General features: G+C 60.5%; 38 protein-coding genes and 1 pseudogene. 22 read left to right on the top strand and 17 right to left on the bottom strand.

Annotation, left to right across the window (positions count from 1 at the left end; genetic code table 11):
- The 8 genes from E0F99_RS17155 to bioB all read right to left on the bottom strand — a co-directional run.
- Positions 1-454 (bottom strand): hypothetical protein (locus E0F99_RS17155; RefSeq protein WP_130908830.1); only part of this gene is annotated, 454 nt, incomplete at its 3' end.
- Between the two features lie 273 nt (positions 455-727).
- Positions 728-2,533: a phenylacyl-CoA dehydrogenase gene (locus tag E0F99_RS17150; protein WP_083356443.1), complete on the bottom strand. Its 1,806-nt coding sequence runs from the start codon at positions 2,531-2,533 to the stop codon at positions 728-730.
- Positions 2,534-2,881: 348 nt separating this feature from the next.
- Positions 2,882-3,163 carry a pyrroloquinoline quinone biosynthesis protein PqqE gene (locus E0F99_RS17145; protein ID WP_083356442.1) on the bottom strand — a complete coding sequence of 94 codons (282 nt, stop codon included), beginning with the start codon at positions 3,161-3,163 and terminating at the stop codon, positions 2,882-2,884.
- Between the two features lie 106 nt (positions 3,164-3,269).
- Positions 3,270-3,950: a dethiobiotin synthase gene (gene bioD, locus E0F99_RS17140; RefSeq protein ID WP_083356441.1), complete on the bottom strand. Its 681-nt coding sequence runs from the start codon at positions 3,948-3,950 to the stop codon at positions 3,270-3,272.
- Positions 3,947-4,759, bottom strand: a complete 813-nt coding sequence (gene bioC, locus E0F99_RS17135) for a malonyl-ACP O-methyltransferase BioC (RefSeq protein ID WP_083356440.1) — start codon at positions 4,757-4,759, stop codon at positions 3,947-3,949. Before bioC ends, bioD begins: the two co-directional genes overlap by 4 nt.
- On the bottom strand, positions 4,752-5,483 hold the full coding sequence (locus tag E0F99_RS17130; protein ID WP_083356439.1) for an alpha/beta fold hydrolase: 732 nt from the start codon (positions 5,481-5,483) through the stop codon (positions 4,752-4,754). The genes bioC and E0F99_RS17130 overlap by 8 nt, the downstream gene beginning before the upstream one ends.
- Positions 5,476-6,657 (bottom strand): 8-amino-7-oxononanoate synthase, encoded by a 1,182-nt coding sequence (gene bioF, locus E0F99_RS17125; protein WP_083356438.1) that lies wholly within the window; start codon positions 6,655-6,657, stop codon positions 5,476-5,478. The genes E0F99_RS17130 and bioF overlap by 8 nt, the downstream gene beginning before the upstream one ends.
- Before the next feature lie 156 nt (positions 6,658-6,813).
- A complete protein-coding gene (gene bioB, locus E0F99_RS17120) occupies positions 6,814-7,869 on the bottom strand; it encodes a biotin synthase BioB (protein WP_083356437.1) in 1,056 nt (351 codons plus the stop codon).
- A 92-nt stretch (positions 7,870-7,961) separates the two neighbouring features.
- Here bioB and E0F99_RS17115 point away from each other — a divergent pair, with 92 nt between their 5' ends.
- The 5 genes from E0F99_RS17115 (at position 7,962) to rarD (ending at position 13,710) form a co-directional block, all read left to right on the top strand.
- Positions 7,962-8,696, top strand: coding sequence for a ComF family protein (locus E0F99_RS17115; RefSeq protein WP_083356436.1), 735 nt, complete (start codon positions 7,962-7,964; stop codon positions 8,694-8,696).
- Between the two features lie 57 nt (positions 8,697-8,753).
- Complete coding sequence (locus tag E0F99_RS17110) at positions 8,754-9,518, top strand: TOBE domain-containing protein (protein WP_083356435.1); 765 nt, start codon at positions 8,754-8,756, stop codon at positions 9,516-9,518.
- 79 nt (positions 9,519-9,597) lie between these two features.
- On the top strand, positions 9,598-11,496 hold the full coding sequence (locus E0F99_RS17105) for a PhoX family protein (RefSeq protein ID WP_083356434.1): 1,899 nt from the start codon (positions 9,598-9,600) through the stop codon (positions 11,494-11,496).
- Positions 11,497-11,657: 161 nt separating this feature from the next.
- Complete coding sequence (locus E0F99_RS17100; protein ID WP_083356433.1) at positions 11,658-12,632, top strand: serine/threonine protein kinase; 975 nt, start codon at positions 11,658-11,660, stop codon at positions 12,630-12,632.
- 193 nt (positions 12,633-12,825) lie between these two features.
- A complete protein-coding gene (gene rarD, locus E0F99_RS17095) occupies positions 12,826-13,710 on the top strand; it encodes an EamA family transporter RarD (protein ID WP_083356432.1) in 885 nt (294 codons plus the stop codon).
- Between the two features lie 222 nt (positions 13,711-13,932).
- Here rarD and E0F99_RS17090 read toward each other — a convergent pair whose 3' ends face one another.
- Positions 13,933-14,445, bottom strand: a complete 513-nt coding sequence (locus E0F99_RS17090) for a glycine cleavage system transcriptional repressor (protein ID WP_083356431.1) — start codon at positions 14,443-14,445, stop codon at positions 13,933-13,935.
- Positions 14,446-14,833: 388 nt separating this feature from the next.
- On the opposite strand from E0F99_RS17090, the gene E0F99_RS17085 reads away from it, so the two are divergent.
- The gene (locus E0F99_RS17085; protein WP_083356430.1) at positions 14,834-17,011 is read left to right on the top strand and encodes a malate synthase G; all 2,178 of its coding nucleotides are present in this window, start codon (positions 14,834-14,836) and stop codon (positions 17,009-17,011) included.
- A 124-nt stretch (positions 17,012-17,135) separates the two neighbouring features.
- Here E0F99_RS17085 and E0F99_RS17080 read toward each other — a convergent pair whose 3' ends face one another.
- Positions 17,136-17,498 (bottom strand): hypothetical protein, encoded by a 363-nt coding sequence (locus E0F99_RS17080; protein ID WP_083356429.1) that lies wholly within the window; start codon positions 17,496-17,498, stop codon positions 17,136-17,138.
- Between the two features lie 128 nt (positions 17,499-17,626).
- A complete protein-coding gene (locus tag E0F99_RS17075; protein WP_083356428.1) occupies positions 17,627-18,073 on the bottom strand; it encodes a response regulator in 447 nt (148 codons plus the stop codon).
- A 245-nt stretch (positions 18,074-18,318) separates the two neighbouring features.
- Here E0F99_RS17075 and E0F99_RS17070 point away from each other — a divergent pair, with 245 nt between their 5' ends.
- The 9 genes from E0F99_RS17070 to E0F99_RS17025 all read left to right on the top strand — a co-directional run bounded on the left by E0F99_RS17070 (position 18,319) and on the right by E0F99_RS17025 (position 30,288).
- Entirely contained in the window at positions 18,319-20,253 is a 1,935-nt protein-coding gene (locus tag E0F99_RS17070) for a putative nucleotidyltransferase substrate binding domain-containing protein (RefSeq protein ID WP_083356427.1), read from the top strand.
- Positions 20,250-20,957, top strand: a complete 708-nt coding sequence (locus tag E0F99_RS17065) for a 3'-5' exonuclease (protein ID WP_083356426.1) — start codon at positions 20,250-20,252, stop codon at positions 20,955-20,957. Before E0F99_RS17070 ends, E0F99_RS17065 begins: the two co-directional genes overlap by 4 nt.
- 145 nt (positions 20,958-21,102) lie before the next feature.
- Positions 21,103-21,621 carry an RNA polymerase sigma factor gene (locus E0F99_RS17060; protein WP_083356425.1) on the top strand — a complete coding sequence of 173 codons (519 nt, stop codon included), beginning with the start codon at positions 21,103-21,105 and terminating at the stop codon, positions 21,619-21,621.
- On the top strand, positions 21,618-22,613 hold the full coding sequence (locus tag E0F99_RS17055) for a FecR domain-containing protein (RefSeq protein WP_083356424.1): 996 nt from the start codon (positions 21,618-21,620) through the stop codon (positions 22,611-22,613). Before E0F99_RS17060 ends, E0F99_RS17055 begins: the two co-directional genes overlap by 4 nt.
- 142 nt (positions 22,614-22,755) lie before the next feature.
- Positions 22,756-25,581, top strand: a complete 2,826-nt coding sequence (locus tag E0F99_RS17050) for an acyltransferase domain-containing protein (RefSeq protein WP_083356423.1) — start codon at positions 22,756-22,758, stop codon at positions 25,579-25,581.
- Between the two features lie 146 nt (positions 25,582-25,727).
- Positions 25,728-28,157: a TonB-dependent siderophore receptor gene (locus E0F99_RS17045; protein WP_083356422.1), complete on the top strand. Its 2,430-nt coding sequence runs from the start codon at positions 25,728-25,730 to the stop codon at positions 28,155-28,157.
- A gap of 62 nt (positions 28,158-28,219) precedes the next feature.
- Positions 28,220-29,323, top strand: a complete 1,104-nt coding sequence (locus E0F99_RS17040; protein WP_083356421.1) for a PepSY-associated TM helix domain-containing protein — start codon at positions 28,220-28,222, stop codon at positions 29,321-29,323.
- Positions 29,320-29,502, top strand: a complete 183-nt coding sequence (locus tag E0F99_RS17035) for a hypothetical protein (RefSeq protein WP_083356420.1) — start codon at positions 29,320-29,322, stop codon at positions 29,500-29,502. Before E0F99_RS17040 ends, E0F99_RS17035 begins: the two co-directional genes overlap by 4 nt.
- A 156-nt stretch (positions 29,503-29,658) precedes the next feature.
- Positions 29,659-30,288, top strand: coding sequence for a glutathione S-transferase (locus E0F99_RS17025; RefSeq protein WP_083356419.1), 630 nt, complete (start codon positions 29,659-29,661; stop codon positions 30,286-30,288).
- A 112-nt stretch (positions 30,289-30,400) separates the two neighbouring features.
- Here E0F99_RS17025 and creD read toward each other — a convergent pair whose 3' ends face one another.
- Genes creD through rloA2 form a run of 4 tightly spaced genes read right to left on the bottom strand, consistent with a single transcriptional unit; the run spans position 30,401 to position 34,431 of the window.
- Positions 30,401-31,762 carry a cell envelope integrity protein CreD gene (gene creD, locus E0F99_RS17020; protein ID WP_083356418.1) on the bottom strand — a complete coding sequence of 454 codons (1,362 nt, stop codon included), beginning with the start codon at positions 31,760-31,762 and terminating at the stop codon, positions 30,401-30,403.
- Between the two features lie 51 nt (positions 31,763-31,813).
- Complete coding sequence (gene creC / locus E0F99_RS17015; protein ID WP_083356417.1) at positions 31,814-33,253, bottom strand: two-component system sensor histidine kinase CreC; 1,440 nt, start codon at positions 33,251-33,253, stop codon at positions 31,814-31,816.
- A complete protein-coding gene (gene creB / locus E0F99_RS17010; protein ID WP_083356416.1) occupies positions 33,253-33,921 on the bottom strand; it encodes a two-component system response regulator CreB in 669 nt (222 codons plus the stop codon). The genes creC and creB overlap by 1 nt, the downstream gene beginning before the upstream one ends.
- A 9-nt stretch (positions 33,922-33,930) precedes the next feature.
- A complete protein-coding gene (gene rloA2, locus E0F99_RS17005) occupies positions 33,931-34,431 on the bottom strand; it encodes a retropepsin-like aspartic peptidase RloA2 (protein ID WP_130908828.1) in 501 nt (166 codons plus the stop codon).
- Between the two features lie 291 nt (positions 34,432-34,722).
- Between rloA2 and E0F99_RS17000 the strand changes: the two genes are divergently transcribed.
- Positions 34,723-35,610, top strand: coding sequence for an acyltransferase (locus tag E0F99_RS17000; RefSeq protein ID WP_083356414.1), 888 nt, complete (start codon positions 34,723-34,725; stop codon positions 35,608-35,610).
- Here the strand turns inward: E0F99_RS17000 and E0F99_RS16995 are convergent.
- The gene (locus E0F99_RS16995) at positions 35,607-36,176 is read right to left on the bottom strand and encodes a DUF2780 domain-containing protein (RefSeq protein ID WP_083356413.1); all 570 of its coding nucleotides are present in this window, start codon (positions 36,174-36,176) and stop codon (positions 35,607-35,609) included. The genes E0F99_RS17000 and E0F99_RS16995 overlap by 4 nt on opposite strands.
- A 151-nt stretch (positions 36,177-36,327) precedes the next feature.
- On the opposite strand from E0F99_RS16995, the gene E0F99_RS16990 reads away from it, so the two are divergent.
- The 6 genes from E0F99_RS16990 to E0F99_RS16960 all read left to right on the top strand — a co-directional run bounded on the left by E0F99_RS16990 (position 36,328) and on the right by E0F99_RS16960 (position 40,044).
- Complete coding sequence (locus E0F99_RS16990; protein ID WP_083356412.1) at positions 36,328-36,954, top strand: sigma-70 family RNA polymerase sigma factor; 627 nt, start codon at positions 36,328-36,330, stop codon at positions 36,952-36,954.
- Positions 36,951-37,628, top strand: coding sequence for an anti-sigma factor (locus tag E0F99_RS16985; protein ID WP_083356411.1), 678 nt, complete (start codon positions 36,951-36,953; stop codon positions 37,626-37,628). Before E0F99_RS16990 ends, E0F99_RS16985 begins: the two co-directional genes overlap by 4 nt.
- A 152-nt stretch (positions 37,629-37,780) precedes the next feature.
- Entirely contained in the window at positions 37,781-38,122 is a 342-nt protein-coding gene (locus E0F99_RS30020; RefSeq protein ID WP_156795332.1) for a hypothetical protein, read from the top strand.
- Positions 38,123-38,157: 35 nt separating this feature from the next.
- Complete coding sequence (locus E0F99_RS16970; protein ID WP_232000124.1) at positions 38,158-38,418, top strand: hypothetical protein; 261 nt, start codon at positions 38,158-38,160, stop codon at positions 38,416-38,418.
- Positions 38,419-38,555: 137 nt separating this feature from the next.
- Complete coding sequence (locus E0F99_RS16965) at positions 38,556-38,936, top strand: hypothetical protein (protein WP_083356410.1); 381 nt, start codon at positions 38,556-38,558, stop codon at positions 38,934-38,936.
- 133 nt (positions 38,937-39,069) lie between these two features.
- On the top strand, positions 39,070-40,044 hold the full coding sequence (locus tag E0F99_RS16960) for a hypothetical protein (protein ID WP_083356409.1): 975 nt from the start codon (positions 39,070-39,072) through the stop codon (positions 40,042-40,044).
- A gap of 438 nt (positions 40,045-40,482) precedes the next feature.
- On the opposite strand, the pseudogene E0F99_RS16950 reads toward E0F99_RS16960, so the two are convergent.
- Positions 40,483-40,645, bottom strand: a pseudogene (locus E0F99_RS16950) (IS256 family transposase); the annotation flags it as partial.

Genomic DNA, 40,645 nt, shown 5'->3' with positions numbered 1-40,645 from the left:
GCCGGCTGTCGAAGCCAGCAGGGCTGGATTTTTTGAGCAGAAATGTCACGGAACGCGATCGGCTTATCTGTTTGCTACCGACACGCGCCAGCTCCAAGTACATCGTGACCAAGCCCTCCTGCTGGCCCACCAGCACACGGTCCTGCAAGTCCTTGCGCGGCACCATCAAGCTGTAACGACTGGCAATCTCGCTGACTGTGACCGAGGCCACCAGCAAGTCACCCTTGCCATCCTTGTCCTGGATCTTGAGGCGGATAATGTCACCGATGTTTCTATTCCTCCAGGCTTCGACGAAGACCTCGGCATAAGGATCCGTGGCGCGCACCCCCAAGGCCTTTGTAGCGGATTCACCGACCAATTTGTCCAGCGATGCGGCGAAGGCAAAGTCGGGTGGATTCAGGGATATGTCATAGTTAGGATCGGAAGGGTCGGTAGGGTCGGTAGGCGTCGTCATTATTTTCACCTTGCAGGGGTTAGGGGGCGCGCAAATGGCGCGACGGGCAAGGTGAATGAGGCGCTTAGGGCAATAACCGAATCTACTGTCAGAATTGACAGTGGCGACGAGTGGTAGGGAGACTCAGGCCAGCTAGATCCGCTGGGTGCCCATACGATTACGTCGCCGTGCTTGAGGCGCGGGTGTGAAACGCGCCGTTGAAGGCTTTGAGGATGATAAAAAAGCCGCCACCCCGTGAGGGAGTGGCGGCTCTGGAAGGGAACCCGGTGAGGCTTAGTAAGCCAGGCCGAAATCTTCTTCTTTCATGTCCATCAGGTTGTTGGCGCCCGACAACATGGTTGCAACGTGAGTGCGCGTACGCGGCAAGATGCGCTGGAAGTAGAAGCGCGCAGTCTGCAGCTTGGCGGTGTAGAACGCCTCTTCGGTGGTGCCTGCCGCCAGTTTCTCGGCAGCCAGACGCGCCATGTCGGCCCAGAAGTAAGCCAGGCACGCGTAGCCGGAGTACATCAGGTAATCCACCGAAGCGGCGCCGACTTCTTCACGGTCTTTCATCGCGGCCATGCCGACCTTCATGGTCAACTCGCCCCACTCCTTGTTCAGTGCAGCCAGCGGTGTAACGAACTCTTTGACGGCCTCAACACCTTCGTTGGCCTGGCAGAACTTGTGGACGATTTTAGTGAAGCCTTTGAGCGCTTCGCCTTGAGTCATCAGCACTTTACGGCCGAGCAGGTCCAGCGCCTGAATGCCGGTGGTGCCTTCGTACAGCATCGAAATGCGGCTGTCGCGAACGTTCTGCTCCATGCCCCACTCAGCGATAAAGCCGTGGCCGCCGTAAATTTGCACACCGTGGTTGGCGGATTCAAAACCGACTTCGGTCATGAATGCCTTGGCGATGGGTGTCATGAAAGCCAGCAGGCCATCGGCCTGTTTCTTCGCCTCGTCGTCGGTGCCGTATTTGACGATGTCCACTTGCTTGGCGGTGAAGTACACCATCGCACGGTTGCCTTCAGCAAAGGCTTTCATGGTCAACAGCATGCGGCGCACGTCGGGGTGCACGATGATCGGGTCAGCGGCTTTTTCTGGCGCTTTCGGGCCAGTCAGCGAGCGCATTTGCAGGCGATCACGGGCGTATTTCAGGCCGCCCTGGAAACCGATTTCAGCGTGGGCCAAGCCTTGCAGTGCGGTGCCCAGGCGAGCGGTGTTCATAAAGGTGAACATGCAGTTCAGGCCTTTGTTCGCCGGGCCGATCAGGAAACCGGTGGCCGCGTCGAAGTTCATCACGCAGGTGGCGTTACCGTGGATGCCCATCTTGTGCTCCAGGGAGCCACAGGTCACCGCGTTGCGCTCACCGATCGAGCCGTCTGCGTTCGGCAGGAATTTTGGCACGATAAACAACGAGATGCCTTTGGTGCCAGCCGGTGCATCCGGCAGGCGGGCCAGCACGATGTGGACGATGTTGTCGGCCATGTCGTGTTCACCGGCCGAGATGAAGATCTTGGTGCCGGAGACTTTGTAGGAACCGTCCGCCTGAGGCTCGGCCTTGGTGCGCAGCATGCCCAGGTCGGTGCCACAGTGGGGCTCGGTCAAGCACATGGTGCCGGTCCATTCACCCGAGACCAGTTTGGTCAGGTAAGCGTGTTGCTGTTCCGGGGTGCCGTGCTCGGAGATAGTGTTCATCGCACCGTGGGACAGGCCCGGGTACATGCCCCATGACCAGTTGGCTTCACCGACCATTTCGCTGACGGCCAGGCCCAGGGATTCCGGCAGGCCTTGGCCACCGTGCTCCACGTCGTGGGCCAGGCTTGGCCAGCCGCCTTCAACGAATTGTTTGTAGGCTTCTTTGAAACCAGCAGGGGTCTTAACGCCTGACTCGCTCCAGGTGCAACCTTCGATGTCACCCACGCGGTTCAACGGTGCCAGCACTTGCTCACAGAACTTGGCGCCTTCTTCGAGAATGGCGTCAACCATGTCCGGAGTAGCGTCCTGGCAAGCCGGCAGGCTCTGATAGTGCGCTTCATAGCCGAGCAGTTCGTCACGAACGAAGCGAATATCACGCAAGGGGGCCTTGTAGTCAGGCATAGCGATAAACCTCTGCTGATGTATCTGGGATGAACAACCGCGTGGATGTGTTGTGGCGGTCAAACAGGTGTTTGAAACATACGTTTACGTCCTGGGGTTGTCAAGCGCCGTCCAGATGCCATTTGTCATGACGCGGATCAACATCAGGCACGGCAACGCCTGCGGCGAGATGCCACGTCAAATGGAGTTTAGAAATTCGAGAGCGCTAAGCAGGACAAATGTGGGAGCGGGCTTGCCTGCGATGCAGACGTCCCGGCGTATCAGGCGGACCGAGTGGATGCCATCGCAGCGATGCGCGACCCGACAAGCCAGCTCCCACAGAAGAGCCGGCATACCTGGAGAGAGGGATTAAGCGTAAGTGTCGATCAAGGTGCCAAGCATTTCATCCGAAGCCTTGGCGACTTTGGCGCCCAGCTCCACCTGAAACTTGCCTTGGGCCATTTCGACCATGTTGCTCGCCGAGTTAGACGGCTGTGCGCGGTCGTTGGCTTGCAGACGGTCGCTTTGTGCGCCCGATGGCTGGGTCGTCGCGGCACTGGCAATGTTGCCAGCGGCCTGGTCGACACGGTTTTGCCCGGCCTGAATAGTACTCAGCCCCGAATAAAACGCGCTGCTTCCAGAGATTTCCATGGCGTAAACCTGCCTTTAGAGAATCGTGAATTTGAATTGAAGCAGAGATCCCGGCAAAACACCCGTCAAAAACACTAATGGCATAATGCCTTGGCGATAGCCAAAATCAGTCAAGCAGGTCCAACGCCAAGAACTCGGCTACCGCCTCGGCGCTTGCGTGCTTGAGTTTCGGCACACGGCCCAAGCAAGGCGCGGGCAGCCGTTCAGCCAGGGTAGCGAGGTTCTCTTCCAGACGGGAGGTCTTGGGGTCGATGATATTTGCCACCCAGCCCGCCAAGGGCAAACCGTCCCTTGCAATGGCTTCGGCAGTCAGCAAGGCATGGCTGATACAGCCCAGACGTACGCCCACCACCAGGATCACCGGAAGCTTGAGGGCCATGGCCAAGTCCGACAGGTTGTCCTGATCGGCCAACGGCACCCGCCAGCCGCCCGCGCCTTCGATCAAGGTGAAATCGGCCTGCCGCGCCAGAATCTGCTGCATGGGTGTGAGCAGCGATTGCACCGTCAACGCCACGCCCGCTTCCCGCGCCGCCAAGTGCGGCGCAATGGCCGGCTCGAATGCCACCGGGTTGATCTCGGCATAACTCAGCGGCAGCGAACACTCAGCCAGCAGTGCCAGGGCATCGCTATTGCGCAAACCTTTAGGCGTGACCTGGCAACCCGAGGCCACCGGCTTTCCCGCAGCGGTGCTTTTGCCCGCCAGTCTTGCGGCATACAGCAGGCCCGCCGCGATGGTGGTTTTGCCGACATCGGTGTCGGTGCCGGTGATGAAGTAAGCGGCGCTCATAGAGGTTTCTCCAGTACGGCGTACACCACTTGATACGTGGCGGGCAAGCCCTGGGCCTGACGGAACTGCTCGTAAGCGTTCACCAGCGCAACAATCCGCGCGCGGCCCGTCAGCCCTCCTGGGCGACCGGGGTTGAGGTTATGCGCGCCCAATGCTTTGAGCTCATGAGTCAGGCTGCGCACATCCGGGTAGTGCAACACGTGGGGCTGGCGCTCCAGGCTCAGCACCCGCAACCCGCTGGCGGCGCACAGCTGTTGATACGCCTCAAACGTGCGGAAGCGGTTGACGTGCACCAAGCCATCTGCGGCGCGCCAGCTTTCGCGCAGCTCATCCAGGGTGCCCACGCACAGGCTCGCGAACGCCAACACGCCGCCAGGTTGCAGCACGCGGCAGGCCTCGCTGAGCACCGCATCGAAATTGGCGCACCATTGCACCGCCAGGCTGGAAAAGATCAGCCCGCAACTATTGCCCTGCAACGGCAAGCGCTCGGCATCACCGGCGATGAAATGCTCGGCGCCACCCAATGGCCGTGCGTGGTTGAGCATGCCCTCGGCAATATCCAGTGCCACGCCCTGACTCGCCGGCAAGCGCTCGCCCAACACACGGCTGAAAAAACCCGTGCCACAGCCCAGATCCAACCAGCGTTGTGGCGTGGTGGCAGCGGGCAGACGCGCCAACAGTTGATTGCCCACTGCGCGCTGCAACTCGGCCACGCTGTCGTAACTGGCGGCGGCGCGAGAAAACGAAGCGGCCACCTGGCGCTTGTCCGGCAAGGCGCCCGGCAGGGGTGGATGGGATAAATCAGTCATCAACGCACTCATGCAAAAAAGCCTGGATGGCCCCTGCTACACCGTGGGGGTCTTCCAGAAGAAAAGCGTGACCGGCCTGTTCAATCAGGCCGACTTCTACATCGGGGAGCAGGGCCAGCAAGTCACTGGCGGCCTCGGCCGGCACCAGCCCATCCAGGCCAGCGAACAGATGAAGCTGCGGGCCGCGATACGCCAGCAAGGCTTCGCGGGTATCCAGTTGGGCAAGCAGTTCCAGGCCTGGCATCAATACGCTGGACGGTGTATTCGGTGCGCCGCTGACCAATAAGCGCGACAACCCTCTCGGGTCCTCGGCACCTTTGGCACACAGCAGGCCGAAGCGCTTGAGGGTGACTTGGGAATCGGCATGGCAACCGGCGAGAAACGCATCAAACGTCTCGGCCGGCATCGCGCTGGGCCAACCGGCATGGGCCACAAAACACGGGTTGCTGGCCAACGTCAGCAGGCCGCAGCAACGCTCGCCGCGCCGCGCCGCCAACTCTGAGGCAAGCATGCCGCCCAGGGACCAGCCGCCCAGCCAAGCATTGTCCGCCAGCGTGGCGTCGAGTTCGTCGAGCCATTCACCCAAGTCACTCGACCCCAGCGCCGGCAGCGGCTCGATCTGCACCTGCAGGTGTTCATCAAGACCGCGCAACGCTGCGGCCAAAGGCTCCAGCGGCGAGACGCCGAGGCCCCAGCCGGGCAGCAATATCAGTCGATCACGCATGGTCGGGCTCCGTGGCACCTAACAAGCACAAACACGCTTGCAACGCATTTAACAATAGCTGCACCTGCGCCTCGCTGTGGGCCGCCGTCAAGGTCACACGCAAACGCGCGCTGCCGGCAGGCACGGTGGGCGGGCGAATCGCAGTGACCATCAGGCCGTGCTCGCGCAGCATCTGCGACAGGCGCACGGCCTTGGCGCTGCTGCCGATCATGATCGGCTGGATCGGCGTAAAGCTGTCCATCAAGTCCAGGCCAAGCTGCTCGGCGCCTTGGCGAAACTGGCGAATCAGCCGATTGAGGTGCTCACGCCGCCAATGCTCGGTGCGCAGCAGTTCCAGGCTTTTCAAGGTGGCACAGGCCAGCGCCGGCGGTTGGCTGGTGGTGTAGATGTACGGCCGGGCGAACTGGATCAGGCTTTCGATCAGCTCTTCACTGCCCGCTACAAAGGCACCGGCAGTGCCGAACGCTTTGCCCAGGGTGCCGACCAGCACCGGCACATCTTCCTGGCTCAAGCCGAAATGCTCGACAATCCCAGCGCCAGTGGCACCCAACGGGCCGAAGCCATGGGCGTCATCCACCATCAACCATGCACCTTTGGCGCGGGTTTCACGGGCCAGCGCGGGCAGGTCGGCCAGATCGCCGTCCATGCTGAATACACCGTCGGTGACCACCAACGTATTGCCGGTGGCCTTCTCCAAGCGCTTGGCCAGGCTGTCAGCGTCGTTATGCAGGTAGCGGTTGAAGCGCGCACCGCTGAGCAAACCGGCATCCAGCAGCGAAGCATGGTTGAGGCGGTCTTCCAGCACCGTATCGCCCTGCCCCACCAACGCCGTCACCGCACCGAGGTTGGCCATATAGCCGGTGGTAAACAGCAGTGCGCGCGGGCGGCCGGTCAGGTCGGCCAGGGCCTCTTCCAGTTCATGGTGCGGCGTGGAATGCCCGACCACCAAATGCGACGCGCCACCGCCCACGCCCCAACGCGACGCACCGGCACGCCAGGCTTCGATCACCTGCGGGTGATTGGCCAGGCCCAAGTAGTCGTTATTGCAGAACGCGAGCAACAGTTGGCCGTCCACCACCACTTGCGGGCCTTGGGGGCTCTGCAGCAAAGGACGTTGGCGGTAAAGGTGTTCGACACGGCGGGCAGCGAGACGCGCGGCGAGATCGAAAGACATGCTGGCCTCGGATTAGCGGGTTCAACTCAGTCCAATGTGGGAGCCGGCTTGCCTGCGATGACGGCGGCACATTCAGCATCAATGTGTCTGAATGACCGCTATCGCAGGCAAGCCAGCTCCCACAGTTGGAATGCATTTCAAATAAGGGGATCGGCGTTACACCACAGCGTTATAAAACTGCTCGCTGCTCTTTTGCTCCACCAACGCCTGCTCGATCGCCGCCTGATGCACTTCATCGGCGTGCTCTTCACGGGCTTCGGGCAAGATCCCCAGGCGCGCGAACAGTTGCATGTCCTTGTCAGCCTGCGGGTTGGCGGTGGTCAGCAGTTTGTCGCCGTAGAAGATCGAGTTGGCGCCGGCAAAGAACGCCAGGGCCTGCATCTGCTCGTTCATCGCCTCACGGCCGGCGGAGAGGCGCACATGGGATTTGGGCATCAAGATGCGCGCCACGGCCAGCATGCGGATGAAATCAAACGGATCGATATCATCGGCGTTTTCCAACGGCGTGCCAGCCACCTTCACCAGCATGTTGATCGGCACCGACTCCGGATGCTCCGGCAGGTTGGCCAGCTGGATCAGCAGGTTGGCGCGGTCGTCGAGGGATTCGCCCATGCCGAGGATGCCGCCCGAACAGATCTTCATCCCGGAATCGCGCACGTAGGCCAGGGTTTGCAGGCGCTCGCCGTAAGTGCGGGTGGTGATGATCGAGCCGTAGAACTCAGGCGAGGTGTCGAGGTTGTGGTTGTAGTAATCAAGGCCGGCCTGGGCCAGGGCTTCGGTCTGGTCCTGATCGAGGCGGCCGAGGGTCATGCAGGTTTCCAGGCCCATGGCTTTCACGCCTTTGACCATTTCAAGCACGTACGGCATGTCTTTGGCCGATGGGTGTTTCCACGCCGCGCCCATGCAGAAACGGGTCGAACCGATGGCCTTGGCGCGGGCGGCCTCTTCGAGGACCTTCTGCACTTCCATCAGCTTTTCTTTTTCCAGGCCGGTGTTGTAGTGGCCCGACTGCGGACAATATTTGCAATCTTCCGGGCAAGCGCCGGTTTTGATCGACAGCAACGTCGACACCTGCACGCGGTTGGCGTCGAAATGCGCGCGGTGCACGGTCTGCGCCTGGAACAACAGGTCATTGAAGGGCTGCACGAACAGCGCTTTGACTTCGGCTAAGGACCAATCGTGACGCAGGGTGGCAGTGGTGCTGGCGCTCATGGGCGATTCCTTGATTATGCTTGGGCTTTCGCTGCGGGAAGGGCAATACCCACAGTCACGACACGGATGCTCGGCATATTTAAGGAAGATTCATGCACTGTCAACCTGGATACAAACATGAGGTTTACATCTGGTTAAAAAACAACCACACCTGTTTAGTTTGCGATGAAAGCTCCGATTCGGCCGATTGTGTGTGCAACGTCTGCGAAACTGAGCTGCCATGGCTAATGGAGCAGTGCGAGGTATGCGCCTTGCCGCTGCCGATGGACGGGTTGATCTGCGGCCAGTGTCAAAAACAACCGCCTGCGTTTAAACAGGTGATCGCGCCGTGGTCCTACAGCTTTCCGGTCGACACCCTGATCAGCCGCTTCAAGCACCAGTCACGCTGGCCATTCGGCCACATGCTCGCGCGCCTGCTGGGGCAGCACTTGCAACACCGCTTCGACAACGAACTCGCGCGCCCCGACTGCCTGCTGCCGGTGCCCATGGCACGTAAACGCCTGCACGAGCGCGGCTTCAACCAGGCATTGATGCTAGCCCGCTGGCTCAGTGAACGCCTCGATATCCCGTACGATGAACACCTGTTGTTACGCCCGCATGAAACCGTCGCGCAACAAGCCCTCAACGCCAAGACCCGCAAACGCAACCTGCTCGCCGCGTTTGCCCTGGCACCCGACGCCCAGGTGCAGGGCCGTCACCTGGCGTTGGTGGACGACGTCCTCACCACCGGCGCCACCGCCCACCGCCTGGCGCGGCTGTTGATGGATGCCGGCGCACGCCAAGTCGACGTGTACTGCCTGGCCCGCACGCCAAAACCCGGCACATGACTTGACTCCCGTGCGCCACGCCTGCAACGTCCGCTGACCTTATCGAAGCGTACCCACATGTCTCTGCCGACGTCTCTGAGCCAACACATCATCCGCCGCCCCCAGCGTATTGCCTTGCTGGCACACATCGACGAGCAGGGTTCGATCACCCGCGCGGCCAAAAGCGCCGGCTTGAGTTACAAGGCCGCCTGGGACGCCATCGATGAGCTGAACAACTTGGCGCAAAAACCGCTGGTCGAGCGCAGTGTCGGCGGCAAGGGCGGCGGCGGCGCCAAGCTGACCGCCGAAGGCGAACGCGTGCTGCGCCTGTATCAGCGCCTGCAAGTGTTACAGGCTGAGGTGCTCGGCTCGGACGAAGCAGCCCACGACTTCAACTTGCTGGGCCGCTTGATGTTGCGCACCAGCGCGCGCAACCAATTGCATGGCCAAGTCATCGGCATCGACAGCCATGGACGCAATGACCTGATCCGCCTGCAGTTATCGGGCGGCTTGAGCCTGAGTGCGCAGATCACCCACGACAGCACGCAGCGCCTGGAACTTGAGACCGGCGTGGAAGTGGTCGCGTTGATCAAGGCCGGTTGGCTGGAGCTGCTTGGCAGCGAGCAGGAAGCAACATCTGGACACAATTGCATGAGCGGAGTGATCGAGGCGATTCTCAACGCCGATGACGGCCCCAGCGAGGTGCGTATCACGCTACCCAACAGCCAGGTTTTATGCGCCCTGGCGCAGCCTGCGGCGCTCAAGGCGCTGAATGCCACCGAGGGCCAGCCAATCCAGGTGCAATTCGCTCCGAGCAATGTACTGCTCGGCACGCCGGTGTAGCGGACGCGCATCTTCGAACTGCAACAATTTGGTCACGAGTGCTCCTTAAGGTGTCTGCAAAAACCGCAGGGAGCCTGACATGAGCCTATTAGAAGAAAACCAAACCACCGACCTCGAACAGATGGTCGGCCTCACCCGCCGTCGCTTTATCGGTGCCGGTGCCCTGTGCGGTGCCGCGATGTTCCTCGGCGGCAACCTGCTGACCCGCAGCGCTCTGGCCGTGAACGCCGCCAGCGCCAGCCCGCTGCTGGGGTTCACCAGCATCGCCGCCACCACCCGCGACGCCATCACCTTGCCGCCGGGCTACAGCGCCTCGGTGCTGATCAGTTGGGGCCAGCCGCTGCACAAGAATGCCCCGGCGTTCGACCCGTCCGGCAACGGCACGGCCAAGGCCCAAGAGCAGCAGTTCGGTGACAACAATGACGGCATGAGCCTGTTCGCCTTCCCCGGCGACGACAACCGCGCGCTGATGGCGATCAACAACGAATACACCAATTACCGTTACCTCTACGCCCACGGCGGCGCGCCGCAATCGGCCGAAGACGTGCACAAGGCCCAGGCCAGCGAAGGCGTGTCGGTGATCGAAGTACGGCGCCAGGGCGACACCTGGCAGTTCGTGCAGGACTCGCGCTACAACCGACGCATCCACGGCAACTCGCCGATCCGCCTGAGCGGCCCGGCAGCTGGCCACGCCTGGTTGAAAACCAGTGCCGACAAAACCGGTAAAAAAGTCCTCGGCACGTTCCAGAACTGTGCCAACGGCAAGACTCCTTGGGGCACTTACCTGACGTGTGAAGAGAACTTCACCGACTGCTTCGGCAGTAGCAACCCGCAACAGACCTTCGACGCAGGGCAAAAGCGCTACGGCGTGGCGGCGGCGAGCAAAGAGATCAACTGGCACCTGCACGACCCGCGTTTCGACATGGCCAAAAACCCCAATGAACTCAATCGCCATGGCTGGGTGGTGGAGATCGACCCGTTCGACCCGCAATCCACCCCGGCCAAACGCACCGCGCTGGGCCGCTTCAAGCATGAGAACGCAGCCCTGGCCGAAACCCGCGACGGCCGCGCCGTGGTGTACATGGGCGACGACGAGCGCGGTGAGTTCATCTACAAGTTCGTCAGCCGCGACACGATCAACCACAAAAACCCCAAGGCCAACAAAGACCTGCTCGACCACGGCACGTTGTACGTGGCGATCTTCGACGCGGGCGACGGCAACGCCGATCATCCCAAAGGCTCTGGCCAATGGGTTGAGCTCACCCATGGCAAAAACGGCATCGACGCCAGCACCGGCTTCGCCAGCCAGGCCGAAGTGCTGATCCACGCGCGCCTGGCCGCCAGTGTGGTGAAAGCCACGCGCATGGACCGCCCGGAATGGATCGTGGTCAGCCCCACCGACGGCCAGGTTTATTGCACCCTGACCAACAACGCCAAGCGCGGCGAAGACGGCCAGCCGGTGGGCGGGCCTAACCCACGCGAGAAAAACGTCTACGGCCAGATCCTACGCTGGAAGGCCAACGCCTCCGACCACGGCGCGTCGGACTTCACTTGGGACCTGTTTGTGGTGGCCGGCAACCCCGGTGTGCATGCCGGCACGCCCAAGGGCGGCTCCTCCAACATCAACCCGCAGAACATGTTCAACAGCCCCGACGGCCTGGGCTTCGACAAAGCTGGGCGCCTGTGGATTCTCACCGACGGCGACTACAGCAACGCGGGCGACTTCGCCGGCATGGGCAATAACCAGATGCTGTGTGCTGACCCGAGCACCGGGGAAATCCGCCGGTTCATGGTCGGGCCAGTGGCGTGTGAGGTGACAGGCATCAGCTTTTCGCCGGATCAGAAGACGCTGTTTGTGGGGATTCAACACCCGGGCGAAACCGGCGGCTCGACCTGGCCGGAGCATGTGCCCAATGGCAAGCCACGCTCCTCGGTGATAGCGATTCGGCGCGATGACGGCGCGATTGTAGGCGCCTGATAGACCGCCATCGCGGGCAAGCCCGCTCCCACAGGGGATTGCATTCCCACTGTGGGAACGGGCTTGCCCGCGATGGCGGACTAACAGTCACCACCTATCTCAGCCTTGGTGCGTTACCATACCGAGCCGGACGCGGCGACCTGCTGCGCGCAGGAGTTCGCATGGCCCATCCGTTTGAAACACTCACCCCCGACCTGGTGCTAGACGCCGTCGAAAGCATCGGTTTCCTCAGCGATGCTCGCATTCTGGCGCTTAACAGCTACGAAAACCGCGTCTACCAGGTGGGCATCGAAGACGCCGAACCGCTGATCGCCAAGTTTTACCGGCCGCAGCGCTGGACCAACGAAGCGATCCTTGAAGAACACCGCTTCACCTTCGAACTGGCCGAGTGCGAAGTGCCGGTGGTCGCGCCGATGATCCACAACGGCGAAAGCCTGTTCGAACACGCCGGTTTCCGCTTTACCCTGTTCCCCCGCCGTGGCGGCCGTGCGCCGGAGCCGGGTAATCTCGATCAGCTCTATCGCCTGGGGCAATTGCTCGGCCGTTTGCACGCGGTGGGTTCCACCCGCCCGTTCGAACACCGCGAAGCCTTGGGGGTGAAGAACTTCGGTCATGACTCCCTCACCACCTTGCTCGAAGGCAACTTCATTCCCAAGAGCCTGCTGCCGGCCTACGAGTCCGTGGCCCGCGATCTGCTCAAGCGCGTGGAAGAGGTGTACAAGGCCACGCCGCACAAGAACATCCGCATGCACGGCGATTGCCACCCCGGCAACATGATGTGCCGCGACGAGATGTTCCATATCGTCGACTTGGATGACTGCCGCATGGGCCCGGCCGTGCAGGACGTGTGGATGATGCTCGCCGGCGACCGGCAGGAATGCCTGGGCCAACTGTCGGAATTGATGGACGGCTACCAGGAATTCCACGACTTCGACCCACGCGAACTGGCGTTGATCGAGCCGCTGCGCGCCCTGCGTCTGATGCACTACAGCGCCTGGCTGGCGCGGCGCTGGGATGACCCGGCGTTCCCTCACAGCTTTCCGTGGTTTGGCAGCGAGCGGTATTGGGGCGACCAAGTGCTGGCGTTGCGCGAGCAGCTGTCGGCGCTTAACGAAGAACCGCTGAAACTGTTCTGACACTGCCGCTACTCCTTGTGGGAGCTGGCTTGTCGGATCGCCGCACCGCTGCGATGCAGCCACATCGGTGTATCAGTCACACTGAGGTGATGCCATCGCAGGCAAGCCCGCTCCCACAGAAAAGCATCACCCATTGGTAGACAAAAATCCTTACAATTGCGCCTTTGTTAGCTGCCTAAGCAAGGATTCTGTAATGCAAGCCGCCAACCCTCGCAAAGGGTACATTCTGGGCCTGAGCGCCTATGTCATCTGGGGCCTGTTCCCGATTTACTTCAAAGCCATCGCCAGCGTTCCTGCCGCCGAAATCATCGTGCACCGCGTGTTGTGGTCGGCGCTGTTCGGCGGTTTGTTGCTGATGTTGTGGAAACACCCGGGCTGGTTCCGCGAACTGCGCGATAACCCAAAGCGCCTGGCAATTCTGGCGCTCAGTGGTTCATTGATTGCGGCTAACTGGCTGACCTATGTGTGGTCGGTGAACAGCGGGCGCATGCTCGAAGCCAGCCTGGGTTACTACATCAACCCGCTGGTAAATGTGCTGCTGGGCATGCTGATCCTCGGCGAACGCCTGCGTCGCTTGCAGTGGATGGCCGTCGGGCTGGCTGCAATAGGCGTGATGCAGCAGGTGTGGCAGGTCGGCAGTTTGCCGTGGGTGTCGCTGGTGCTGGCGCTGACGTTCGGCTTCTACGGCTTGATCCGCAAGCAGGCGCCGGTCAAGGCGCTGCCGGGGCTGGTGGTGGAAACCTGGATGCTGGTGCCGATTGCCGTGGCCTGGTTGCTGTTCAACCCGACAGCGCACAGTGCGCAGCTTGAATTCTGGAGCACGTCCGAAGCCTGGTGGTTGGTGGCCGCAGGCCCGGTGACATTGATCCCGCTGGTATGCTTCAACGCTGCCGCACGGCATTTGCCCTACACCGCTCTGGGCTTTTTGCAGTACGTGGCACCGACGCTGGTGCTGCTGGAAGCGGTATTTCTGTTCGGTGAGCACCTGGCAACAAGCACGCTGATCGCCTTCGCGTTTATCTGGGCCGGCCTTGTGGTCTACAGCCTGGATGCCTGGCTGACCCTGCGCAAACGCTGATCAAATAACGTACAAAGCTCTGCAAGCCTCAGCCAGCCTGACTTGCAGAGATCCACCCCACGGTTATCCACAACCTGATCCCCGCCATTTGTGCACAAGCCGTTGAAACTGCTCGTTTTTTGCTCAGGTCGCGAAGAAGCACGCCCGGCGTGGCCTGGCGCCGGGTCTCTACAGGTTATCCACAGGCCCATGCAAGATTTCCATGCATAACCCTGTGGGCAGTTATTCCTCGTGGTGCAACTCCACCATCAAGTCATCCGCCAGGGTTTCGAGGGACAGTTGCAACGTATCCAGAGATAGCGCTGCCGGCACCTGCAACACTGCCTCGGCGGTAAACAACGGATCACCGCTCATGGGCGCCGGGCGCACATCAGTGCTCAGACTTTCCAGGTTCACGCCCTGTTTGCTCAACAGAGCCGTGATCTCACGCACGATGCCCGCGCGGTCGTTACCCACCAGCGTCATCAAAATCGCCTTGGACGCCCCGGCCTGGCCGGCGCTGCCCTCGCCCACCAATACGCGAATACCGTGTGTGGATAAGCCCTCCAGTGCATTCACCAGATCCTGACGGTTTTCTGTAGGCACACTGACCCGCAGGATCCCGGCGAACTGCCCGGCCATGTGCGCCATACGGCTCTCCAGCCAATTGCCGCCGTGGGCAGCGATGTTCTGTGCGATGCGTTCAACCAGCCCAGGTTTGTCGGCGGCGATAATAGTGAGTACAAGATGGTCCATGGCGAAGCCCTCTGAATTCAATCTACAAGGTGGACTCGAGAGCCCGCGAAAACAAATTGTGTACCATTTTTATATTTATATGGAACAACCCAATAGTTTTTTGAGAACATCCCATACCCCACTGTGACTGCATGGCCAACGTGGGTCGCTAAACGACGTAATTAGTCTAATTTTCACAACTGCAAGTCATCATGTAGTATGCCCAATCGCGCACTACATAACGTTAGGTCGATGTCTGCCAAGGCTCCCACGTACCGCGACAAACCCTCCAACCCAGCCGCCCGCACGGCATGTACTGGGAGATCGGGCTCGTGGTTTAAATGGCCAGAGGCTTCATTGGTAAATTGAAAAGCTGAAAAGCGCATAGCTCCGCAGAGTGAGGCAAGCAATGACTGAACACGTTCAAGTCGGTGGCCTGCAGGTCGCCAAAGTCCTGTTCGACTTCGTGAACAACGAAGCCATTCCCGGCACCGGCATCACTGCCGACCAGTTCTGGGCCGGCGCCGACAAGGTCATCCACGACCTGGCACCGAAGAACAAAGCCCTACTCGCCAAACGCGACGATTTCCAAGCGCGGATCGATACCTGGCACCAGACCCACGCCGGCCAGGCCCATGACCCGGTGGCCTACAAAGCCTTTCTGCAAGACATCGGATACCTGCTGCCAGAAGCTGCAGACTTCCAGGCCTCGACCCAAAACGTCGATGACGAAATTGCCCGCATGGCCGGCCCGCAACTGGTGGTGCCGGTGATGAATGCCCGTTTCGCCCTCAACGCCTCCAATGCGCGTTGGGGCTCGCTGTATGACGCGCTGTATGGCACCGACGCCATCAGCGAAGCCGACGGCGCCGAGAAGGGCAAGGGTTACAACAAAGTCCGTGGCGACAAGGTCATTGCCTTCGCCCGCGCCTTCCTCGACGAAGCCGCGCCGCTCACGGCGGGCAGCCACGTCGATTCCACCGGCTACAAGATCGTTGATGGCAAGCTGATCGTCAGCCTCAAGGGCGGCAGCAACAGCGGCCTGCGCGACGATGCGCAGTTGATCGGGTTCCAGGGCCCTGCCGTCGAGCCGATTGCGATCCTGCTGAAGCACAATGGTCTGCACTTCGAAATCCAGATCGACGCCAGCACTCCAGTCGGCCAGACCGACGCCGCCGGCGTCAAAGACGTGCTGATGGAAGCCGCGCTGACCACCATCATGGACTGCGAAGACTCCGTCGCCGCCGTCGATGCCGATGACAAAGTGGTGATCTACCGCAACTGGCTCGGCCTGATGAAGGGCGACCTGGCCGAAGAAGTCGCCAAGGGCGGCAAGACCTTCACGCGCACCATGAATGCCGACCGTGTGTACACCGGCGTAGACGGCCAGGACGTGACCTTGCACGGCCGTTCGCTGCTGTTCGTGCGCAACGTTGGCCACTTGATGACCATCGACGCGATCCTCGACAAAGACGGCAACGAAGTACCGGAAGGTATTCTCGACGGCCTGCTCACCAGCCTGGCGGCGATCCACAGCCTCAACGGCAACAGCCGCCGCAAGAACAGCCGCACCGGCTCCGTGTATATCGTTAAACCGAAAATGCACGGCCCGGAAGAAGCCGCGTTCACCAACGAGCTGTTCGGGCGCATCGAAGAGGTGCTGAACCTGCCGCGCAATACGCTCAAAGTCGGGATCATGGACGAGGAGCGCCGCACCACGGTCAACCTCAAGGCTTGCATCAAGGCGGCCAGCGAGCGCGTGGTGTTTATCAACACCGGCTTCCTCGACCGTACCGGCGACGAGATCCACACGTCCATGGAAGCCGGCGCGATGGTGCGCAAGGCGGCCATGAAAGCTGAGAAATGGATCGGCGCGTATGAGAACTGGAACGTCGATATCGGCCTGAGCACCGGCCTGCAAGGGCGTGCGCAGATCGGTAAAGGCATGTGGGCGATGCCTGATCTGATGGCGGCGATGCTTGAGCAGAAAATCGCTCACCCACTGGCCGGCGCCAACACCGCGTGGGTCCCTTCGCCAACGGCCGCTGCGCTGCACGCGCTGCACTACCACAAGGTCGACGTGTTCGCGCGTCAGGCCGAACTGGCCAAGCGTGAGCGCGCGTCGGTGGACGACATCCTGACGATTCCTCTGGCCAGCAACACCGATTGGTCTGACGAAGAAATCCGCAACGAGCTGGACAACAACGCCCAGGGCATCCTCGGCTATGTCGTGCGCTGGATCGACCAAGGCGTCGGCTGCTCGAAAGTACCGGACATCAACGACGTCGGCCTGATGGAAGACCGCGCCACCCTGCGCATCTCCAGCCAGCACATCGCCAACTGGTTGCGCCATGGCATCGTTCACGAAGCCCAAGTGATGGAAAGCCTCAAGCGCATGGCGCCGGTGGTAGACCGTCAAAACGCCGGTGATGCACTGTATCGCCCGTTAGCGCCGGATTTCGACAGCAACATCGCGTTCCAGGCAGCGGTGGAGTTGGTGATTGAAGGGACTAAACAGCCGAATGGTTATACCGAGCCGGTGTTGCACCGTCGGCGTCGTGAGTTCAAAGCCAGAAACGGCTTGTAGTGAGCCGTTAAAACGCAAAAAAACTCCTGAGTGCGAACTCAGGAGTTTTTTGTTGACTTAAGCCAGGCACTTGCGCTCTTACGGCGCTACACGGGTAAACTTTTATCACCTGCTGCACCGGCGATTAAGGAAATGCGTAAAGCAATTTACCCGTCCCTTTAATTGTTATTTCGCGCCCGTCGGCGAGAAACGTTCCGTTGAGTTTATATTGCAGGTTGTCCGTTGACGCAGTGGACACTACCTCAACCGAACCTTTAATTGGGTAACCCTGGCTACTGCGTCGGTAAACAAAGTTTAAATCTTTTGGGTCAAAGGTATACGTTCTGGTCCCATCAACGATTGCAGGCTCGAAATTTATTGAAATACCTTCCGATCCCTTATCACTCTCAAAGAAACGGCTATCACCTGAAACGCTGGTAGAAGAGTACTTGTGAGTAGAAATATTATTGCGAAGAAACTCAACTTCGATCTCGCCACTGATGCTCATGATTGGCTCCTGTTGTCTGAATGAATGAGGGCGCCCAAACCGCAGCTCTCCCGTTCAGTAAACAAAAGCCCCCATCGTTTTCATACTGTCAGTTTTGACAGTTCTCGCGTTAGATCGACGAGCGGTCACTATTGCGCCATACCCAACTCGCGCTTGACCAACTTCGCCAGTTTCACGCTGTCGATCGGCTTGAGTAAAAAGTCCACCACGCTCAAGTGCATCGCATCAATCACGTCCGGCGCTTCGGCGTCCCCCGACATGATGATGATTGGCAACGCCGCCCGCTCGGATTCGCGCACCTTCTCGATCAGTTTCAGGCCGTTGCTGGGCTCCATGCGCAGGTCAGTGATCAATAGACCAATAGCGCTACTGGTTTTCAACAAATCCCACGCGGCCTCACCACTGCCAGCCGTCATGCAGCGAATGCCGTCCAGGCCCAAGATCTCCGCCAGTAGTTCGCGCGCGTCTTTGTCATCATCAACAATTAACACGCGTTGTGGCGGTAGATCGGGCTCCAGCATCACAGCGCTCAGCGCCTCGCGCTCGGCGTCACTCAAAATATCGTGGTCGGACATACGTTTCTCAGCAGTTCTCATCAATCTCCCAGCACACTCGTCAGACATCTGCAGAAGGGCGATCAATGTGCACTTCGTCGGAAAGTTTGCCTAGTGGGCGTTCTACGGGGTTTGGACGATAGTCGTGTAAGGTTTTTCCCTAGTGGCGAATGGTTTACCGCTACCTAGACTTACGTCCAATGGGCACCCAGGACGCGGGAGATGACCATAAAGGACGATAACGACAATAAATTGCGGTCACTGTTATGAGTAAAGCTGATGCTTTCACGCAGGCGGGAAAAACCGCCGTATTGCAGAACATCCACGGCACCCTGCAATTCCTGCAACGCTTCCCCCCGTTCAACCTGATGGAAAACGCGCACCTGGCGTTTCTGGTCGAACAGTGCCAATTGCGCTTCTACGGCCAAGGCGACAGCATCCTCAAGCCGTCGGGCGGGCCGGTGGAGCACTTTTACATCGTCAAGCAGGGCCGAGTCGTCGGCGAACGCCCGCTGCTCAATCAAGATGCGGCCGAAACCACCTTCGAAATCACCACCGGCGAGTGTTTCCCCCTCGCCGCGCTGCTGGGCGAACGCGCCACCCGCACCGAGCACAAAGCCGCCGAAGACACCTTCTGCCTGCAACTGAACAAGCCTGCGTTTATAAAGCTGTTCGCGCTGTCCAGCCCGTTTCGCGACTTCGCCCTGCGCGGCGTCAGCAGCCTGTTGGACCAAGTGAACCAGCAGGTGCAGCAAAAAGCGGTGGAAACCCTCGGCACCCAATACTCGTTGAACACGCGCCTGGGCGAATTGGCCATGCGCCATCCGGTCACGTGCAGCCCGAGCACACCGCTGCGCGAAGCGGTGAGGCTGATGCATGAGCAACAGGTGGGCAGCATCGTGATCGTCGACGAGCACAAGGCGCCCCTGGGGATTTTCACCCTGCGCGACCTGCGCCAAGTGGTAGCCGACGGCACCAGTGACTTCAATCAGGCCATCGAAGGCCATATGACCCAGGCGCCGTTCTATTTGAGCCCGGACCACAGCGCCTTTGACGCCGCCATTGCCATGACCGAGCGGCATATCGCCCATGTGTGCCTGGTCAAAGACCAGCGCTTGTGTGGCGTAGTGTCCGAGCGCGACCTGTTTTCCTTACAACGGGTGGACCTGGTGCACCTGGCCCGCACCATCCGCAATGCACCTCGGGTAGAAAACCTGGTGGCGATTCGCGGTGAGATCGGCCAACTGGTGGAACGCATGCTCGCCCATGGCGCGTCGTCCACCCAGATCACCCACATTATTACGTTGCTCAACGATCACACCGTGTGCCGGGTGATTGAGCTGACCTTGGCCGACAAGGGCGACCCCGGCGTGCCGTTCAGTTGGTTGTGTTTCGGCAGCGAGGGCCGCCGTGAGCAGACGCTGTTTACCGACCAGGACAACGGCATCCTGTTCGACGCCAAGGACGCCGCCGAAGCCGACGAGATTCGCCGCCGCCTGTTGCCCCTGGCGCAGCAGATCAACCAGAGCCTGGCGTTGTGCGGTTTCAGCTTGTGCAAGGGCAATATCATGGCCGGCAACCCCGAACTATGTTTGTCGCGGGCTGAATGGGCGCGGCGTTTCGGGGCGTTTATCCGCGAGGCGACGCCGGAAAACCTGCTGGGGTCGAGCATCTATTTCGATTTGCGCGTGGTGTGGGGCGATGAACAGGGTTGCGAGCAATTGCGCCAGGGCATTCTCGATCAAGTCGCGGATAACCGGCTGTTCCAACGCATGCTGGCCGAGAATGCCTTGCGCCAGCGCCCGCCGGTGGGGCGCTGGCGTGACTTTGTGCTGACACGCAAAGGCGGCGAAAAAGCCACCCTCGACCTCAAGGTGCAGGGCCTCACACCCTTTGTCGATGGCGCACGCCTGCTGGCCCTGGCCAATGGCATCCACGCCAACAACACCCTGGAGCGACTGCGCCAACTGGTGGACAAAGAGGTCATCGAGCGATTGGACGGCGCCGCATACGAAGAGGCCTACCACTTCATCCAGCAAACCCGCATGCAGCAGCACCAGTTGCAAACCCGCGAAAACCAGCCGTATTCCAACCGCATCGACCCCGACAGCCTCAACCACCTGGACCGGCGCATCCTGCGAGAATCCCTGCGCCAGGCCCAGCGCCTGCAAAGCAGCCTGACCTTTCGGTACCAGCTGTGAGCTTGTTCGACTGGCTGCGTACGAAAAAACCTGGCCTCGACGCGGCCCAACAGCGGCGCCTGGAGCAACTGCCCAAACCCGCAGTACTGGGCGACAACGCCTTACGCAGCCAGCGTTGGGTAGTGGTCGACCTGGAAACCAGCGGCCTGAACCTCAACCGCGATCAGGTGCTGTCCATCGGCGCGGTGGTGATTGAGGACGGCGCCGTGGATTTCGCGCAAATGTTCGAGCGCACCCTGCACCGCGCCGAAACAAAACTCAGCCCCAGCGTGCTGATCCACGGCCTCGGCCCCAGCGCCATCGCCGCCGGCAGCAACCCGGTCGAGGCGTTGCTGGATTTCATGGCCTTTGTTGGCGACAGCCCGTTGCTGGCGTTCCATGCACCGTTCGATCAACACATGCTGTACCGGGCACTCAAGGACAGCCTGGGTTATCGCCTGGCCCATCCGTTTCTCGACGTTGCCGACATCGCCCCGCTGCTCTGCCCCGAAGCGAATATCCGTGAAGCCGGGCTGGACGACTGGATCAGCCACTTCAAGCTGCAGGTCGGCGAGCGCCATCACGCCAGCGCCGACGCCCTGGCCACGGCAGAGTTGATGCTCATCCTGTTAAGTCGTGCGCGCCAGCAGCACATCGACTCCCCGCAAGCGCTTCAGGAGCGCTTGCGCCAATGGAAACGGCGTAAACAAGCGCCCGGTTTCTAGCGGGACGCGCAGCGTCCAGTGAGGCATTGCCACGCAGAGCGTGGGAATGATCGGCCGACAGACGCCAATTGCGCCCACTCTCTGCCTCTGACACAATCGCGAATAATTCTCGTTAGTTTAAACCTCTCTTTTATTCGGTGATGCCTTGTCGTCGGTCCAGACCCCACGCAGTGAGCTTGTTGGCGCGTTATACCGCGACCATCGTGGCTGGCTGTTGGCGTGGCTGCGCCGCAACGTGGCCTGCCCGAGCCGCGCCGAAGACTTGAGCCAGGACACCTTCATGCGCCTGCTGGGCCGTGAAGAGCTGCGCGAACCCCGCGAGCCACGGGCGTTCCTGGTGGCGATCGCCAAAGGCTTGCTGTTCGACTACTTCCGTCGCGCGGCCCTGGAACAGGCCTACCTCAGCGAATTGATGCTGATCCCGGAAAGCGAACACCCTTCACCGGAAGAACAGCACCTGATCCTCGAAGACCTCAAGGCCATCGACCGCCTGCTCGGCAAACTGTCGAGCAAGGCCCGCGCCGCCTTCCTCTACAACCGCCTCGACGGCCTGGGCCACGCCGAAATCGCCCAGCGCCTCGGCGTGTCCGTGCCGCGCGTGCGCCAATACCTGGCCCAGGGCATTCGCCAGTGCTACATCGCGCTGTATGGCGAGCCGTTGTGACCGCGATCAGTTCCAAACCGGTCTCGGCCCGTGTGCTGGATGCTGCGATTGCCTGGCAACTGTCCCTCGACTCGGGCGATGGCAGCGTTGTGGAACAGGAAGAATTCGCCAAATGGCTGGCCAGCAATGACGAACATGCACGCGCCTGGCGCCAGTTGGGCATGCTCGACCAGCGTTTCAGCGCGGCCGCAGGCCCGGCGCGGGCGGCGTTGTTGCAGTCACGCGAGGGCATTCGCCAGCGCGTGCGCAAGCTTGGGAGCGGCTTGGCGAGTATCGCGCTGGTCTGCGGCCTGGCGTTGTTTGCCGGCGAGCGCTACGTGCCGATCCACTACTGGCTGGCCGACCAACGCACCGCCACCGGCGAGCAGCGCACGCTGAAACTGGCGGACGGCACGCGGATCAACCTCAACACCCACAGCGCCATCGACGTGCGTTTTGATGAAAAACGCCGGCTGATCGTGCTGCAGGAAGGCGAAATCCTGATCGAAACCGGCCACAACGATACCCGCCCGTTCTATGTCCAAACCCGCGACGGCAGCCTGCGGGCCCTGGGCACGCGGTTCATCGTAAAACGCGAAGACGACGCCACGCGCCTGAGCGTGCTGCAGTCCGCCGTGGCCGCCCAGCCTGAGGCGTTGCACCAGGAGCAGATTTTCAAGCAGGGCCAGCAAGTGCTGATGCGCAGCCACGGCCTCGGCCCTGCGCTTGCCGTCACCCCCGCCGCCGACGCCTGGACACGCGGCATGCTAGTGGTCGACAACGCCCGCCTGGGCGATGTGATCACGGAACTCAGCCGCTACCGCAGCGGCTATTTGGGTGTGGATAAAAGCGTGGCCGACCTGCGCATCACCGGCAGCTTCCCGCTGCACGACACCACGCTGGCGCTGAATGCGCTGCTGCCGACCTTGCCGGTGCAGATTGAGCAGCACACGCCGTGGTGGACCCAGGTAGTCGCCGGGCCGGCGCAAGGCGGGCCCATTAGCAATAACTGACCCAGTATTATTTCGAAACATTCCAAAAAACTGTCATTTATAACAGGTACACATCCCCATCATTTGCCATCCAATGAGCTTTCGTTTTTTCCAGAATACCGCTGGTTAGAGCGTTCCCTGCTAGGCTAACGAGGATGGATCCATGTCAACCCAACTGAACATTTCACGTCAGAACTACGTCTTCGCATTTCCCGGCCAAGGCAGCGATCCTTGTGGTGCGCTGGCCGAGTTGTATCAACACGTTCCTGAAGTCAGGCACCGAATTGACACTCTTCTGGCAATTATTGAACGCGAGGCTGCGCAGTACGAACCCGAGCTAAAACCCGGTCTTGTCACACACGTACTGCTGACCCGAGAGCACAGCCTCCCTCTGCCTTCCGGCGTCGCGCAATTGGCGGTGTATGGCGCAGCCGCGGTGCTCAATCAGTTGCTTGAGGATGCGGGGGTTCGCCCGACGCTGATCCTGGCGCAAAGCTTCGGCGAAATTGCGGCCAGGGTCTGTGGCGGTGTGCTCGACATTGCCCAGGGCGTGCGCGCGGTCTGTGCCCTCAACGATGCCTACCGTACCGAGGAGGGACGAGGCACCATGCTGCTGATCAACCTTTCAGAGCAGGCCACTCAAGCACTGCTGGACCGTTTCCCCGCGTCGAACCTGGTGCTGGGCTCCGTCAACGCGCCGGCACAATGCATTATCAGCGGCGAGACGGCAGACCTTGAGCATCTGCTTGCTCACCATGACGACAGCGTGCATCCCCTGCGTACCGTCGCGATCGCCTACGCCTCACACTTCCCCAAGCACCAGGAAGTCGCCCGACGCCTGCTCGAAAACTTGCAGCCGCTGACACCCAAACCCTTCAACATACCGATCTACTCAACCGTGTTGGGACGCTGCTATGAGCCCACGGATGACCTGCATGAAATGTTTACCCGTGGCGTCACGCAACCGACCAACCTGCCCCACACATTGGCGCAACTGCCGACTGACGAACACACCGTGTTTATCGACCTCGGGGTAAACAGCGGCATGTCGGTGTGCATACGCAAGAGCTTGCCGCCTGCACAGACTTACGCACCGCTTGCAGCCCCCATCGAGACCCTGCGCCACTTATTGCTCAAGGCGCCGACTGAACAGGGCGCGGTCGCTGCTTTGCGTGAGTTGGCCAATGGCCCCGTCGACGCTCAGACACACGCGCAAATGGCCAGGATTTTCAGCGACCCGCAGCTCCATCCCCGCGCCAACCAGAGTTTCCATGACGGTCATCGACAGACCTACCAGCGCTTGCAACATTTGATGCGCCAACTGCCCGAGGGCATTCACGCGTTCAAACAACCGCAACTGTTGATGGCCGTGGCCAGCCACGCGGCGATTAATGACCCATCACTGTTCATGGGGTGTGTGATCCAGCAGGGGTTATGCATCGGCACACTTCTGGCGTTCGAACAGGATCACCCGCATGCGGCAACATGGCGCCGCGAACTGGAGGCTGGCGAAACCCTGGGGGTTTACGCACTCACCGAGATAGGCCGCAGCAACTCCCATATGGGCGCGTGCGTCGAGGCAACCTTCGACGCCGACACGCGTAGCTTTGTGCTGAATACGCCAAACAGGGCGGCCTTGAAATTCGCCAATGTCGGAATCAATAACCTGAACAAAGTTGGCGTGGTGTTTGCCCAAGTCACCGTGCAGGGCCAGCAATGTGGCGTATTTGCTTTTGTGCTGCCCCTGAGTGACGCACAGGGCCCGCGCCCGGGTATTTCAATGTCGTCGCCGGCGGAAATTCGTGCAGTGCCACTGGATTACGGCCTGGCAAGCTTTGATAACGTGCGTCTGCCCTTCGATGCGTGGCTTCGCGATGGCGCCTCAATCAGCGCGTCCAACCAGTTCCACGACCCGCTGGGCAGCACCGACCGACGCCTGATTCGCTCACTGTTTGCGCCCAAAAATGTGTGGGCAATGGTCGGTGTCGGCTTGAGCTCGGTGATGCTGGCCTGCTCCACCCTGGCCCTGACCCATGCCAACCGCCGCACCACACAGGCGCGCATCGGCAACGGCACCAGCCTGCTGGCGTTTCGCACTCAACGCCGCGCGCTGTTCGGTTGCCTGGCCACCGCGTATGTCATGAAATGCTTTGCCAATGACTCCGCGCGCCTGTGGATCGAAGGCACAGCCAGTCAGGCGTCACTGCAAAACACCGGTACCGGCGACGTAACATGGACTCCGTGGGCCGCCATCAGCCAGACCCTGGCGCTGACCAAGGCGCTCTGCGCGCCCGCCGCCGAAGCACTGGCGACAGAATGCCGCTTGCGCTGCGGGGTGGCCGGTGCGCTTAACCTCAATCGCTTCGCCGACTATGAAGGCATGGCCAAGATCTACCAGGATGCCGGTGGCAATAACCGCATGATCCTGCTGGACGCGGCCAAGGTCTTGATCGGCCAGCCCTTGAGCGAACCCACCCCGCCAGACCCACAAGGCAAGCTGGATGATGCCGAGTACTGGCTGGCCATGGCTCACACCTTGGAGTACCGCTTGCTCAAGCAGGTTGCCGACCATGTTGCCCAGCACCGTGGCGAGGGAGAAGACGACATGCAGATCTGGAACTCTCAATTGATGATCGTTGCCCGCGCGGGTGAGGCCTATGCTCATCGCCTGGCTATTGAGAGCGCCGTCCGGGCCGGCGACTCACTGGCACAAGGGCTGGCCAAGGAACTGGGAAGCGCGCTGTGCAGCCTTTACGTGTTGGAGTACCTGAACAAACACGCCGCCTGGTTCATCAGCGAAGGCATCATGGACATTGCCCGCTACCGCGCGCTTGAGGAACGGCTTGATGCGTTGAGCGACTTGCTGACCACACACGTCGACCTGTTGATCGAAGCCTTCGGCGACGGCCAGGCCACGCGGGCTGCGATCACCCATTCCGACGATTACCCCGCAGCACTGGCCGACAAACTGCAGTGGGCCGTCGGCTGAGAAACCCCGCTATCCTGAGCCCTGAGGGCCATGCAGTTCGAACAGTTGTGAGCATTCACAGATTTATTTTCGCTTGGCCCTATCACTTTTTGATTCTCGCTCGGCACCTAGGCAATTGAGAAATATTTCCATTCAGGAGCCGTCCTATGTCCCGCACGCTAGACACCTTGTTGCGCCCCAGCCTGTTGGCCGTGGCCATCGCCCTCAGCGCCCCGCTGGCCAGCACCGCACTGATCGCCGCCGAACAGGCTTCCAGTGTGCGCGCGTACAACCTGCCGGCGGCGCCATTGGCCAGCACCCTGAACCAGATCGCCAGCCAGGCTGGCCTGGCGTTGACGCTGAATCCTTCGCTGGCATCGGGCAAGACCTCGGCACCGGTCAAGGGCCAGTTCGATGCGCAGGGTGCGTTGCGCGAAGCGTTGCGGGGGACGGGGTTGCAGTTGGAGCAGAGCAGCGCGGGGACTTATTCCCTGGTCGCGATTCCGGACGGTGTCGTGGCGTTGGCCGAGACGAGCATCATTGCTCAAGGCAACACTGAAAGTGCATGGGGCCCGGTGACCGGTTATCTGGCGACGCGCACTGCAGCGGGCACCAAGACCGATACAGCACTGGTTGAAGCGCCGCGCTCGATCTCCGTCGCCACCCGCCAGCAGATGCAGGACCGCAACGTCCAGAACCTCGATGACGCGGTTAAATATATGCCCGGCATCGTATCTTCCAGCTACGGCAGCGACACTCGTTACGACTGGATGCGCGTGCGCGGTTTCGAACCCACACAGTTCCTCGACGGCCTGCCACTGCCACGCGGTGTGTATGCCAACCCAAAAGCCGAAACCTGGAACCTCGATCGTCTCGCCCTGCTGCGCGGCCCGGCTTCGTCGGTCTACGGTCAGACGCCACCGGGCGGCCTGCTGGACATGGTCAGCCGCCGCCCCAGCGAGGAATCGAGCCATGCTATCCAGCTGCAATACGGCAGTGACAACCACCGCCAGATCAACTTTGCCAGCACCGGCAAAATCGATGATGAAGGCCAGTTCCTGTATGGCATCAGCGGCGTAGTGCGCGATAGCGACACCCAGGTCGATCACATCGACAACAAGCGCTACAACATCGCGCCCAGCCTGACCTGGAATATTGATACCGACACCAAGCTGACTTTCCTGTCGCAGTTCACCCGTGACGATACGGGTGCCACCAGTCAGTTCTTGCCGATTGTGGGTACCAAAATCGACTCTGCGCTGGGCAAAGTCTCCCACCACAAAAACCTGGGCGACCCGGATTACGAGTTCTACGACCGCACCTACTACGCGCTGGGCTATGCCTTCGAGCACCGTTTCAACGATACTTGGCAGTTCAAGCAGAACCTGCGCTATACCAAGTCCGAGCTGTCATTCCAGCAACTGACCGTGGGCGCCTTCGGCTATTATCCGGTTGATGCAGCGGGCAATATCGGCCGCACCTCGACCAACGTGGACGAGAACATCGGCCAATTCGCGGTCGACAACAACTTCCAAGCCGATTTCTCGACCGGTGATGTCACCCATACGCTGCTACTGGGCCTGGACCACCAGCGCACCGACACTTCTTACCTGTCGATCTACGGTGACGCTGGGCGCGTCAACATTTTCAACCCCGTCAACACAACACCGGTAGTGCGTCCGGCACGCGCCGATGCTTACTACGACTATAACCAGAAGACGCTACAGACCGGCCTCTATGTGCAAGACCAGATGGCTTTGGACAAATGGCGCCTGACCCTCGGCGGGCGTGAAGACTGGGTGCATCAAGGCACGACCTACTTCAACAAGAACGACGCGACCAATACCGACCGCAGCAAAAACTTCAGTGGCAACGCGGCACTGAGCTACGTGTTCGACTCGGGCTTTGTGCCATACCTGTCCTACGCCGAATCTTTCCAGCCCGCCAGCAATGCCAGTGTTGACCCGCTCAAGTCGTACAAGCCCACCGAAGGCAAGCAATGGGAACTGGGGATCAAATACCAGCCGCCCGGCTCAAACACTTTGCTGAGTGCGGCGGTGTATGACCTGACCCAGAAAAACGTGCTTGTCTCTAGCACCGGCGCAGGCGGCCAGTCTGTCACCGACCAAACCGGCGAAGTGAAAGTCAAAGGCCTGGAACTGGAAGCCGTATCCGACGTCACCGAAAACCTCAAAGTGATCGCCGCGTACACCTTGGCAAAATCCGAAGTGCAAAAAGGCAGCTTCAAGGGCAACCGCCTGCAGCTGATGCCAAACCAGCAAGCCTCGCTGTGGACCGACTACACCTGGCACAACGGTGTACTCGATGGTTTCGGCATCGGCTTTGGTGCCCGCTACACCGGCAACACCTATGGCGACCAGGCCAACACTTGGCTGGGTAAAGCAAATGCCTACACCGTGTTTGACGGTGCCGTGCATTACGATCTGGGCCGCCTCGACAGCAGCCTCAAAGGTGCCTCGTTAAAACTCAACGCCACTAACCTGTTCAACAAGGACTACATTTCCACCTGTGATGCCTCCTACTGCTACTTCGGCGACCAACGCAGCGTAGTCGCCAGCGCCACCTACCAGTGGTAATCGGCTGAGTTAATAACCAGGCCGTCCCTCGGGGCGGCTTGGGTGTGTCTGAAGGTTCGAAAATGAAAAGCAAAACCATCCGCCGCTGGTCCTTCATCCACACCTGGACCAGCCTGATCTGCACGGTGTTCCTGCTGCTGCTCGCCCTCACCGGCCTGCCGTTGGTGTTTCATCACGAGATCGATCACCTGCTGGGCAACGAACCCGAACTCCAGCAGATGCCTGCCGATACCCCACAGCTGAACCTTGAGCAACTGGTGGCCAAAGCCCAGGCGCATCGCCCGGGTGAGGCGATGCAATACCTGGCATGGGACGACGACGACAAGAACGGCGTGATTGCGATCATGGCCGCGACGGCCGGCACCGAACCCAACGCGTCCCACACCTTCATGCTCGATGCGCGCACTGGCGAAACCGTGGAAACCCCGGCGGCCAATGGCGGGCTGACGCTGTTCCTGCTGCGCCTGCATGTGGACATGTTCGCCGGCCTGCCGGGCAAGTTGCTGTTGGCGTTCATGGGCCTTCTGTTTGTGGTGGCGATTATTTCCGGCACGGTGCTGTACCTGCCGTTCATGCGCCGTGTGAAGTTCGCCACCGTGCGCCAGGACAAGTCCACTCGCCTGCGCTGGCTTGACCTGCACAACCTGATCGGCGTGGTCACGCTGACCTGGGCATTGGTAGTGGGCGTGACCGGTGTGATCAGCGCCTGCGCCGACCTGATTATCGCCGCCTGGCGTCAGGACAGCCTCAGCGCGATGATCGAGCCGTATCAAAATGCGCCGCCGCTGACCGTGCGCGCGCCGGCCACCGAGCTGCTGAACATCGCCGACAAGGCCGCGCCCGGCATGCAGCCGGACTTTATCGCCTTCCCCGGCACGCGCTTTTCCAGTGAGCACCATTACGCGGTGTTCATGAAGGGCAGCACGCACCTGACGTCGCACTTGCTCACGCCGGTGCTGATCGACGCCAGCACCCTGGCCGTCACCGCCATCGCCGAGCGCCCGTGGTACATGGACGCCATGGGCATGTCGCAGCCGTTGCACTTTGGTGACTACGGCGGCATGCCGATGAAGATCCTCTGGGCGCTGCTGGATGTGCTGACCATCATCGTGCTGGGCAGCGGCGTTTACCTGTGGCTCGTGCGGCGCAAGGCGGCCCAGGTATGAAACCGCGCCGGTCGAATTTCTGGAAGGTGTTTGGTATTCCGCTGGGGATTGGCGTGCTCAGCGCGGCCGGGTTGTTTGCCGCGCTGCTGGGGGATGGGCTGTGGGATTCGCTCAGTTGGGTGGGGTTGGGGGTTCCTGCTGCCATTGGTGTTTGGGCGTTATTTAAGCGGCGCGGCTGAGGGCGCTATCGCAGGCAAGCCAGCTCCCACCTTGAAATGCATTCCCCTTGTGGGAGCTGGCTTGCCTGCGATGAGGCCGCCAAAAACACCCACCCACCACTCGCCAGCCACCGAGCAACCCTCTAGGCTAGCCACTGCCCATTTCGAGGAATGCCCATGTCCGCGCCCAGCATGACCTTGTTTCACAACCCGGCCTCACCCTTTGTTCGTAAAGTCCGCGTGCTGCTGATCGAAACCGGCCAGCAGGACCGCGTGGCCCTGTACGGCTGCATGCCGACGCCGGTCAACCCGGACGCGCAGCTCGTACAGGATAATCCCGTGGGCAAGATCCCGGCCCTGCGCCTGGCCGACGGCTCGGTGCTGCACGACAGCCGGGTGATCCTCGATTACCTCGACCACCAACATGTCGGCACCCCGCTGATCCCCCGCGACGGTTCCGCCCGGTGGCGCCGCCTGACCCTGGCCTCGATGGCCGACGGCATCATGGATGCCGCCGTGCTGGTGCGTTACGAGACCGCCATGCGCCCGGCAGAAAAGCACTGGGCCCAATGGCTCGATGAGCAGCGCAACAAAATCCGCCGCGCCGTCGCCGAGTTGGAGAAAGAGGCGATTGCCGAACTGGCCAGCCGCTTCGACATCGCCTCCATCAGCGTGGCCTGCGCGCTGGGTTACCTGGACTTGCGCCACCCTGATCTGCATTGGCGCACGGCTAACCCCAAGCTTGCCGATTGGTACGCCGAGGTCAGCCAGCGGCCTTCGATGCTTGAGACCCAGCCGCCGGTCTGACGAAACCTTGTGGTGAGTGGGCGTCCTGCGGCGAGCCCATTTACCACAAAAAACAGCGCGTTAATTTTGCCTACCAACTGCGTCTTCACCTGCTGATCTTCGCGTAACCCGATCATTGCACCGCCTCCAGATCAAACTGCACCTTGCGCTTGCCCACGCCATACCAATCCAGCTTACGCGTCAGCACCATCACCGTGCCCAGCAGGCCGAACAGCAACAGCGAGCCCATCAGCAGCGCATAATCCTCGGCGCTCAACAGCCCGTACAACAAGCCATACAACGCCGCCAACCCTGCCGAAAAGCCCAGGCCATGGGCGATGCTGCGCAGCACATGGCACACGTAAAACCCAATCAACAACACACAGGCACTCGCCGACAACAGGTACGCCAGGCCAAAGCCAATGTGCTCGGACAACGACAACAACAGCAGGTAAAAGAACGCCAGGGCAACGCCCACCAATGCGTATTGAATCGGGTGCACCGCCAGGCTCTTGAGCACCTCGAACAGAAAGAAGCCGGCGAACGTCAGGGCGATAAACAGCAGCGCATATTTGATCGCGCGGTCGCTCTTGAGGTACTGGTCCACCGGGTCGATAAAGCGCACGCCGAAGCTGCGGCTATTGAAGTCGTCACACACCTTGTCCCACTCGCAGCCGCGCAGGGTTTCTTCCAGGTTGGTGGCAAAGAACGTGGTCTGCCAATGGGCGCTAAAGCCTTGAGCCGTGACCTCACGCTGAGCCGGCAAAAAGTTGCCGACAAAGCTTGGGTGCGGCCAGTTCGACGCCAGTTTCACCTGGCTGGTCTTGCCCACCGGCACCACTTGCAACTGCTCGGTGCCTTGCAGGCGCAAGTCAAAGGCGAAGTCAAACGGGGCTGGTTTTTTGCTGTCTTGCTCGGGCAGCATCACGTGCACGCCCTCGCCCAGCCAGGCCACTTGAGAGCCGGGCGCGAACGCCAGGCGTTGGCTGCCGAGTTCCAGCTTCAGCGCATTTTCGATGCCGCGAATGTCATTGATACCCACCGCCAAATACGCCGGTTCAAAACGATAATCGGCAAAGTTTTCCGTGATGCCCAACTGCGCAGGCAGCTCAAAACGCCCGCTGATGCGGTTGTCGGCATGGAACAGCCGCGCCTGGTAAATACCCCGCGAGCGCAGCTCGGTTTGCACCTTGCCGTCGAGTTCAAACTGCTCCGGCAAGAAATACAGACGACCGCGCACTTCACTGACTTGCTCGTAGCGTTCGTTGAGTTTTTCATTGAGCTTCCACTCACGGACGGTCTTGCGATACGGCACTACCATCACCGGGCCGGTGAGGCGCTGGCTGTAGCTTGAGCTGCGGGCGATGTCCATCAATACGCCATCGCGCATCTGCTGGCGGTCGCTGATGATGCCGTTGATCATCAGCAACGGAATCAGCAACAGCAGGATCAGCAGCGCAATCGCGCCAAGTTTGAAAAGCAAGCTGCGGTTCATGGGTCTCTCCCTGTTTTGATGGGCAGAGCGTGAACCGCGCGTATGGGCGATTTATGTGGGCAATGTGGAGACTGTGTGGAGATGCAGCACCACTTGCACGCCGCCTTGCACATTGCCGATCTGCAGGGCGCCGCCGTGCAGCTTCACCACTTCTTCGACAAAGTTGAGGCCAAGGCCAGTGCTTTTGCGCCCGCTGGTCGGGCGTGGCAGGGAGTAAAAACGCTCACTCAGGCGCGGCAAGGCGTAGTCGGGAATCGGCGCGGCCTGGTTGAACAGGCTCACCTGCACGTCGTTGTGCTGGGTGTGCGCACTGAACCTCAACGTGCCACCGGGTGGCGTGAAGTCCAGGGCGTTATCGAGCAGATTGCCCAAGGCCTGGCGCAGCAGGAAAGGCTCGCCGAACACTTTCACATCCACGCCAATCGCCTGTTCGACGTGTAAGCCGGCACCTTCGATTCGCGCGCATTGGGCCTTGAGTACGTCGTCGACCAAGGTGGTCAACGGCATGCTGACTTGTTCCTCCAAACCCTGGCGCTGTTCCACTTGGGCCAGGTTCAGCAGGCGCTCGATCAACTGCTGCAAGCGCGCGCTTTCGCTGTCGATGTTGCCGACAAAGCGCTGCTGCTGCTCACGGGTCATATCGCCCTGCAACAACTCCGCCGCGCCACGAATCGCCGCCAGCGGGCTTTTCAATTCGTGGGTCAGGGTGTGCACGTAATGCTCGACGTAGGCCTTGCCCTCCAGCTGCGTGCGCATGTGCTCGACGGCGGTGGACAGTTGCTTGAGCTCGCCGCCACGGTAGTGCGGCAACTCGGCGCGCCGACCCTCGCTGACGGCCTGGGCATACGCCGTGAGCCGGTGCAACGCAACACTCAGCCACCAGGACAACAGCGCGCCGAGCAGCAGGCCGAGAATCACCAACCCGGCGCCGTACCACAGCAGGCGATGCTCGGTGCGGTCGACATAGGGCTGCAACGAGCTGTTGGGCTTGGCCACCGTGACTACGCCGATGATCTGGCCGTTGTCGCGGATCGGCGCGCCTACGTGCATGACAGATGAGTTGGGGTCATCCAGTTCGCTTTTGGTCGAACGGGCGCCATACTCGCCGCGCAGGGTCAGGTACACGTCGTTCCACTTGGAGTAGTCCTGGCCCACCGCTTCGCCCGTCGAGTCGAGCAACACGATGCCCTTGGCGTCGGTCACGTAGATACGGTGGTTAACCTGGTTTTTCGGCAGGCCCCAGATGGTCGCGCCCGGCTGGCGGCTGCCATAGGCCTTGAGCAGCTCTGGCCAGTGGCTCTGGCCAAGGGTGCCGTTCTTGACGTCCAGCCGCAGGATTTCAGCCAGCAGGTTGGCGGTATCCACCAGGGTTTCTTCGGTGGACTGGCGCACGCCGGGGCGGATTTCCTTCATCACCGTGTTGAGCACGAAGTAGCCGGTCAGGCCGATAAACAGCGCGTACACCAGGAAAATCCGCAGCCCCAGGCGCATCAGCTGTGGCTCGGGCTATAGCTGTAGCCCAGGCCACGATGGGTCTGGATCGGCTCGGCATCGGCGGCCACGCTACGCAGTTTGCTGCGCAGGCTTTTGATATGGCTGTCGATATTGCGCTCGTAGCCGGCGTCGGCGGGCACGCCCACCGCATCGAGCAATTGCTCGCGGCTGAATACGCGCTCGGGTTGCTCGAGCAGGCTTTGCAACAGACGGAACTCATGACGGGTCAGGCTCAAAGGCTGGCCGCGATAATGGATCTGCATGCGCTCCAGGTCCACCTCAAACACGCTGGGCGCAGCACCTGGGCCGACGCGCTTTAGGATCGCCCTCACCCGCGCCGACACTTCCCGTGGGCTGAACGGTTTGACCACGTAATCGTCGGCGCCGATCTCCAGGCCCACCACCCGATCAATCTCGGCATCCCGCGCACTGAGGAACATCACCGGCACTTCGCTGAAACGGCGCAATTGCTTGCAGGTTTCAAAGCCGCTGATGTCCGGCAGGCCGATGTCGAGGATGATCAGGTCGGCCGGGGTCTGGCGTTGATGGGCCAGCGCCTCCTGGCCAAGGCTCAGCCAGGTGGTGGTAAAGCCCTCGCCTTGCAGGGCGAAAATCAGCGTGTCGGCTATCGCCGCTTCGTCTTCGACAATCAGGATATGCGGCATGTGGGTCCGTCAGCAGTCCGGTTTGTCGGCAGTGTAACGACGCGCCGGGTTCACCGCTGCACCGAATTCACGCAGGGCTTTGGCGCCGATCAGCAGCGGGTAGTTGAAGCTGCTGCGGTCGGTGAGGTTGACCTCCACGGTGCGTTTGACGTTGCCCAGGCACATCTCCAGGTCGATGACCGGGCGCTTGGCCACGGTGGCTTCGTCCTTGTCCTCATCTTCGTCGGGGCGGCTCTTGATCTTGCTGATGCGCGAGACTTTGTGTTCGTAGACCTTGTTGGTGGTGTCCTTGCCGCCGAGGCGGAAGCGCACCCAGTCGTCGCCATCGCGGGTGAAGGTCTCGATGTCACGGGCCGACAGCGAAGCCGTCAGTGCGCCGGTGTCCATCTTGGCCTTGAAGGTTTCGCCGATCTCCGGCAGCTGGATGTATTCGTAGCGACCGTAGAGGGTCGGTTCGCCAGCCATGACCGGCAGAGCCACCAGGGCGAACGCAGCAAGGAGCAATTTCACGAAGTGATTTCCTCGAAAGAAGTAGGCGGATTCTAGACCGCAAAAGCAGCACTTAGTTAGCCCCGCCATCAGCAGCTCGTTCCCACGCTCTGCGTGGGGATGCAGCTTTGGACGCTCTGCGTCTGCTTTTAAAGGCTTGACGCAGAGCGTCACTGGCGGCATTCCCACGCAGAGCGTGGGAACGATCAGCACAGCCTTCACATTGTGAAACATTCGTGCGGCGATTTGCGATTTGGCCTCTAGACTCAGCTTGCTTATCATGGCCCGCCCACAGGATTCCAAGAGTTACTTATGCGCCGCCTGCTCACCGGCTGTTTCGTCACACTGCTGTTATTGCTCAACACCCTGGTGCTGTTCGGCCCGTTGATGGTGTTTGCCCTGCTCAAGCTGGTGGCCCCCGGTCGCTATCGCGACTATGCCTCCTGGGCGGTGATGTGGATCGCCGAAACCTGGGCAGAAATCGACAAGCTGATCTTTTCGCTGTGCATCCCCACCCAATGGGAGATCCGCGGCGGCGGCGACCTGCGCGGTGACACGTCCTATCTGGTGATCAGCAACCACCAATCCTGGGTCGACATTCCCGCGCTGATCCAGACGCTCAACCGGCGCACGCCGTTCTTTAAATTCTTCCTGAAAAAAGAGCTGATCTGGGTGCCCTTCCTCGGCCTGGCCTGGTGGGCGCTGGATTACCCGTTCATGAAGCGCTACACCAAGGCCTTCCTGGCCAAACACCCGGAGCTGGCGGGCCAGGACCTGAAAATCACCAAAGAGGCCTGCGAGCTGTTCAAGCGCCAGCCGGTGACGGTGGTCAATTACCTGGAAGGCACGCGGTTCAGCGAGGCCAAACGCAAACAACAGAATTCACCGTTTGCACGGTTGCTCAAGCCCAAGGCGGGCGGCGTGGCGTTTGTATTGGCGGCGCTGGGTGAACAGTTGGACGCGGTGCTCGACGTGACGGTGGTCTATCCGCAGCAAAGGATTCCGGGGTTTTGGGATTTGATCAGCGGCGCGGTGCCGAAAGTGATCATCGACATTCGCACCCGGGAGCTCGACCCGGCGTTGTGGCAGGGCGATTACGAGAACGATCCGGCCTTTCGCCAGACCGTCCAGAACTGGGTAAACCAGCTCTGGAGGGAGAAAGATGCGCGCATCGCTCAACTGCGCGCAGAACGTAGTTAGCTGCCAGTGCCCCAGGCCGAGGCCAGTTTGCCCAGCACCGATTCGTTGGCGCCCTGGCCACCCAGGTATTGCAGGATCACCGGCGCAAACTTGCCGATCATGCTGTTATCCATGCCCAGCGCGCTGAACGCGGTGTTCAGGTCGCTGGTGTTCTTGACGTTACCCAGCAAGCCGTCCAGGCCGCTGGTCTTGCTCCCGCCGCTCTGGCCGAGCATCCCGCTCAAGGCGCCGAGGCTGCCCAGAGAGTTGCTCCCCGACAGTTGATCCAGGCCGGGCACGCTCTTGCCCAGTTGCGAATAGTCATTGCCGCTCAGCTTGTTTTTGGCCAGGCCCAGCATGGCGCCGGTGCCGCCGACGGCTTGCTCGGGGGTGACGTTCAGTTGCGAAGTCAGGGCCTGCAACAGGCCAGCGGTCTGGGAGCTCGGCGCTGCGGCAGCCGCCTTATTGTTGCCCTGGGCCCCGGAAACGGCATTGGCCACGTCACCGAGGCTCAAACCTGCGGCAAACACCGGGCTGGCGGCCACGGTCATCAGGCAGTACAGGGCAAAACCGCGTGAAATCTTCATCAAGACAACCTCTGAATGTAGGAGCTAAAAGCAAGCATTTGACTGACACTCCCGAAGGAATGTTCCCACTTACAGATTAGTTCAGAAAAAGCCGCATCCAAATCACCCGCCCGCGCGTATATCGAACATGCGCCGCCCGGAGTTGGATGGAATGAACGCTCAAGCTGGTCTACCCTCTGCCTACCGTGCGCAGTCCCGTCGCCCTCGTTCGAGAGCCTGGAGAAGCCCTATTTCCACCCACGATGCTGACCCGTTGCGGCCATTGCTGGCCCAGTGCGCCTTAGGCAACCGCCAGGCGTTCGAAACCCTTTACCGCAGCGTTTCGCCACGGCTGCACGGTGTTGCGTACCGATTCATGGGGCGCTCGGACCTGGCCGAAGAAGTGTTGCAGGAAGCCTTCGTGCGCATCTGGTACAACGCCTCACGCTACGAGGCGCACCTGGCGGCGCCGATGACCTGGATGGTGAATATCACGCGTAACCTGGCCATCGACCAATTGCGCAAACACCGCGAGCAGCCCTTGGCCGACGGCCAGCAGGACGCCCTGCTTGACGACAGCCCCGGCGCCCACGAGCAACTCGACAACGAGCGCGAAGCCCGTGCCCTGAATCGTTGCCTGGACACGCTCGATGGCATGCAACGCCAATCAATCACCGTGGCTTACTTCCAAGGCCTGTCGTGCTCGGAGTTAGCCGACCATTTGGCGGCGCCTTTGGGCTCGGTCAAATCCTGGATTCGCCGCGGCATGGAGCGCCTGCGCAGGTGCCTTGAATCATGAACTACCAAACCACTGCCCTGCGCCGCGCCCTGGCCGCCGACTATGCCATAGGGCTGATGCCCGCCACCGCCCGTCGGCGCTTCGACGCCCTGTTATTGGAAGACCCCGTACTGCGCGTCGAACTGGGCCATTGGCAGGCTGCACTCGCCAGCCTGACCGGCACCCTGCCCGAACGGCCGGTGCCTGATCATGTGTGGGCAGGCATCAAAGCGCGGGTCGAGCCGCAGGTGCTGCATATGCCGGCGAAGAAACCGTTCTGGATGAGCTTTCGTGTGCTCGCGGCTGCCTGCGCGGTGGTCGTCGCAGTGCTGGTGGGTGTGCTTTATCAGCGTGATATCGGCGCCGAGTACAACGCCACGCTGGTCGCGGCTAACCAGCAACCGGCGTTGCAGGTACAGGCGTTTGGCGATCACCTGCAAGTGGAGCCGTTAACGTTGGCGGCGGTTGAGCCGACGCGTGCACTGGAACTATGGGCCATTGCGGCCGGTGGCAAACCGGTCTCTCTGGGGTTGGTGCCCAGCTCGGGTAAAGGCCGAATCCAGCTGAGCCAGGAACAGCAAGCGCTGTTGGCTGGCCCTGTGACCCTCGCCGTCAGCCTGGAACCGCAAGGCGGTTCACCGACCGGGCAACCGACAGGCCCGGTCCTGTACCAAGGCGCACTCGCCTCTCGCTGACACCCCTGTGGGAGCGGGCTTGCTCGCGAATGCGGTCTATCAGTTGATGAATGTGTTGACTGACACGCCGCCATCGCAGGCAAGCCAGCTCCCACATTTTGGTCTGCATCGGCCGGGCGACTGGCTCACACCACTACCCTGTGGGAGCGGGCTTGCTCGCGAAGGCGGTGTATCAGTTGATGAATGTATTGACTGAAACGCCGCCTTCGCAGGCAAGCCAGCTCCCACATTTTGATCTGCATCGGCCGGGCGACTTGCTCCTGGCAAAGAATGGCGCTTATAGTTCGGCGGTCGTCCACATGGCGACACGGGTTTGGCGACTCGATCGAAATAATGCATGCAAAAGCACCTGCTCCTTTGCAGGTCTTTTTGTACGCGTAAAGCTGCTTTATGGCGGCTGTACGCGGGAGACCTTCGGGTCTGCCGGCTTTGCTTTATTTCACCGGTTCGCCAACCTGCGTACAGCTGCCACCCATTCGTTTGGCGACGTGTGAGTGGCAGTCCTACTCTCTGAAATAAAGGTTAAAACATGAACCGATACATGCCGCTCACCGGCCACGACAGCACCACCCCTTCCCTGCTCATCGACACCCAAGTCCCGCTCGACGTGCTACACGACGCCGCCGTCTACCGCATCCGCGCGGTCACCCAAGTCATGGAAAACCTCGCGTTTCGTGAAGGCCTGCAAACCGACACCCTTGTCCTCCAGGACTTCGCCCTGCTCTGCGCCATCCCCTTGCGCGATGGGTGTGATTTGCTGGATGTAATCAGCCGACGCTTGCAGGCTTAATTGCCAGAGGCAAAAAGGGCGACTCCCCGTCGCCCTTTCTCATACCTGCGGTCTGCAATTGCGCGGAACCGAAGCGTCGTTACAGCTCACTCAAAACAGCCTCTATCAGGCTTACTCACACAGGAGCTGTAACGATCATGATTGGATTGCTACCCAACGTTGTTTCCCCCTTCAGTGCCCTCAGCCTGCCCACCGCGCAAGACCGAACTCTTCCCACTCAAACCACCGATACAGGCCAGTGCCCGGCCATCCCTGATATCCAGTCCAAACCCTACACAGACCCCGACCTTCCGCCGCCTTACGGCGAAGGCTATCAATACACCGCCACTGCCAACGGCAAGGCGTGGACAGGGCAGACTGCCGGGACCAACGATGACTATCTGGACCCGGAATATGCACTGACGGCAGAAGCCATCAACGAACAGGACGGCAAGGTTCAGTGCGACTACGGCGGAAAGCGCCTGATAAAAAACGGCGTGGTGGCCGACCCGTACCTGCGACTCACAACGCTTAAATGACTAACACACGTCAGCGTCGGCCTGGACTTGCGTAGTCCATTTCTGAATCACTAAAAACGCCCCTGCACGCGTCTTACCTCGCCTGTAGCGCCTTCTTATAGTCGTGCGCCTCAGTCACTTGGAGGTGCACGCGATGCAGGGACCCTACGCATTTATCAACGATCAACAGCAGCCTTATCCGGCACTTAAGCAAAGCCTTTCTCTCAATCCCCATACGCAAACCAAATTCGACACCCTCAACCAGCACATCCGCAACACCGTGGTATTGCCTGGGCAGTTGGTGATCATCCCTGACCCACGCACAGCGTCTTGCACCGCTGAAGAAGCCTGGCTGATGCGTTCGGCGCAGAGCATCAAACACGACCTGTTGGCACACTCCGCTGCCGATCAATTCCTGATCAAAAACTATGATCAGTTGCAGACCATCATGGCCAACGCCTCTATCGGAATTGGCAGCGCCAGCAGCGCCTGGAGCAAGCATCTGGCGGAGATCGAAAAGACACTCAAGGAAGTCGATGATTTACATAAGCAGTACTTGAGCAAAGGCACCACGGCTGCGAGAGATGAGTTCTTGGTCAAACGCCGGGCGTTGTTTGCGAAACTGGATGGGCAACTGTCAGGAATGGCGCGTTTGGGTACGGGGCTGAAAAACGAAGGGTCTATAAAAAAGATGCTGGGAATTTCCAGTAAACGTTACTGGCAGCATGGGGAAATTCGCGGGTATGAGGAGACGGTCAAGCGTGTAGCCAAAGCTTCGCAGATGTTGAAGAAGGGGACTTATATTGGTATTGCGCTGGATGTTGGGGCGACAGCGCTGGAAATTACAGAGGCGTGCTCGACAGGGCGTGAGCAAGAATGTACCCAAGCAAAATATGTCGAAGGAGGAAAATTAGTGCTCGGAGTAGGCGGCGCATCAGCAGGCGGAATAATTGGGGCCTATGTCGGTACTGGCGCCTGTATGCTCGTTTTTGGCATACCTACAGCGGGTGCTGGAGCATTGGCCTGCGCAATCGTCGGCGGCGCCGCAGGTGGGCTCGCCGTCGGCAAGTTAGGAAGCGGAATGGGCGAAGGCGCGGGCAAGTTTCTTTATAAGACTGTGAGGGATTAAATGGTCTTGGAATATATCGGCATGTGCGCGGGCGCCATCATGTTACTAAGCTTCCCGCTCATTTTTCATGTCATGTTTAAAAAACTTGATGCCGCAGAACACTATATGCAATACAGCACTTATATAGTCGGGAACAGGCATACTTTTCGCAACGCCCCGTTTGATGGGAGGCCGCAACGCGTATTAGCCATGGCGACTGTCATTCTTATCCCTAGAATACTTCAATGGCGGCGTTTGGCACTTGTAGAAGACGTTGAAAAAATCCCACGACCGCTCAAATATTGGATGGTCATACCCTCACTCATCCTTTTAACTTCCGTTACAACCATGATGATCAGCTCGTATTTTTTATATTACTACTGACCACCGAATATAAGGAGAGTGTCAGATTTTTTGTGTGCGGGCCGGTAACGGCCTGCCGACAGGCAGGCCTTAGTTTTACCAGGTAGGCCTGATAAATCGATCTCCGTACAGAATCGCAAATTGGTTCATCGCACTCTTCCAGTCATGTGCCGGTTTGCCCCAGTTAGCAGTGATATTTCGCAATCCCAACCAGATTAATTTTGTTGCAGCATCGTCCGTTGGGAAGTGCCCTCGGGTC

The organism is Pseudomonas antarctica (genome assembly GCF_900624995.1).
Lineage (GTDB): Bacteria > Pseudomonadota > Gammaproteobacteria > Pseudomonadales > Pseudomonadaceae > Aquipseudomonas > Aquipseudomonas antarctica.
This window is presented reverse-complemented; position numbering and strand designations above follow the sequence as displayed.

What these genes read in the sequence shown, in the direction of transcription:
- E0F99_RS17150 (WP_083356443.1), bottom strand. Translation starts at nt 2,533, where the DNA reads ATGCCTGACTACAAGGCCCCCTTGCGTGATATTCGCTTCGTTCGTGAC.
- E0F99_RS17145 (WP_083356442.1), bottom strand. Translation starts at nt 3,163, where the DNA reads ATGGAAATCTCTGGAAGCAGCGCGTTTTATTCGGGGCTGAGTACTATT.
- bioD (WP_083356441.1), bottom strand. Translation starts at nt 3,950, where the DNA reads ATGAGCGCCGCTTACTTCATCACCGGCACCGACACCGATGTCGGCAAA.
- bioC (WP_083356440.1), bottom strand. Translation starts at nt 4,759, where the DNA reads ATGACTGATTTATCCCATCCACCCCTGCCGGGCGCCTTGCCGGACAAG.
- E0F99_RS17130 (WP_083356439.1), bottom strand. Translation starts at nt 5,483, where the DNA reads ATGCGTGATCGACTGATATTGCTGCCCGGCTGGGGCCTCGGCGTCTCG.
- bioF (WP_083356438.1), bottom strand. Translation starts at nt 6,657, where the DNA reads ATGTCTTTCGATCTCGCCGCGCGTCTCGCTGCCCGCCGTGTCGAACAC.
- bioB (WP_083356437.1), bottom strand. Translation starts at nt 7,869, where the DNA reads ATGAGCGCCAGCACCACTGCCACCCTGCGTCACGATTGGTCCTTAGCC.
- E0F99_RS17115 (WP_083356436.1), top strand. Translation starts at nt 7,962, where the DNA reads ATGCACTGTCAACCTGGATACAAACATGAGGTTTACATCTGGTTAAAA.
- E0F99_RS17110 (WP_083356435.1), top strand. Translation starts at nt 8,754, where the DNA reads ATGTCTCTGCCGACGTCTCTGAGCCAACACATCATCCGCCGCCCCCAG.
- E0F99_RS17105 (WP_083356434.1), top strand. Translation starts at nt 9,598, where the DNA reads ATGAGCCTATTAGAAGAAAACCAAACCACCGACCTCGAACAGATGGTC.
- E0F99_RS17100 (WP_083356433.1), top strand. Translation starts at nt 11,658, where the DNA reads ATGGCCCATCCGTTTGAAACACTCACCCCCGACCTGGTGCTAGACGCC.
- rarD (WP_083356432.1), top strand. Translation starts at nt 12,826, where the DNA reads ATGCAAGCCGCCAACCCTCGCAAAGGGTACATTCTGGGCCTGAGCGCC.
- E0F99_RS17090 (WP_083356431.1), bottom strand. Translation starts at nt 14,445, where the DNA reads ATGGACCATCTTGTACTCACTATTATCGCCGCCGACAAACCTGGGCTG.
- E0F99_RS17085 (WP_083356430.1), top strand. Translation starts at nt 14,834, where the DNA reads ATGACTGAACACGTTCAAGTCGGTGGCCTGCAGGTCGCCAAAGTCCTG.
- E0F99_RS17080 (WP_083356429.1), bottom strand. Translation starts at nt 17,498, where the DNA reads ATGAGCATCAGTGGCGAGATCGAAGTTGAGTTTCTTCGCAATAATATT.
- E0F99_RS17075 (WP_083356428.1), bottom strand. Translation starts at nt 18,073, where the DNA reads ATGTCCGACCACGATATTTTGAGTGACGCCGAGCGCGAGGCGCTGAGC.
- E0F99_RS17070 (WP_083356427.1), top strand. Translation starts at nt 18,319, where the DNA reads ATGAGTAAAGCTGATGCTTTCACGCAGGCGGGAAAAACCGCCGTATTG.
- E0F99_RS17050 (WP_083356423.1), top strand. Translation starts at nt 22,756, where the DNA reads ATGTCAACCCAACTGAACATTTCACGTCAGAACTACGTCTTCGCATTT.
- E0F99_RS17045 (WP_083356422.1), top strand. Translation starts at nt 25,728, where the DNA reads ATGTCCCGCACGCTAGACACCTTGTTGCGCCCCAGCCTGTTGGCCGTG.
- E0F99_RS17040 (WP_083356421.1), top strand. Translation starts at nt 28,220, where the DNA reads ATGAAAAGCAAAACCATCCGCCGCTGGTCCTTCATCCACACCTGGACC.
- E0F99_RS17035 (WP_083356420.1), top strand. Translation starts at nt 29,320, where the DNA reads ATGAAACCGCGCCGGTCGAATTTCTGGAAGGTGTTTGGTATTCCGCTG.
- E0F99_RS17025 (WP_083356419.1), top strand. Translation starts at nt 29,659, where the DNA reads ATGTCCGCGCCCAGCATGACCTTGTTTCACAACCCGGCCTCACCCTTT.
- creD (WP_083356418.1), bottom strand. Translation starts at nt 31,762, where the DNA reads ATGAACCGCAGCTTGCTTTTCAAACTTGGCGCGATTGCGCTGCTGATC.
- creC (WP_083356417.1), bottom strand. Translation starts at nt 33,253, where the DNA reads ATGCGCCTGGGGCTGCGGATTTTCCTGGTGTACGCGCTGTTTATCGGC.
- creB (WP_083356416.1), bottom strand. Translation starts at nt 33,921, where the DNA reads ATGCCGCATATCCTGATTGTCGAAGACGAAGCGGCGATAGCCGACACG.
- E0F99_RS17000 (WP_083356414.1), top strand. Translation starts at nt 34,723, where the DNA reads ATGCGCCGCCTGCTCACCGGCTGTTTCGTCACACTGCTGTTATTGCTC.
- E0F99_RS16995 (WP_083356413.1), bottom strand. Translation starts at nt 36,176, where the DNA reads ATGAAGATTTCACGCGGTTTTGCCCTGTACTGCCTGATGACCGTGGCC.
- E0F99_RS16990 (WP_083356412.1), top strand. Translation starts at nt 36,328, where the DNA reads ATGAACGCTCAAGCTGGTCTACCCTCTGCCTACCGTGCGCAGTCCCGT.
- E0F99_RS16985 (WP_083356411.1), top strand. Translation starts at nt 36,951, where the DNA reads ATGAACTACCAAACCACTGCCCTGCGCCGCGCCCTGGCCGCCGACTAT.
- E0F99_RS16970 (WP_232000124.1), top strand. Translation starts at nt 38,158, where the DNA reads ATGAACCGATACATGCCGCTCACCGGCCACGACAGCACCACCCCTTCC.
- E0F99_RS16965 (WP_083356410.1), top strand. Translation starts at nt 38,556, where the DNA reads ATGATTGGATTGCTACCCAACGTTGTTTCCCCCTTCAGTGCCCTCAGC.
- E0F99_RS16960 (WP_083356409.1), top strand. Translation starts at nt 39,070, where the DNA reads ATGCAGGGACCCTACGCATTTATCAACGATCAACAGCAGCCTTATCCG.